This is a genomic window from Chryseobacterium sp. 14P4.3.2, assembly GCF_057799275.1.
The window spans coordinates 287,975-331,178 of sequence record NZ_JBYOKO010000004.1; the positions used below are offsets into that span (position 1 = coordinate 287,975).

Genomic DNA, 43,204 nt, shown 5'->3' on the forward strand with positions numbered 1-43,204 from the left:
AATTAAATAATCGAGGTTCGGGATATGGGTTTTAAAATTCGCCCATAGCTTGCCACTCGCAACACAAACTATATGTCTAACTTTGTAGATTACGTAAAAATCCATTGTAAAAGCGGACACGGAGGTGCTGGTTCTGCCCACCTTCGCCGTGAAAAGTATATTCCTAAAGGAGGTCCTGACGGAGGTGACGGAGGTCGTGGCGGCCATGTCATCATGAGAGGAAATGCTCAGGAATGGACTTTACTTCCACTTCGATACACCCGTCACATAAAAGCAGAACGTGGTGAAAACGGAGCGAAAAACCAGCTGACCGGAGCTGACGGTTCTGATATTTACATCGATGTTCCCATTGGGACTATCGCTAAAAATGAAGAAGGTGAAATTATCGGAGAAATCCTTGAGGACAAGCAGGAAATCATTTTGATGCAAGGTGGAAAAGGTGGAAAAGGAAATGAACATTTCAAATCCTCAACCAATCAGACTCCAAGATATGCTCAACCCGGAATGGATGGTGAAGAAGGCTATATTGTTTTCGAACTTAAAATTTTGGCTGATGTAGGACTTGTTGGCTTTCCCAATGCTGGAAAATCTACACTTTTAGCATCTGTTTCTGCAGCAAAACCAAAAATTGCCAATTACGCCTTTACAACACTGACTCCTAACCTTGGAATCGTGGATTACAGAAATTACAAATCTTTTGTAATGGCTGATATTCCCGGGATTATTGAAGGGGCAGCAGAAGGAAAAGGTTTAGGACACAGATTCCTGAGACATATTGAAAGAAACTCTATTCTTTTATTTCTGATTCCTTCCGATTCTGAAAATCACTTCCAGGAATTTAAAATTCTTGAAAATGAGCTAAAGGAGTATAACCCTGAACTCCTTGATAAGGATTTCATTGTTTCTATTTCAAAATCAGATCTTTTGGATGATGAACTGAAAAAGGAAATTTCAGCTGAGTTCCCGGAAAACAAACAGCCTCTGTTCTTCTCAGGAGTTACAGGAGAAGGGCTTATGGAGCTTAAAGATGCAATCTGGAAGCAGCTACACGGATAGAAATCTGCTTTAATTTACTGTTCTAAATATAAACAGCCTCAGGTTTTTCCTTGGGGCTGTATTTTTTATATCCACCAAATGTTCCGTATTTACTGCTTTTGGAACAATTGTTGGGAGACTCTTTTAAATTGAAAAAACTATGAAATATCTGCTAGCCCTTTTTGCTTTTGTATTTTTACTTTCTTGTACAACGTCTAAGAAAGTAAATTCAAAATATACTAAAATAGAATATCAGGCAGGTCCCTGTTTTGGATTCTGCCCTGTTTTTAAAATAACCATCAACCCAGACCGGACTGCTGTTTTTGAAGCAGAACATTTTAATTTTGGTAATAAAACTTCAAAAGATGAGTTTTCAAAACCCCGTGAAGGAACTTTTACTGGAACCATCAAAGAAAAAGACTATAATAAACTGATCAGTTTACTGGATGGACTAAACGTAAAAAGTTTAGATGACAAATATGGAAAAAGAAATATCACAGATCTTTCAACTTCTTACTTAAGAATCAGTTTTGCAGATGGTACACAAAAAAATGTAGAAGATTATGGAAAACGTGGCAGCGAAAAGCTTTCTGAAGTATATCATTTTTTTGAAGACTTAAGAAAAAATCAGGAATGGACTAAGGTACAGTAGTCCTTTTTAAAATATTTAAATTATTTTTGTGCAATAATTCCTTCATTTTGGAGGAATTATTTTTTTAGAAAACAATAATCGATTAATTCAAAAAAACATGAAAAAGAACTTTTTTTTCGTCTTACTACTTGCTGCTTCAGCTTTTATGAATGCACAAACCCAACAATCAACAAAAACGGAATCCTCTGTAAGCTTTGGTGTGAAAGGAGGTTATTCTTTATCCAGCATGAAGTTTTTTGATGAAAAACTGGATTCAAAATCTTATTTCTATGCAGGTATTGTGGCCGAGCAACCTTTATCACCAAAATTTGGATTACAGGCTGAAGTTCTTTATACTCAGTTAGGAGGTAAAATTGCCTATCCTGCAGTAGCCATAGTAGGAAATGAAGTTGTGAATGTAGGAAATATGACAGTAGAGTATCGCCTTAATCAGATTCAGGTTCCTATTTCTGCAAAGTATTATATTATTCCTAATCTTTCTGCTTCTGCAGGGATGAACTTTGGATTTAACATTTCAACAAAAGCAGAAACCAGCAATGCTATTACCGGAACTGAAAAAAGTAATTATGATGGAATAAAAACCTTAAATCTTTTTCCATTTCTGGGTGCAGAATACAAGATTAATGATAAGTTCTTTGTGGACGCCAGATATCATTTTAATTTTATAGAAATCAATAAAGGAAACGGTGTTCCTGTAAAAGTAGGCTTTCTGCAGGCTGGTGTAGGTTATAAATTTAAATAGTTTCTATTTCCTAATAACAAGACAAATGGCTGCTAAGGTATGAGCGGTCATTTATTATATAATACCCTCTATCAGGAAAAACCATCTGACCTTAATAAGTCAAATAGAAGAATTAAAATTTTTAATTTTTTTTAGACTACCTTTGCAGGATGTAATTCTTTCAAACAGAAGGAATTTTTATATAAATTTTAAAATAATTCATTTGAATTTTACAGACTTAAACTTAATAGAACCTATTGCAAAAGCAATTCAGGAGCAGGGATATACAACTCCGACTCCTATCCAGGAAAGATCTATTCCTGATATATTAGATGGCAGAGACTTTTTAGGCTGTGCCCAGACCGGAACAGGAAAAACAGCTGCTTTTTCTATCCCCATCCTACAGAATTTATCCAAAAATAAAGTATCCAATAAACATATAAAAGCATTAATTCTTACTCCTACAAGAGAATTGGCTATCCAAATTGAAGAAAATATTAATGCTTACGGTAAATACCTTCCTTTAAAACAGCTTGTTATATTTGGAGGTGTAAAACAAGGAAACCAGGAAGCTGCATTAAGAAGAGGAGTTGATATATTGGTGGCTACACCGGGAAGACTTCTTGACTTTATTGCTCAGGGCATTATCAGTTTAAAAAATATTGAGATCTTTGTTCTTGATGAAGCAGACAGAATGCTTGATATGGGTTTTGTACATGATGTAAAAAGAATCATCAAGCTTTTACCACAAAGAAGGCAGACCTTATTTTTCTCGGCAACAATGCCTGGAGAAATACAGAAACTGGCTAATTCCATTTTAAATAATCCTATAAAAGTAGAAGTTACCCCTGTTTCATCTACTGCAGATACGATCAAACAGTCGGTTTATTTTGTTGAAAAAGAAAATAAACTGAATTTATTATCCCACATTCTGAAAAATGATATTTCAGATTCCGTATTGGTATTTTCAAGAACGAAACACGGGGCTGATAAAATCGCAAGAAAACTTCAAAGCGATCATATTTCAGCTGAAGCCATCCATGGTAATAAATCTCAGAATGCAAGGCAAAATGCATTGAATAATTTCAAATCCGGAAAGACAAGAGTGCTTGTTGCAACGGATATTGCAGCAAGGGGAATTGATATTGATGAATTGAAATTCGTCATCAATTTCGAACTGTCTGACGTTTCTGAGACTTATGTACACAGAATCGGAAGAACGGGAAGAGCAGGCGCTGAAGGAAGTTCCATATCTTTTGTGGACGGACTTGATCTTTTAAACTTAAAGAATACGGAGAAATTAATTGGGAAGAAAATTCCTGTAACCAAAGACCATCCGTTCCACACTGATGATCTGGTTGCCCAGAAAAGGGATTCCAATAACAGACCCTCTTCTGGAGGAGGTGACAAGCCAAAAGGGCCAAGCAGCAGTAATTCAAGGTCAAATAACAACCGTAAAAAGCCTTCTAATACGGCTTCAATCGGCTTAAAAAAACCTAAGAACAAGAATTTCACCAGAAAGAAATAAAAATAAAACCCTTTTCAATGTTTGAAAAGGGTTTTTCTTTATCTTACCGTTTAAAATACTTTTTATCTGAAAAGATTCTTCGCATTCTCTGTTGTAATCCTTTCTATCTCAGTAAAATCTTTTCCATAAATATTCACCAGTTTCCCGGCTACCAAATCCAGATATGAACTTTCGTTTCTTTTACCTCTGTACGGAACGGGGGCCAGATATGGAGAATCTGTTTCTAAAACGATTTTATCTAAAGGAATTTCATGTAAAAACTGATCTATTTTCCCATTTTTGAAGGTCACTACTCCACCGATTCCTAAAATAAAATTCAGATCAATGGCGTGTTTTGCCTGCTCCAGGTTTCCCGAAAAACAATGGAAAATCCCTCTCAATTTTGGATGTTTCTTTCTTTCCAGTACCTCAAAGGTCTCATCAAAACTGTCTCTTGTATGGATCACAATCGGAAGATCTTTTTCTATCGCCCAGTCAATTTGCTGTTCAAAAGCCTTTACCTGAATATCTAATGTTGTTTTATCCCAATACAGATCTATACCAATTTCCCCTACTGCCGGAAAATGTTTCTGATCAAGATATTTTTTTACAATGTCCAATTCTTTTTCCCATGAGTCCGGCTTTACGTAACAAGGGTGTAATCCCATCATTGAATAAACCTGACCAGGGTATTCTGTTTCCAGCTGCAGCATTTTCTCATGTGATTCAGAATCAATTGCCGGAAGGTAAAATTCGGTAATTCCTTTATCTAAAGCTCTTTGAATAGCTTCTTTTCTATCTTCATCAAATTCTCCTGCATATAAATGCGTATGTGTATCAATCATTTTCTTATTGTTTTAACAGATCTTCGTAGGGATCTTCAAGATTCATCAGCATTCCAAATGCGGGTTCTGTTTTGATTCCCTGTTTTTTAAGTTCTATTATTTTCAGTTTAAATTCTTCTCCTTTTTGCTGCAAAATATTGTATTCTGCGATCATATGTCTGTAAGCGTTCTGTTCTGTAACAGGTTTATTCTGACCAAAAATCTCAATAGGAAACTCTTCCAGCATGAAGTTCAGAACGATACTTTTCTCCCCTTTAATCCTACTATTTTCAATTTTCAAATCAGCATTTGCCGGTATTAGCCCGCTTAACGTTACCTCATTCAAAAATTCATCTTCAAACCTGAGGTCAACTTCACAAATAATATCAAGATCGCTGGTCTCAATATCAATTTCTATGGGAATAGTTCCTGCCAATACCGGAGAATAATTCCTTAACTTTTCAAGAACTTTATATTGGGTAAGAACTTCGTAAGCTCTTTTCTGTCTTTCATTACCGTTTTTCAAATAGCCAATGCTGGTAAAGTCAATCATTTAAAATATTTTATGCTTTACTTTCTTACGCTGACATTCAATCCTTTCATCCAATTTTTCTCTGAATTCAATAAATTTAGGATCTTTTTTATCATTGGTCTTATGCTCTAGAGCCCGGATAATTTTAAAATTTTCTTTAATAAAATTTTGGGTATCTCCTGAAAAATAAGCATTCCCAAATTTATCAAAAATATAATTAACTGCCTGAGGACTTGGATGAATCATGTCTTCTTTGTAAAAGCGGTAATCTCTAAGATCATCCATTAAAATCTCATAAACGGGGAGGTAATGACAGTCTTCAAACATCGAAATAGATTCGTGAATGGCCGTAATTAATTTGGATTTACTCAGTTGATTTTCTACCATTCCGTCTTTGGTATGCCTTACGGGAGAAACAGTAAACAAAATCTGTACTCCTTCTTTACAAATATCTTTAAGATCTAAAACAGTCTGATAAATAGAGCTGGTAAGTTCCTGATGGGAGAGCAGCCTTTTTTCAAAAAATTTCTGCGGAATTTTATGACAGTTGGCCACCAGTTTTTCTTTCGGAACAAATTCATAGATAAAGGAAGATCCATAGGTAATGATAATCCAGTCTGCCTCCTGAAGGAAAGCATTCCCTTCTTCAATCTCTTTATTGATCTTATCCAGGGTCTGATGAATATACCGGGTATCAAAACTACTGTGATGATCTAAAGAAATGTATTCATTATTATAGATAATCAGCTCTTCTTCTTCATAAAATGAGGAATCATGAAGCCTTTTTACCGCATTATTGATGGAATATGGGTTAAAAATAGTTCCAAAAGGATTATTAAGGGTCTGAAGTTGCCCGTCTTTCAGTAAATCAGTCATTTCAGAAGCAAAACATGATCCTATTGAAAATATTTTATCTTCAATCTCTATCTTTTTTTCTGATGCGGGAATATCTACTTCAGTTCTGAATTTCATTGTATAGGAATTAGGTTGCAGGAAATAGGTTGCAGGTAGATTACCAACTGTCACCTATACCCTGCTGCCTATATTTAGCTTTCTCTTCTCAGCAAGTAATTTGCCAGTTCTATGAATGGCTTTTTCTTTTCTTCAGGGATATCTATTTTCTTAAGATAGCTTTGTCCGATTTCGTTATGTTTTTCGATCAGGCGTAATGCTTTTTCGTCAACTTTTGTTCTTCTGAATATTTTTTCTACCCCGTATACCTTATCTACGTTTTCAGTCTTTTTAGAATACCAGTAGTCAAGTTCTTTTCTTTCTTCATCTGTAGCATGTTCTCTTGCTAACAGGTATAGAACGGTCTTTTTATTCTCATAAATGTCTCCGGCATGTTTCTTCCCGAACTGAGCCTGATCTCCGAATACGTCCAAATAATCATCCATGATCTGAAATGCAATTCCAATATGCTTTCCGAAGTTAAAGATAGCTTTGGCATCTTTAAAATCAGCTCTTGCAATCAATGCTCCGATCTCAAAAGAAGAAGCACTCAGTACTCCAGTTTTATAAGTGATCATTCTGATATAATCATCGAATGTAACATTCTCCTGAGTTTCAAAGTTGATATCATACTGCTGTCCTTCACATAATAGAAGTCCTGTATGGGTAAAGATTCTGATACATGCTTTAAAAATTTCAGGTTCAAGATCTTCAAAAAACTTATAAGCTTTAAGCATCAACCCGTCTCCGGAAAGAATACCTACGTTAATTCCGTGTAAAGTGTGTATGGTGGGCTTGTTTCTTCTTAAAGGAGCTTCATCCATTATATCATCATGGATCAGCGTAAAATTATGGAAAAACTCGATAGCCAGTGCCGGCTTGATCGCCTCTTTAAGATCACCTCCAAAAAGATCACATGCCATCAGCACCATAATAGGGCGAAGACGTTTTCCACCGTGAGAAATGATATAATTCATCGGATCATATAACTCCGTAGGTTTATCTTTAAAAGTGTACTTGTTAATGGCGTCCGCAACAATCTGCTGGTATTTGTCTAAAAATTCCATAAAATCTTATAATTTGAACAAAAATACAATTTTTCGAGGCTTTATAAAACAAAAAACTTTGCCCAAACGGACAAAGTTTATATGATAATATGATTTTGTATTTTAAAAAAGGAAAGTTACTACAAGATAGGTAAATGCAGCCACTATTGCAGAGATTGGAATTGTTAAGACCCAAGCCCAAAGAAGACTTACGGTAATCCCCCATCTTACTGCTGAAATTCTTTTGGTTAATCCTACCCCAATAATAGAACCTGTGATCGTATGTGTGGTAGATACAGGAATACCGAAGTGGTCTGTGATAAACAAAGTAATTGCTCCTGCCGTTTCAGCACTCACTCCTTCCAGTGAAGTTACCTTTGTAATTTTAGTACCCATTGTCTTGATGATCTTCCAACCACCACTCATTGTTCCTAAAGCAATTGCAATAAATGAAACCAAAGGAACCCAGATATAATGCTGTGCAAAATAGTTGAAACGCTCTGCCGAAGGGATATCCAGATACTGCGCATCCTGAAGCATATTAACGTGATAATAAATTACCGCTGCTCCAATGATTCCCATTACTTTCTGAGCATCATTCAAACCGTGTCCTAAGCTAAACAGTGCTGATGAAGCCAACTGCAGTCTTTTGAAAGATTTATCTGCTTTATAAGGATTTGATCTTTTATAAAGGTGAACAATAATTAAAGTAATAATAATTGAAATAATCATCCCTATGATCGGAGCCATGAAAATAAATAAGAAGATCGGAATCACCTTATCAAACTTCACAACACTCTGATGGGTTACCTGATTGGCAGCTTCTTTTACAGTTTCCCACCATCCTAAGTTAGGCTGGGCAAGAGTAACAGCATGATAATCAGACATAAAAGCATGCATAAGAGCAGCCCCTAAGAATCCTCCGATCAGCGTATGAGACGATGATGAGGGAATTCCAAACCACCATGTCAGAAGATTCCATGCAATAGCTGCCATAAGGCCGGAAAATATAACTTCAAGGGTGATAAAATTCTCGTTAACTGTTTTGGCAATTGTGTTACCAATTTTGAATTCTCCAATAATATAAGCAGCAATAAAGAAAGCTGCAAAGTTCCAGAGCGCCGCCCAAAGTACAGCCTGGAATGGAGTTAAAACTTTTGTAGAAACTATAGTTGCAATTGAATTGGCAGCATCATGAAAACCATTGATATAATCGAAAATCAGGGCCAACGCAATAATAACTACAAGTAAAATAGGAAATTCCATTTTTTGCTATGTATTAGGCGTATTTAATCATGATGTTCTCAATCGTGTTGGCAACATCTTCTGCTTTGTCTGTTACTATTTCAAGATAATTAAGTACAGATGAAATTTTAATGATATTGATGGCATCATTGGTTTCAAATAATTCTACCATTGAGTTGGAAAGCAGGTCATCTGCAATATTTTCAATAGAGTTTACCTTGATACAAGCTTCTTTTACCTGCTCCATGTTTTTGAATCCTTTAAGATTCTTCATTGCATTCTGAATTTCCAGACACGCTTTGTGGATCAGTAAAGAGAAGTCTGAATAAGCCTTCATCTCCGGAGATTTGTATAAGAAGATATATTTTGTAGAAGCGTAGATATAATCGGCGATATCATCTAACCCTGTTGCCAGTGTATGAATATCCTCACGATCGAAAGGTGTAATGAAGTTTTTCCCCAGTTCAACGAAGATCTCGTGCGTAAGCTCATCATTTTTATGTTCAAAATCACTCATTTTTTTCAACATAGAATCGTCATTAAGATCGAAATCTTTGATTCCTGTATTGAATTCCTCAGACATTGCAACTAGATTTTCAGTTACCTTTTCAAAAAGTACAAAGAAGATTTTATCTTTTGGTTGAAAAGCGTGGAAAATATTACCAATTCCCATTTTTTAGTATTTATAATTCGAGTGCAAATTTCCTAAAAAAGGATTGCACGTGAAACTATATAACATTAAGTTTTGTTAACATTCGCTTATCACCTGAATATCAAATAAAAAAACCGACATTGCTGCCGGTTTTGTATGGTATGAAAAGAGATTAGTTAGCCACTTCAGCTCTCATATCTTTTCCTTTAAATTTCATTGATTGAATATTGCTTAAGACATTGTCTTTAAACGATTTTTCAACTTCGAAGAAAGAGAATTTCTCTAAGATTTCGATATCACCGATCTCAGCTCTTTTTTTGGATTTCCCATCACCAGTAGCTTTGTTGATAATATCTAAAACATCAAGTTTCTTCAAGTGATCTTTCTTTCCAAGGTTGAAGAAGAATCTAACCATGTTTTCATCTTTTCTTCTTGGCTTAGAACTACGATCTCTGTCTCTTCCACGATCTCTGTCTCTGCTATCTCTACTGTCTCTGTCACGACCTCTATCTCTGTCTCTATCACGTCCACGATCTCTTCTAGAGTAATCATCATCTCTGCTGCTGAATTTCTGCTCAGCAAGATCATGTTTGTCTTTGTAGTATAAAGCAAGATCTTTCAATTGGAACTGTAGCAACTGGTGCACCAATTCTTCTTTTGTAAACTTACTTAGATCCGGGATCAGGCTATCATCAAACTCGAAAAGATCTTCATGCTCTGTTAATAACTTTTCGAAAACACCACCTACCTGAGCTTTGATAATATCTTCTCCTGTAGGAATGAATTTCTCATTGATTTCGATCTTCGTTGCAGACTTGATCTGCTTCAGTTTTCTACTTTCTTCAGGCTTAATCAAAGCCATTGAAATACCATCTTTTCCTGCTCTACCTGTTCTTCCGCTTCTGTGAACGAATACTTCAGGATCATCAGGTAAAGAAAAATGGATAACGTGAGTAAGAGAGTTTACATCCAATCCTCTTGCTGCAACGTCTGTTGCTACAAGAATATCAATGTTCTTCAGTCTGAACTTCTTCATTACGGTATCTCTCTGCGCTTGAGAAAGATCTCCGTGAAGAGCATCAGCTGCGTACCCATTCTGCATCAAGAAGTCAGCAACCTCCTGAGTTTCCATTCTCGTTCTACAGAAGATAATGGAGTACTGATTAGGGTTTGCATCGATAAGTCTCTTCAATGCTTCTTTTTTCTGACGGTACCCTACCACGTAATATTCGTGCGTAATGTTCTTCTTCACTTCGTTGATAGAACCTACTGAAATACGGTGTGGTTTTGTAAGGTAGTTTTTGGAAATTCTTTCCACTTCCTTGTTCATCGTAGCCGAGAATAAGAAAGTTTGTTTTGTTTCCGGAGTTTCTCTCAAAATGGTTTCCAATTCATCCTTGAATCCCATAGAAAGCATTTCATCTGCTTCATCTAATACCAACCAATGGATGGCAGAAAAGTCAAGCGCTTTTCTGTTGATAAGATCGATTACTCTTCCTGGAGTTCCTACAATAATCTGAGGCTTATCCTTCAAAGATCTCATTTGATCTACAATGCTACTTCCACCATAAACCGCAGTAGTTTTGATGTCTTTCATGTACTTAGAGTAGTTCTTTATGTCTTTCGAAATCTGAAGACATAATTCCCGTGTCGGACAAAGCACCAATAATTGGATTTTGCGACTCGTATCGTCAATCATATCCAAAATCGGAAGCGAAAACGCTGCTGTTTTGCCTGTCCCTGTCTGCGCAAGTGCGATCAAGTCGCGAATATCTGAAAGAATAAAAGGGATAGTCTGTTTTTGGATTTCTGTTGGGCTTTCGTAGCCCAGTTCGCCAATTGCCTTAAGGATATCAGGACTTAAATTGGTTTCCGTAAATAAATTCATTAACTATTTTAAAATTTTTGCAAAGATACAACAAATATTTGATTTGTTTTTGAATAAAGTATTAAATATACAAACTTAAATTCAGAATCTTTTAATGTATTTTTAATTTTTTGAAAATTAAATCCAAAAAAACAAGCATTGGGTTAAAAAGTTGTTAAACATTATTTTTTTTTATTAAATTGGATTGATTTTTTCTGTGTTATTTATGAATTTTCAAAAATAAAACCATGAAACGCAAATTTTTCCTTCTGACATTCACTTTTATGGGGCTCGAAATATTTGCACAGTCGGCCAATTATCCAGCCAGCTGGACGCTGGAAAATTGTATAGAGTATGCAAAAGAGAATAATATCTCTATCAATTCACTGCGACTTTCAAAAAATTCTGCCGAACAGGATCTTCTTCAGGCAAAAGATGCCAAATATCCAAATCTGAACGGAACTGTATCTCAGGGGCTTTTTGCTCTAAATGGAGGTAATGGTCTTCAACTCAACAGTGTTCAGGCACAGAGTATAGGAGCTAATTCTTCCATGACCCTCTATCATGCCGGCTACATCAAAAATAATGAAGCATCAAAAAACCTGCTGGTTCAGATGGCTGATCTTTCAGTACAGGAATCACAGAATAACATTACGATAAATATTGCTCAGGCCTATTTAAACATCCTGATGACCCAGGAAAATATAATATCCCTTGAAGGTGTTCTGAAAACAAGCCAAACCCAATTAAAACAAGGGAATCAGTTTTATGCAGCAGGGAATATTTCAAAACTAAACTACCTTCAGATCCAGGCACAGGTAGCTCAGGATGAGTATAACTTAACCTCTTCTCAAAATACTTTGCGTACCAATATTGTTAATTTAAAACAAATACTGCAGCTGCCCTCTGGTTATGATTTTCAGATTGTAAAACCCGACAGCATCATTGTGGACAATCAGCTTAAATCATTACAGGAAGTTCAGGATCTGGCACAGAATCAACGTCCCGAGGTAAAATACGGAGAACTGAATATTGAAAATACCAATACTGCTTTAAAAATGGCCCGGGCTTCCATACAGCCTACTTTAAATCTTACCGGAAATATTTCTACCAACTATGCGTATGGAAACGGTAATTATTTTAACCAGCTAGGCACCAATTTTTACATGCCAATCGGGCTGAGTCTCGGAATTCCGATCTATAACAACAGAATTTATAAAACTCAGGTCGAAAAATCGAAAATTGCCATTGAACAGGCCAATCTGGATTTATTGAATACGAAAACCGTCCTTAACCAACAGGTTGAGCAATCCTATATCAGCCTGCAGAACGCATTGTCACAATACGACTCAGCATCCAAACAAATGGACCTCAACAAACAGAGCTACGATATCATGAATGCCCAGATGAAAATCGGCAGTATTGACTATGTACAGCTTCAGCAGCAGCGATTGCTCTATATACAGTCTATCCAAAATTATCTGCAGGCTAAATATACTGCAGTACTCAATAAACAGATCTATGAATTTTATGCAGGTAACCCTATAAATCTAAAGTAAGCTATGAAAACAAAGAATAAAAAATGGTTGTACTGGGTTGTGGGCGGCATCATTGCTATTGGTGCAGTCTGGTTTTTCTTCATCAGAGAGAAAGAAATCAAAATACAACTGGAAACGGTGAAACCTGAGATGGGAGACCTCTCCAATTCTATCACAGCAACAGGAACTGTACAACCTGTAGATACTGTTGCTGTAGGTACGCAGGTATCAGGTATCATTAAAAGTCTTTATGTAGACTTCAATTCTACCGTCAAAAAAGGGCAACTTCTGGCTACTTTAGATCCTGACCTACTTCAGTATCAATCAGAACAGTATAAAGCTAATCTCCAAAACGCAAAGAGCAATCTTGCCTATAATGAGATCAATATTAACCGACAATCACAGCTTTACAAAGTAGGCGCCATCAGTAAAGCCGATTTTGACAATGCAACCAATCAGTATAACGCGGCGAAGGCTCAGGTAGGTACGGTAACAGCCCAGCTTTCTACGGCCAATAAAAACCTATCTCTTACGAATATCTATTCACCAATAGATGGAACGGTTCTTAACAGAAATGTAAGTGAAGGGCAGACAGTCGCTTCAAGTTTCAGCACACCTACCCTTTTCAGTATAGCCAAAGACCTTACCAAAATGCAGGTTCGCGCTTCAGTAGATGAAGCAGACATTGGGAATGTAAAAGTAGGTCAGAAATCTACCTTCACTGTAGATGCTTTTCCTGATGAAATATTTAAAGGGCAGGTTTCTGAAGTACGTCTCCATCCTACTGTTTCGTCGAATGTTGTGAATTATACAACAATTATTAATGCTGATAATTCCAGTTTAAAGCTAAAGCCTGGAATGACTGCCAATATTACTATTTATACTCAGGTTTTAGAAAATGTAATGAAAATTCCTGCGGCAGCGACAAGCTTCAGACCAGACAGTATCATTATTAAGAAATACAAGGTCAATTCACCTTTTGCTAATGGTAAAAAACATGAAAAAGGACAATGGAAAAAACAAGGAAAAGGAATGGATAAAAAGAATGAAGCAGCAGTCTGGATAATTGCTAAAGACAGTACCATCTCACGTAAAAGGATAAAAACAGGGCTGGACAATGATACGGAGATCCAAGTAATTTCCGGCCTGGATAAAAATGAAACAATCATTACCGGCTATAAAGTTCTTTCTAAAAAAACCCCCGGCGGACAGGCTAAAAGCCCTTTCATGCCGCAAAGAAGGAGTGGCGGAAACAATAAAAGCGGTGGTGGCAATGGCGGCGGCGGTGGACCGAGATAAAAGATTTTGAATTTAGTATTCACATTCTAATATCAATTTTCCATTTTCAACTTTAAATTTTCAATTTTCAACTAACAAAAAGGTTATGGCAGAAAAAATTCTGGAGATCATAGATCTTAAAAGAGAGTTCAAAATGGGTGAAGAAACCGTTCACGCCTTAAAAGGGGTAACATTTTCTGTAGAAAAAGGAGAATTCGTGACAGTGATGGGAAGCAGCGGCTCAGGAAAGTCCACTTTACTCAACATTATTGGCTGCCTGGACAAACCTTCAGGTGGAGATTATATTCTGGATGGGGTGAATATCAAAAACCTTGATCGTGATGAATTAGCTGTTTTGAGAAATCAAAAAATTGGATTTGTGTTTCAGTCCTACAATCTTCTGGCCAGAACTACAGCGAAAGAAAATGTGGAACTTCCTCTTCTCTACAATTCAAAAGTTTCTACTGAAGAGCGTCACAACCGGGCTCTAAAGGCACTTGCTGCAGTAAAACTTGAAAGCAGAGTTGACCATCTTCCGAATCAGATGTCAGGCGGACAACAGCAAAGAGTTGCCATCGCCAGGGCTTTAGTAAATGAGCCTGTAATGATTCTTGCCGACGAAGCTACAGGAAATCTTGACACGAGAACTTCCTATGAAATCATGGCCCTCATGCAGGATCTTAATCAACAGGGCCGAACGATAGTTTTCGTTACCCATGAGCCCGACATTGCTACTTTCAGCAGCAGGACCGTCACTCTAAGGGATGGCATAGTCATTAAAGATGTTAAAAATGAGAATATAAAATCTGCCAAAGATGCACTGGAAAACCTTCCTGTCAATGACGATTATAAATAGTTTAAATTAAAAACCAAAAGCAATGAATGTTTTAAATCTCTTCAGAATTGCCTGGAAAGCTCTTTTACGAAACAAACTTCGTGCATTTTTGACGATGCTGGGGATCATTATTGGGGTAGCTTCAGTAATTGCAATGACCGCTATTGGAGAAGGTTCAAAAAAAAGCATCAGTGACCAGCTTTCTTCGATGGGTTCAAATATGATCACCATACGGCCATCAAGTAACGTGAATGTTTCCGGAGGGGCCAGAATTGGCGCTTCGGGGCTACAGACGCTGAAGCCACAGGATGCTGACGCTATTTCCAGGGGTGCACCGGATGTTTCATACGTCTCCCCTGCAGTACAGACTAACGGACAGTCTATCAATGGTCCGAACAACTGGCCAACGCAGCTTCAGGGCGTTAATGAAGAATACTTTAAAATAAGAGACTGGAATAATTCTGATGGCAGTCTTTTTACTAAAAAAGATGTTTCTTCATCCAATAAAGTTTGTCTTTTGGGCCAAACTGTTTATGCCAATCTTTTTCCTAATGGTGAAAGCCCTGTAGGATCAATAATCAGATTTAATAAAGTTCCCATGAAGGTTATTGGCATTCTGGCAGCTAAAGGTTCCAATGCTTTTGGACAGGATCAGGATGATGTGATTATAGCTCCGTTTAACACCGTTCAGAGAAGATTTTTAGGAATCACCTATGTTCAGACCATTTATGCTGCTTCTACGAATGAAAATACTTCACAACAGGCGACAGATCAGGTTTCAGAAATTTTAAGAAAACAACATAAACTTCCTGTTGATGGAAGTAATGATGATTTCATGGTAAGAACTCAGGCTGAGCTTATTTCTACCATGAGTTCTACCAGCCAGCTTCTTACCGTACTATTATCTGCCATTGCCGGTATTTCCTTAATTGTAGGGGGAATCGGAATTATGAATATCATGTATGTATCCGTCACTGAGCGTACCAAGGAAATTGGACTGAGAATGTCTATCGGAGCCAGAGGAAAAGATATTCTTTATCAGTTTCTTATTGAAGCGGTACTTATCAGTATTACCGGTGGAATTCTTGGGGTAATTTTAGGTGTTCTGTCTTCAGAACTGGTTTCTTTTTTCTTGTTGTGGCCTACGTTTATCACAGAATCGTCTATTATTATTTCGTTTATCGTATGTGCTGTGACGGGAGTGTTTTTCGGATATTACCCCGCTTTGAAAGCTTCTAAGCTTGATCCTATTGAGGCATTGAGATATGAATAGTTTTTGTAAATTTGGTAAACAGCTGAGAATTGATAATGGAAAATTCAGAGTGGGGAGTGCTTTGAAAAAAGATTGCTTACGAAATACACTCTTCCAACTTCCAGCCAGTAAAACGAATTACGAAAAAAAATCTCTTAAAATATGTCAGCAAACATTTCTTCCAAAACATTTGATTTTCTAAAAAAGCTAAGCAAAAATAATAACCGCGAATGGTTTAATGAAAATAAAAACCTGTATACAGAATCTCAGCAAAATGTGGTTTCATTTCTGGACGATCTGATAAAAGAAATGTCCGGTTTTGATGAAGATCTTGCTAAACTTGATGGTAAAAAAGCATTATTCAGAATTTTCCGTGACGTTCGGTTTTCAAAAGATAAATCGCCTTATAAAACCAATTTCGGAGCATCCTTAGGAATGGGAAAAGGAAATCAAAAAGGAGGTTATTATCTTCATATGGAACCGGGTAAATCTTTTTTAGCCGGAGGAATCTATATGCCTGAATCTTCTGCACTAAAAGAGGTACGAAAAGAAATCTCTCTATACGGCGAGGATTTTCTTAAAATTCTAAATCATAAAGATTTTAAAAAGCACTTCCCTCAACTCGATCAGGAAGATAAACTCAAAAAAATACCTCAGGGCTTTGAAAAAGAAGATCCAATGGCTGAATATTTAAAGCTTAAGAATTTCATTGTGGTATATCAGATAAAAGACGAAGAGGTTTTGGATAAAAATGCAGCAAAGAACATGACAAAGATTTTCAAACTTATGAAACCTTTCAATGATTTCCTGAATACGCCTTTTCTATGATTTTCTGATATTTTTTAACAACCCACAGATTTCACAAATCGGGCAGCTCTTTTCAGTAAGTTGTCTGCGGTACAGAGACGTCTCTGTGACAAATTGAAAATACAATAAAGGGCAACGTTCTACAAAACAGACCCTAAACATTTCCCACTGAAAATCAATTCATTATAATTAACATTTTTTAAGATAAGTTTTACTTTTTTGCTTATCTTTGCTGTTCGTCAAAAAGTTAAGGATGTCTTTATACCAAAAAATTGCAGAAAAGCTACAATATATAAGTCCGAATTTCTACAAAAAAAGATATTTTAAGAGCTTAAACAATCTTAATAAAGATAATTTTTCGGAACGTAATGTAGAGCCGGAACTGGTATGGATCAAAGAATACCTTTCTAAAAATGCCATAATACTGGATATTGGTGCAAACGTAGGAACTTTTCTTTACCAGCTGGAAGATAAGTTGGATCATGAGCACGTGTATGCTTTTGAACCCAATAAAAAGCTCTACAGAAGACTAAAAAGGCTGTTCCCGACTATGCGGGTACTTCCTTTAGCACTTTCTGACGAAAATACGGTAGCCGAGTTCAAGGTTCCGATTATCAACGGAAAAACGATTGCTTCCCGTGGCACTTTAAATACCTCCTACAAGGAAAAGGGTGAAGAAAAAAGCTACACTGAAAAAGTAAAAGTTATCAAGTTAGATGAATGGGCGGCACTAGAGCACTTCAACAGATTAGATTTCATCAAGATTGATGTTGAAGGAAATGAAATAAAGACTCTTTTGGGGGCCAGAGAAACCATCAAACAGTTTCTTCCAACCCTTATGGTTGAAATGGAACAACGGCACCACGAGACACCAATATGGGAAGAAATTTCTGAAGTGATGAGTTGGGGATATGAAGCAAAATATCTGAACAGAAAAAGCTTTCTCCTGGAGACTCTTACTGAAGAAATTATCTCGCAAAACACAAACGACGAAAAAAATAAAACTCAGTACATCAACAATATTATTTTTATACCTAAAAACATTTAAAACGACTTATGAGTGTAGTAGCGAGACAAGGCTTCAAATATTCCATTATCGGTTATATTGGGTTTTTGCTGGGCACAGTTTCTGCAATATTTATTTTCCCGAATGACTTTGAATTTTACGGAAAACTCCGCTACATTCTTCCTACTGCTGAAATGCTGGTTCCTTTTGTTGTATTGGGAATCTCTTATTCTAATGTGAAGTTTTTTCACAAGGTAGAAAAAGATGGTAAAAAACAGAACATGCTGTCTTTGTCACTGCTCACTGTTTTTATTAATTTTATCATTTTCACAGCCGTCTTTTTTGTTCTGCCCTTTTTCTACCCAAAGTTTAAGCACTCGGAGGCATGGAAGATCAAGGAAATGATTCTTCCATTAATTTTAATTCTTTCTTTCTGTGCTATTTTTAATAAATACACCTCCAATTACAAAAGGATCGTAGTTTCCAATATTTTCGATAATCTTTTTCCTAAAATAGCCAATCTTGGAGCCTTCTGCCTCTTTTATTATTTTGCTTTGTCCCAGAAAATCGCATTTGCTTTTTTCTTCGGAATATTTGCATTAATGCTCTTTGGATATGTTTATTATACGAATAAGCTTGAAAAGATTCAGCTTGACTTCAATACGGATTATTTTAAGAAAAATGATTTCTGGAAAGACTTTTTCAACTACAGCTTCTTTGGATTTTTAGGAACTTTCGGAAATTATCTGGCGATCAACAGCTTTATGATCGGAGAATTTATGGGAATGGAAGAGGTAGGAATCTATTCTGTGCTGTACGCTTTGATCTCATTGATTTCCATTCCTCAGCTGGGATTGTTTAACATTTCCGCTCCTATCATCAACAAAACACTTGCTGACGGGGATATGGAAGAACTGGACAGGTTCCACAAAAAAACATCTTTATCGCTATACTTTTTAGGAGCTGTTTTATTCTCCTGTATCATGGTAGGATTTCCTTATCTGACTCAGTTTATGCCGAAAAACGGAACTATGCTCAGGGAGTATGAGCCGGTAGTATGGATCTGGGGCTCTGCTGTTTTGGTAGATCTTGCAACAGGTTTCAACGGAAATATTATTTCACTTTCAAAATATTACAGATTCAATATCCTGGTAATGCTTTTACTGGCAGGCTTAACGATTGGACTGAATTATTATTTCATTAAAAACACGGACCTGAAGCTTATTGGAATTGCCTTATCTACAGCTATTTCTCTTACCATCTACAATGTGATTAAGATCCTTTTTAATTATATTGTATTTAAAGTTTCGCCACTTACCATTGAAATGATCTTTGTTTCCATCATATGCACTCTTGCTATCACAGTAGCCATAGTACTTCCGAACTTTAACAGCAACCTGATCAATCTGATCTATAAACCTTCCGTTGTACTTGTGCTGATCTATATTGGAAATTATTTCACAAAAATATTCCCTATTGAGAATTATCTTAATATGAAGTTTATTAAAAGTGTATTTAAGTTTAAGTAGTGTATGGGTAAGGCTTAAGAAGAAAAGGTATTTTTCTTAGATAAAAGAGAATAAAAACGTTCTTTTTAAGCTTAAATAAGATTATTTAAAAGCTTTTCTACTTTTTTTTGCACGCCTCCCTTTCCATAAGTTTTTTGAAAGTCAAAATCAACTTCAGGAAGATCATTACACTGTTCAAGAATATTTTCTTTTTCAGGAAGGATAAATTCAAGTTTTGACGGATAATTCTTAGGAAAAACGGCCCATTTTCCATAATTGATGGCGTCCCCCAGATTTCCTGTCATTTTGGTAATCCCATATCTCTCTTTTAAGCTGAAAAATACTGTTTCCAGCTGAATCGGACACCAAAGCACATCTGCTTTCTGCATCCATTTTTCAAAGTCTTCAGAAGAAACTCTTTCTGAAAAAAAGGTAATATGGACATTTTCAGGCACGTCAGCAGATAATTTTTTAAGCGCTTTCAATTCATTACCTTGTGCTTTTCCCAGAAATATAAATTCCCAGTTTTTATCTGTCTGTAAATGCTGAATGGTTTTAAAAATAGTATTATAATCTCTTCTTTTCTGTGAAACTCCGCCGGGTATAACGACACTCCAGTTTTCATTTTTAGCTTTATCAAAATTTCTGGTGTAAAAAAGAGGAAAAAAGCGATACTTTTCAGAAGCTAGAGCTTCATCCAGTACCAAAAGATGCTTTGCTTTCTGATAAACTTCTGACGAATAAAATAATCCTTCTTTCCACCAAAGTTTCAACCTGTAGATCACATCTTCCTTGAAGATACTCTTCATCAGATCCTGCTTTGAGGCTTTTGTAAAATTGAGATTATGGGTAATAACGGCAGTATTATATTTCTCAGTAACGGCCAGAAATGTATTAAAATAACGGTGAACTGTTCCAATAATCACAAGTTCATAGCCTTTCGTCTTCAGCTGATCCAAAATCATAGAACTATCTGACAGGTATACCGTTTCACCATGCTTACCAATCTGATCTTTGATTCTTTTTGAAAAATAATAATCTACGGCAAAATGTTGATTATCTTCCATGATGTCCATGAAAGCCTGGGCAATTTCTGCATGGGTATCTATTTCTATGTAGGCTATTCTTTTCACTGAAATGATTATTCTTTATTTTATTAAGTTTTAGCTGTTTTTATTTTTTATTAAGTGGGTTAAAGTTCATCTTTACTGAATTGAATAACAGTATATTCAATTTAAAATATTTAAATATATTATTTTCAATTATTTTCGCAACTCTAATTTACTACATTTTCAGCCATTTCTTCCTGAGCATTCTCCAACGTTGATCATTAACGGCTTTTTGCTCTTCTTTTGTAATCTTCAGTTCCAGCTTTTTAGATCTGCAATTCTCATAAACGTTCACAATATCAAAGAAAAATGCCACAGATTTACTTTTCATCGCTTCTTTTGACGAGGCAATATAAGCGAGAAACCTGTGTAATCCTAAAAAATAAAAGTATCGGCCATAGTAATCGGCTGGTCTTATGGTATAATCAGCACCTTTTACCTTTATCAGCTTTACATGAAGTTCCGGAAGAACGATTTCTTTCCAACCTAGATTTTCAAGTAAAATAGAGTCTATGTTATCCCAACCCAATGTTTCCCGTAGTCCACCAATTTGAAGAAAACATTCTTTGCGATATGCCTTCATAGGTCCTCTCACATGATGTTTATTAGAATTCCCTTCGTACACCCAGTTCTCCCCTTTTTCTATATACAGCAATCCTCCTACCAATCCATATTGCGGATTGTGGGTAAAAGCATTTGCAACTGTTTCCAGATAGTTTTCCGGGAGAATGATATCGGCATCAAATTTACAGATGACATCAAATTCATCTGTAGATTGTGTATGAAGTCCACTTTTAAAAGCATGAACAACCTTAGATCCTGGCTGATGTTCAGATTTCTGAAGATTAATGGTTCCAAAACGGACATCAGTCTCTGTATATTTTCTTATTATTTCAGGAGTTCTGTCTGTAGAACCGTCATTCACTATCACGACTTTAAAATCTTTGCAGGTTTGCAGCTTTAAAGAATCAAGGGTAAATGAAAGGTTTTCTTCTTCGTTATGGGCAGGAATTATAATTAAAAACCTCACGAATTATTGTATAAAGGATGAATGATAAGTGATAAATGATTACTCACTGAACCATTTATCACTTATTGTTTTTTTATTATTTATTATGCGGTTTCAGCATGTTTTTCGGATCAAGAATCTCATCAAGCTTTTCCTGAGAAAGAATTCCTTTCTCCAGAACAAGGTTGTAAACGCTTTTCCCGGTTTCTAATGCTTCTTTAGCAATCTGTGTAGATTGTTTGTACCCGATATATGGGTTAAGTGCTGTAACAATACCAATACTGTGTTTCACCATATTCAGGCAAACTTCTTTATTGGCAGTAATGCCTACTACACATTTGTCACGAAGGGTATCTAATGCATTGCAAAGGAAGTTGATATTTTCCATGATTGCATGAGAAAGTACCGGCTCCATTACGTTAAGCTGTAGTTGTCCTGCTTCTGCTGCAAAAGTCACTGTAAGATCATTTCCGAATACTTTGAAACAAACCTGATTCACTACTTCTGGAATCACCGGATTTACTTTACCAGGCATAATGGATGATCCTGGCTGCATTGGAGGAAGATTGATCTCAAAGAAACCTGCTCTAGGTCCTGATGAAAGTAATCTTAAATCGTTACAGATTTTTGATAATTTCACGGCAAGACGCTTTGTAGCGGAAGAGTAAATTACATAAGATCCTGTATCTGGCGTAGCTTCTACCAAGTTGGGTGCTGAAACAATAGGGTAGCCTGTAATCTGAGCCAGGTTTTTAGCACAAAGTACAGCATAGCCTACCGGAGCATTTAATCCTGTTCCAATAGCGGTTGCCCCCATATTAACTTCTACAAAAAGACCTGCGTTGTTATTCAGTTTGGAGATATCCTCTTCCAAAGTGGCTGCATAGGCTTCAAACTCTTGTCCCAATGTCATTGGTACGGCATCCTGAAGCTGCGTACGTCCCATTTTAATAACATCATGAAACTCCTCTCCTTTCGCGCGGAAAGCTTCAATAATTTTCTCCAGTCTTTCTACAAGTCCGATATTCATCTGCAACAATCCCATTTTGATTGCTGTTGGATAAGCATCGTTTGTAGACTGAGAAAGGTTGATATGGTCATTAGGTGAGCAGAATTCGTATTCTCCTTTATTTTTCCCTAATTTTTCCAATACAATATTGGCAATTACTTCATTCGCATTCATATTGATTGAAGTTCCTGCTCCTCCCTGGATCATGTCTACCGGAAACTGGTCATGATATTTTCCTTCTACAATTTCATCACACGCTTCTGCTATTTTGAAATACAAGTTTTCGTCCAGAAGTCCTAATTCATAATTGGTTTTTGCAGCTGCTTTCTTTACAAAAGCCAACCCTCTGATAAAATCCGGATATGAAGACAAAAGCTGTCCTGAAATTTTGAAGTTGTTGATAGCTCTTTGTGTCTGAACCCCATAATAAGCATCTAAAGGCACATTCAGTTCGCCTAATAAATCACTTTCTTTTCTGAAATTTTCCATTACAGATATTTTACTGTTTTTGATCGTTTAAAGATAGCAAAAACGCATCTAACCGATGCGTTTTAATTTGAATTATTTTACAGGGTATTTTTGATTTAAAGCCTGCAGTATTGCCCATGTTTCAGCGTCCATAATTCCGTCATAATTCTGTGGACGGAAATGGTACTGGAAGGCTTCAATAGTTTTCTTGGTACCGTCATCCCATTTTCCGCTGAGATCCAGTCCGTAACCAAATTTCTGCAATGCAGTCTGAATAAGGAAGATAAAAGAAGGATCACTATACCTGGTAGAGAAATCCGCCTGTGCAATTGTGAAAAAATTCTGTTTTGTCATTTCATCATACCACATTCCCAACTGATACTCATCATAGAGCTTTTTCCATGGGAACATAGGTCCCGGATCTTGTTTTCTTGTAGGTGCAATATCTGAATGGGCAAGAACATTAGTTGGCGAAATCTGATATCTTGCAGCAATATCCTTTGCCAATGCAGCTACTTTTCTCACCTGTTCATCACTAAACGGCGCAAATATTCTTTTACCGGCACCATCTGTAGAATAACCCGCATTTACAATTTCAATCCCAATGGAAGTATCATTAAGGTTCTTATCATTTCTCCACGAACTTACGCCTGCATGGTAGGCACGCTTGTTTTCATCCACAAGCTGGTAAATCTCGTTATCTCCTGTGTTGTTTACCAGATAATGAGCGCTTACCGCCTGCTGAGTAAGAACGGTAATAGATTTGTCATCCGGAATTGCTGTATAATGTAATATTAAATAACGCTGTCTGAAATTCTGCGCAATAGCAGGAAAATAAGTTTTCACTACTTTATATCCTGCCGGTTTTGCAGACACTATAGAACCGTAGCTTGCTGTATTATCATTTTTTGCCGGGTCTGCTATATTGGTAGTAAAAAAGTCTACTCCATGATCAGATACAACTTTTGGTTTCTGAGCTTCCGAGGTCTGTGTCTGAACAGTCGGTTTCGCCTGTGTTACCGGGGTTTTCGGTTTGTAAGTATTTTTTTTCACATTTTGCTGGGAAGTACATGAAAAAACGAATGTGCTTAATCCGATGATATATAATGTTTTACGCATCAGTTTGGTTTTTGAATGATTTATTACTTCAAAAATACACAAAATTTTCTTGAATTTTATTTGGTAAATAAAGAAATCTATTCTATATTTGCACTCGCAATAACGGAACAACGATCATTAAAAAATAAACAAAAAGGAGGGTTGCCAGAGTGGTTAATGGAGCAGTTTGCTAAACTGTCGACGCGAAAGTGTCGCAAGGGTTCGAATCCCTTACCCTCCGCTTTTTTTATATATATTCGGGGCGTAGCGTAGTCCGGTCATCGCGCCTGGTTTGGGACCAGGAGGTCGCAGGTTCGAATCCTGCCGCCCCGACTGTTTTAGTAGTTTTATCAAAACTATTTAATGGGTGCGTAGCTCAGCTGGATAGAGCATCTGCCTTCTAAGCAGACGGTCAAAGGTTCGAATCCTTTCGCGCTCACTTTATTTAGACTCACAATATTTTGTGAGTCTTTTTTTTGTACTATACTCTCAAGATTTTGGATCAGAACTGATAGAGAAAAAGTGGATCAGGTGCAAAAGTTGGGGGCTAAGCAAAAAGTTTGGTTAATCTGAATAGAAAAAACGATCTGTCCTTCACCCCTCTGAGCTGCATCCTGAATATTAAATCTATATGCAAAAATTTAGTTGCACCTTCGATCAGATGGTATTCAGTGAAGGCAGAGATATTCTCATCTTATTTTAAAATATACGTTTGTATAGTAACCAATATATTTAGTTGCAGTAAAAATCAAATTGTTTAATTTTGTCTCTCTCTATTTTAAATTCAATGAAAAATTTTAACATCATTATTGCTAGCTGTTTACTTGTTTTGACTGTCTCATGCAAAACAACAGCTCCGGTTTCAACAGCTTCTGTTCAGGAGGCTCCTTATCAAAACCTTGGTCATCACGGAAAAATATATGCTGCATTTTATCAGCAGAGAGCGGCTGAATATGAAGCGCTTTGCTTACAGGCATATAATATTGCTAAATTCCGTTTGGATGAAGCTTTAGCACAGAAATCAGAGAAGCCTTTAGCCATTGTTTCAGATATTGATGAGACCTTTCTGGACAATTCTTATTATGCTGTGGAACGTTCAAAAATGGGTAAAGATTATGATCAGAAGACATGGGAAGAATGGACTGCCAAAGGAATTGCAAAACCACTTACAGGTTCCCAGGAGTTCTATCAATATGCTGCCAGCAAAGGTATTCAGGTTTTTTATGTTACCAACCGTATAGAACAGGAACGTGCGGGAACACTAAAAAATTTAAAAAAGTATAATTTCCCTATTCAGAACGACACCAACCTTATTCTTCGATCTAAAGAAAGCAGCAAAGAGAACCGAAGAAAGGATATTGCTAAAAATTACAATATTGTATTACTGCTAGGTGATAATCTCGCGGATTTTGCGGATATTTTTGATAAAAAATCAGAAACAGAAAGGTCAGCGGCAGTGAAAAATTCAGCAAAAGATTTCGGTAAAAAATTCATTATCATTCCGAATGTTGGTTATGGTGACTGGGAATCTTCATTTTATAATTACAAATACGATTACACAAATCAGCAGAAAGACTCGATGATGTATGATGCAGTGAAATCTACTCCTTAAAAAAATAAAGATTGATTGTCGGCTAATTTCGTTATCAATATATTATCTAAATTAAATTGGAGCTGGTTTGATCAGCTCCAATTTAATCATATCTTACATTATCAAGCGTTTTTGGACCCATCCCCGCTTTCTTTTCCCGCTTAAAACCCTCAAATCAAGCATTCATATTCTGGGTTAAGGCTATATTAAATTATGTAGACTGGAACATTTACGACCTGATAAGCTTTTGAATTTCATCCTGATATTTCCGGTTTTGCTTTCTCACTTTTACAACGAAATATAAAAATATACTCAATACTGAAAGCCCTATAATAATTGCAGCAGTAATAAAATAGTTGTACCGGGTTATTACTTTCTCGCTTTTTTTCTGTGTCTCTGTATTATGGACATCGATCGCATGATTAATGGAACTTAATTCATTCTGCTCTCTTTTAAATTTCGTTTCAAAATACTTTTTACTGTACACCTGATAAAGAGGAGCTTTTCCCATGGCCAGATAGTTATCAGCCATTTCTTTATATATCCCCTCATTCAGAGTAAGATCTCCAGCTTCGTTACCAAGAGTTTCAGCTTTAACCAGCAGTGCGAGAGCTTCCTGATTTTGGTGTTTTTGTTTATTCATCTCTGCCAGGCCTTTTAGTGCAAATGCTTGCAGACTTTTAGCTTTGATCAAATCAGCCAAACTCATAGATTTTATAAAGGCCGTCCTTGCATTTTCAAGCTGATTCAGGTTAAGGTAGCAATAACCAATATTATAATAAATGATACTCTGATTAAAATAGGTTTTATTTTTTTCTTTTATTTTTTCAAAATTTTTGATTGCGATCAAAAATTCCTGAAGAGCGATTTCGGGATTAGACTGGCTCTTATAAATCATTCCCCGTAAGGCAAAGCTTCTGGCTGTTTCGAAATGTTTTAAATAGGAATCCTCAGATAATTTTTCCCGATATTCATCTGCTTCATCCAGTGTTTCAAGGCTTTTACTAAAAAGTTCCATCTGCTGATACTGCATAGCCGCTGCAATTAAAAAACTGGTCTGTATTTTGGGATCATTTGTTTTTTGAACCAGCTCCCTTGCTTTCAAAATATACTGTAATGATTCATCAAAGTTTCTTTTTGCAGTTCCTGCTGTGGATAGAAGCAGATAAATCTTAATTGATCTACTCAGATCTTTTTCTTTTTGAAGCAGCTTTTTTCCAATATTTATAGCTTTATCAGGGTTATTATAAATTTCGTGATTGGCTATTTTCATCAGGGAGTCATCAGAAATTTTCTGTCCATAGAGAGGAGCCTGAGAAATCAGAACACTAAAAAAAATAATAGGGGTCAATAATTTCATGATTTTTTATTTTTAATAATTTCCTGAATATAGGTATGCGGGGACATTCCTGTAATAGATTTAAATACATTGGTAAAGGCTCCATGCGATGAAAATCCTGAGTATTCTGCGAGATAGCTCACTTTGTAATTCAGATAAGCCGCATCTGTTTTGAGGAGATGTGCAATATGATTAATCCTTAATTCATTGATATATCCATTGAAGTTCTTTCCTTTATTATTATTGATTACTTCTGACAAATACTTAGTATTTATTCCTGTTTGTGCGGAAAGAATGGCCAGCGACATATTTTTATTCAAATAGTTATCAGACAGTTCCCATTCTTCCAGTTTCAGTAGAATTTCTTCTTCTTTTTCTTTTGAAATTTTGGACGGATCTCTGTCCGGTGTTTTAATTTCCTTTTCTATTTTCTCTTTTGGCCTGTTGGCATGAGCCAATACAGATTCTTTTTTCTTTTTAAGTTTTTCGAAAAAATCGATCTGTTTTTTCAGGTCCTTGCTTCTTCCGGATTCGTTAAAGAAATAAGCAACAGCTGCTGCAATCAGAATTAAACTCATAACAACTGTTATTTTGAACTGCCTTAGTTTATTTTGTCTTTCAAACTCAATACTTTTCTTATGATAAGTTTCCAGAAGTTTTACTACATACTGTATACCTTCCTTTTTATTGGAGTCGAGCTTCGCTTTAAGATCAGTATACAAATTATTGTAATAGTAATATTTTTCATCATTATTAAGGGCCAGATAATTCCGCGAATACAGGTCATAAAAAATGATTTTCAGGTCATTATAAGGGAGCTTTTCAATTTCGGAAAATCCTTTATCCAGATTTTTTACCGCAGAAGTATAGTCTTCTTTGAGAAAAAAATACCGGGACAAACTTTCATATGCAAACGCAGAAACGAAAGCATTATTTCCATGTTTTTCAATCTCTTCGATAACCCCGTCAAGAAGTATTTTTGACTCTTCCAGTTTATTCTGCCGCAACAGAAAAGAGGAACGGAAAATAATGTTTTCCCATTTAATAATCCTGTTTTCGTCATTGGTACCCGTCAGATAGCCATCACTTTTATCCAGGTTCAGTAAAGCAGTATCATAGTTTCTCGTAATCCCTGAATTTATTGCCTGAAGCTGAAAAAGCTTAGCAAAGACCATCCGTTCTTTTGTATTCCTGCTCTTTAGCAGCTCCGGATCTTTTAAGATATCTATAATGATTTTTTTTGACTGCCCGTACAGTCCTAGATTCTGGTACTGATCTGCCAGATTGTAATCATCAAACAACTGAATAAAACTTGAGAGACCTTCTTTCTTGTCATTATCTTCTTTTTGGTTTGAAATACTTACCGACTGTATATAGTTCCCTTGTAATGCATATGCCTGAGAAATAATATTCCTTAAAATAACTTTGTGCTCAATATTCTTATCACTCATCAGGAGACTCTGTGAATAGCTGATACATTCTTCAGGATTCTGATATAATTTTTGGAAGGCCTTATCTGTCAGAATGCTGAAATCCGGATTTGCCTGTCCAAGTATAAAAGCCGGCCACCATAGTACGAAAAACAATATTGGTCTATTACTTTTCAGTATTTCCTTTAAAATGCGGATCATTTTCCTACTATTTTTATTTGATATCACTATCATCACCCCTTTTAAAGCAGCACTCAAAACAACACTGATTTACAATATTTTACATTTTAAATTCTTGTAAATTCAATGAATTATGCAAGCTGATTTCTTGATCAAGGGCAAATATAACGTTAATATTGTTCAAACCTTTAAAGTGATTTAAAATATTAGACTTATTCTCAAATTTTAATGAAATCATCACACCTATTAAGCATTATTATTATAAAATAACTAAAGAAAATTCTATAATAAATCAATATATGATTTTCACATACAGTTCAGTATCCCAATATTCGTATATGAAGTGAAAGAATTTATAAAATTCCCTACAGTAATTAATTCTACACTCATTATCCGGGAACAATCTGGCTGATAGAGGACAGTATACTTAACCCTAAAATAGAAATAAAATGAGAAAACACTATCTATTATGGATGATTTTGCTCCTTTCGGTTTTTAAACTGAATGCACAGACTTATTGCATCCCTGCTGCAGGGTCGTCCAATCAGGCTAATTATCTGAAAAATGCAGTATTTTCAGACCAGGGAGCCTTTTATTATGATGCAGATTCCTACCAGGCTTATGTGGATAACACAGCTAAAGTAGTAACGTCTTATCCCGGAGGAACTGTCAATGTGCATATGGAACCCAGTACAAGCGGATCCAAGTCTTATGTCTGGATAGACTGGAACAATGATGGCGATTTTGATGATTTTTACGAAGACCCAATAGGCCCATCCAGTTATACCATTGTTGATGATATTTTTTATGTACCGCCAACACAGGCTCCCGGAATTTATAGAATAAGAATTGCCACCGGTTCTTCAATTGCTGCGCCGGGAAATCCCTGTGGATCTAATAATTCAGGAAATTTTGTAGACTTCAGTTTAAAAATTGAGGCTAATCCCACCTGCTTTGTTCCTTCGGCTCTTACTTCCAGCAATATAACAAACAGCAGCGCTGCCATTTTCTGGACAGCACCAACTTCTGCCCCAGGCATCGGCTATGAATATTATTACTCATCATCCCACATTGTACCGGATGCTTCCACTCCTGCAACAGGAACCAGTACAGCTTCATCAGTACCTGTTAGTGGACTGAACTCATTTACTACCTACTATTATTATGTAAGATCAGTATGTGGTACATCTGATAAGAGTGCATGGTCTCTGAGAAAAACATTTAAAACCAAATGTGATCCTCAAACGTATATGTTTGAAGACTTTGAAACTGCCACAACAGGAACAGGCTATATTCTAAACTGTTGGGATAAAATAATTTCAGGAACAGGCTACCAAGCTATCAACACCGCAAGCGGGGTTAATAATTCAAAAGCAATGTACCAAAGTGCCAGTAGTACGGCTAATACAGTAATTGCAGTTCTTCCTGCTTTCAGTAATGTAAATGCGGGTACACACTGGCTGAGATTTAAAGCCAGAGTAAGTGGTACAACAGCAGGAGTATTAGATATTGGCTATGTAATCAATGATACAGATGCATCCAGTTTCGTCAACATCCAGTCTGTCAATATTGGTAATTCTGTATTTGATGGTTATGAGTATTCAGTAGTTATTCCCAACACGGTTCCTGCTAATTCACGGTTAGCAATAAGACATGACGGAGTCCCTTCCACCCCTGTATATTTGGATAACGTATATTGGGAACCTAAACCAACCTGTCTTACTCCAGGCAATGTTGTTTTATCTAATATCACCAGTATAAGTATAACTGCTGCCTGGTCTGCTCCTGCTTCAACTCCAGCTATGGGATATGATATCTATTACAGTACAGACAGTACTCCACCTACCGCTTCAACAGTACCTAATATAACTGGTATAACAGCTAATACTTATCTTTTACAGGGACTTAATTCTGCAACGACTTATTATATTTGGGTCAGAGCAAAATGCAGTAATACAGATCATAGTTCATGGACCAATATTACATCAGCATTGACATTGTGTGCTCCCATAGCTTCTCTTGTTGAAAATTTTGATTCTTACAATACCGGATTCATAACTAATGCACCATGCTGGGGAAAATTAGTTACCGGAACAGGAAGTGTAAATATTAATGGAACAGGTGCTTATTCAGGGACAAAACACATTATGCAGAGACCTTTAACAGGTTCTTCTATGGCTATTCTGCCTGAATTGAGTAACGTAAATGCAGGAACACATTCATTGAGATTCAGGGCATATTGCAGTACCAATGCAGGGATAATGCATATTGGATATATAACAGATCCTGCCAATATTAACTCATTTGTACTCATCCAAGACCTTCATATTACCAACACCTCATATACCGGGGCCAGTGAATATATAGTGAATATCCCCAATACCGTTCCTGCCACAGCAAGACTGGCCATACTTACTGATGGTGCCAATCTTATCTATTATTATGATGACCTATCCTGGTCACCTACTGCCGGCTTAGGAGTAAATGAAATAACAGCAAAACATGACTTGGTTGTTTATCCTAATCCTTTTACGGATGTAATTAATATTCCCGGAAATACTGAAGTATCCTCTGTCACAATATATGATACTGCCGGCAGAAAGATTACAGAATTGAAAGCTCCATCATCATCTATATCCTTAAAGAATATATTACAGGGAACCTATATGATAAAGATTTTCTTTAAGAACGGAACCAGTAAAACTGTAAAAGCAGTAAAGAAATAATATGTTGTCTCTGCCATTAATAAGCAGCGGTGATACTGCCGCTGCTTGTATGGCAGTTTTATCATGAGGCTGATTTTTCAAGCTAAGAATTTTGTTGTCTGCTGCATTCAACAGGATATTAAAGAAATATACAGGTAATAAACAACAGCAGCTATACTGTGTTACTAAAACAGAAAATTCAATGACAATAAACAATATTTACCATTTGACAAAACCTGTTTTACTGAAAAGGTTTTTGTTCAGTTTGATTTTAATCTTTTTTGCGGCAAGCCCTCTTTTTTCACAAAGAGATACTGAACATTGGTTTGCCCCGATAAAGCAAGGTTTTACTGCGGACACCAATAAACAGGCTTTATTTCTATCAACCGATTCTATTACTCCTTTTACTGTTGCCATTTATAATAACAATACGATAATTGGAACAGTTACGATCAGTAAAGGTAATCCTCAGTCTTTTGATATTCTTAAAGATTATATGATTACAGAATCTCAGTCACAAGTATTTACGACCACAAACCGAGGACTTTATCTGAAAGGAGAAAAACCTTTCTTCTGTACTTTCAGATTTTCAATAGATAAGCACGGAGAGATCCTTACCTCAAAGGGAAAAGCAGGAATAGGGACCCAATTTTACGTTGCTCATGTAAATTTACCTCAGCCTGATTCTACTTATAATTTTAGCTGTGGTATTTTAGCTACAGAAGATAATACTACAGTAACAGTGTCAGGTTACAGCCCATCTGTTCAATTTTCTAATGGGAACACCGGCGCAACCACTCCCACTATGACGATCTCCTTAAATAAAGGACAGTCATATACAATTGACGGCAAGGGTTCTGTTGCGGGAAATCTTACCGGTTTCATCGGAGCTAAAATAGTGTCCAATAAACCGGTATCTGTAACTAATGGTAATTTTAACGGCCAACAGACTTTAATAGGTAATGGTGCAGGCGGAAGTGACATATTCATGGATCAGTCTGTTCCTGTGGAGCGTCTTGGTGATGAGTTTGTGTTAATGAAAGGAACAGCACCTCTTTCTTATGAGCTTGAAGGAGCTATTGTTGTTGCAACAGAAGATAATACCCAGGTTTATCTAAATGACGAAACTATTCCCAAAGCAACATTGAATGAAGGACAATTCTATCGTATCCAATCAACAGGTTATATCAGCCAGAATTTTAGCGGTCATTATAATATGCGTGTCCGCTCTACTAAAAAAATATATGTATATCAGCTGATCTCAGGAGGAGGTTCCGGAACCTATTATAATACAGGCGGGGCTAATTATATCCCTCCTTTAAACTGCTTTTTACCTAAGAAAATTGATGAAATCGGGATGATTAATGTTCTTCCTTATTTTACAGCAATCACTCCTAATGTAAGACTTCAGATCATCACAGAGTCTGGCGCAACAGTATCTGTGAACGGAACCGTTCTGTCAGGTATCCAGGGTCCTTATCCTGTTACAGGCAATCCAAACTGGCAAACCTACGCCGTAGAAAATGTCACAGGCAATATTACAGTACAGTCAACAAAGGCTGTCACCGCAGGTATTACTGCAGGTTATGAAGCTGTTGGCTACGGCGGTTACTTTGCAGGATTCTCTTCTATTCCTGTTATTGCCAAAAAGAACGGCAATTGTATTCCGGGAATAACCCTGGAAGCAGATGATAGCTATGCTTCGTATCAGTGGAATTTCAACGGATCAGTGATCCCAGGGGCTAATACCAATACGTACATCCCTTTACAACCGGGAAATTATACAGTAACAGTATCAGCGGGAGGAAGCTGTCCTCCCGTCACAACGCCTGTATACAAAGTATTTTCCTGCATTTCCAGTACAACAAAAGCATTAACTATCTGTTCGGCGGGTACCCCTCTAACAATAACACCGGCCTTTACCAACTCTTCTCAAACTCCGGTTCCGGGTACTGTACAGATTGTGACTCCCCCTGCCAACGGTACACTAACCGTAAATCCATCAACAGGAATACTTACTTATACAGCAAACCCGGGAGCCACTGCTGATACTTTTATGTATAAGTTCTGCGGGAACGTTCCTGAATTTACAGACTGTGAAGAGGTGAAAGTAGGTATCGCTGTACAGTCCGTAACCGCAGTAAACACTACCCTTAAAGCCTGTAATAATAATGGTACCGGGCTTTTTGATCTTACCATCGCTAACGTGGGTGGGCCTGCCGGAAGTATAAAAAAATATTATCCAACCTCTGCCGATCTTTCTGCCGGAACTAATGAAATTATTCCAGCCAATACTTATACCTCTTCTGTATCTAAAGATATATATGTAAAGGTATTAACTCCAGAAGGGTGTTATGCTCAGGCAAAAATAAATCTCGAGTTTAACCCTTCACCTCAGGTAGAGAATGTTTCATTACAATCATGTTATATAGATAATACACCGGATAAGGGTAGTTTTGATCTTACTCAGGCCATTGTTACCAGCGAAACAGGAGTCACTAAAGAATATTATAAGGCCATGCAGGATGCCGTTACCGGAATTAATGCTATCCTTAATCCAGGTATTTACATTTCTTCCAGTGGAATGGCCTATATTAAAATAATTAATACTGCCGGATGTTTTGCTATTGCCACTGTAACTCTTACTGTAACCCCGCCTAATCCTTCGTCATTACTTAAGGATCAATTCATCTGTTCTGATTCTACAACAACATTAGATGCCGGTACCGGATATGATTCTTACGAATGGAGTACAGGGGCTACAACCTCTTCTATTTCTAATGCAGGACCTGGAAATTATTGGGTTATTTTAGGACATAATAAGTGTTTTACCCGGCAGAATGTGTCTGTAAAAAAGACTCCTGATCCTGTTATCAGGCAAATAGATCTTGATAATAACAAAGCAACACTCACTGTAACCGGCGGACATCCTCCTTATATGTATTCTACTGATCATATCAACTGGCAAAGCTCTAATGTACTTTCTGGTCTTCCTAATGGCCAGAATAGATTTTATGTAAAAGATTCCTACAACTGTGAGCCTATTCAGGTAGAATTAACTGTTATCAATATCGTTAATGCTATCACTCCCAACGGAGATCACATTAATGATACAATTTCTTATTCAGATCTGGCCTATAAAAAAGATTTAGCTTTTATGATCTATGACAGATATGGAAATAACGTCTTTACCGGCAGTCATTTTAATAATTACACATGGGACGGCATGTTCAGCAACAAGAAACTTTTTACAGGGGCTTACTGGTATGTGATCACATGGAAAGAACCGACTCTGAAAGATGCCATTATAAAATATACAGGATGGATCTTACTTAAAAATTAATCCAGGACTATAAAACTGTTAACATTTGCAATATCATTAGCAGCAGTATGTAAAAAAAAGCTGTTATGAAGTGCTTATCTAATTTTCTTATAATTTATGAAAAGAATCATACTACTCTTTATTCTGTCTTTTTTCTCTGCTTCTTTGTGGGCACAAAGAGATACGGATCATTGGTTTGCCCCTATGGTAGCCAGTTCCAGCAACGGATCTCCTAAGCAGGCACTCTATCTGTCTACAGATAGTACAACTCCTTTCCCTGTTAGTATTTATAATAATAATACTGTAATAGGAACCGTAACTATCAGCAAGGGAAGTCCACAGACATTTGATGTCCCGGTAAACCTTATGACAGGGCAGAACGCAACTGATGCTATGAGTGTAAAAACCAGAGGTCTTTATCTTCACGGGGATGTCCCTTTTTTTGCAACTTATAGGTTTTCGGAAATCAATCATGGTGAAATTTTAACATCGAAAGGAAAAGCTGGAATTGGAAAGACCTTTTATGCGGTATATGCACCACTGATGAATAATCAGAATACTCAAAACTTTACCTGTGGAATTTTGGCAACTGAAGACAATACCCAGATTAAAGTTTCAGGATATGCTATGACAACCTGGTTTTATAATAATTTTAACGGGCTTACCCACCCCAGTATTACAATTACTCTGAATAAGGGACAGTCTTATGTATTTGGCGGGTTAGCAAATAAACCCGGGAATAAAGACGGATTTATCGGAGCCAAAATAGAAGCTAGCAAACCGATATCTATAACCAATGGGAATTACCACGGCCAGTTTGGACTGACTCCTCCTTATAATGGAGAAGATATCATTATGGACCAGTCTGTACCTGTGGAACGCTTAGGAAATGAGTTTATCCTTATCAAAGGAATGGGTAATCTTCTTCCGGAGATTGAAGGAGCCATTATTGTAGCCACTGAAAACAATACTGAGATCAGACTGAATAACAATCCTGCACCCGTTGCCACGTTAAATGAGGGACAATATTACCGCGTTACTGCGATGAATTATGTAGTAAACGGGCCTTCTCATCTGAATATGTACATTAAAACTTCAAAAAATGTGTATGTCTACCAGCTTCTTTCCGGTATTGAAGATAATGATGCAACGCAAGGATTCAATTATATTCCCCCTTTAAACTGTTTTCTTCCCACTGTTATTGATGAAATAGGGAAAATAGGAGAACTGCCCTACTATACTACTTTTAATCCTCCACTTTTTGTAAAGCTCAATATCCTTACTCAAACAGGAGCCGGAGTAACCGTGAACGGGGTGGCCCCGACAGCAGCGCAGGGCCCTTTTCCGGTATCAGGAACTGCAAATTGGGTATCCTACTCTATTCCCAATATTTCAGGAAATATTACGGTAGCCTCTACAAAGGCTGTTACTGCAGGAATTATTGGAGGCAGCGGAAATTTGGGTTATGGAGGATATTTTGCAGGATTCAATTCTGTTCCTGTGATCAGCAAGTCTTCCGGTGAATGTATTCCCGGAATTGTTTTAGAAGTTGAAAACGGTTTTGATCATTATCAATGGAATCTCAACGGCACTCCTATTCCAGGTGCCAACACCAATACTTATACTCCTACACAAGCAGGGAATTATACTGTATCTATCACTAAAAGCACCTGTGTACCACTTACCACTTATCCTTACAAGGTATATACCTGTCTGGCCAATACGGTGAAGCCTTTAAATGTATGCAGTACGGGAACTCCTACGGCAATTACTCCTTCTTTTACCAATTCAACGCAGATTCCTGTACCGGGTACCGTACAGATTATTACTCCACCAGCCAACGGTATTTTAACAGCAAACCCAACTACCGGAATTCTAACGTATACGGCCAATACAGGGACAACAACAGATTCTTTCACCTATAAATTCTGTGGAAATGATCCGGATTTTACGGATTGTGAACAGGTAAAGGTAAATGTGACGGTACAGCCTCTGATATTAACAGATACCACAGTACAAACCTGTGAAACCAGCGGAACGGGTATTTTTGATTTGACTACAGCTAATGTGGGAGGTCCTGCCAATGCTGTCAGAAAGTATTATCCTACCTTGGTGGACCTCAATGCCGGGATAAATGAAATCATTCCTGCCAATGCTTACCCCTCAGCAGTACCTGCTAGTGTATATGTAAAAGTTACAACAGCAGAGGGCTGCACTGCCCATGCAAAAATTACGCTTCAGTTTTTTCCCAAACCTGTTGTAATAGATGCTGTTCTTGCAGGATGTTTTGTACCCGCTAATCCTAATACGGGAACTTTCGATCTCACAACAGCCATTGTCACCACGACAACTCCTGTAACCAAAAAGTATTATCCAACACTTACTGATGCAATAAACGGGACTAATGAGATTACCACTCCGGCCCCTTACATTTCACCGAACACAACAGTATATGCAATGGTAATGAATGCCAGCGGATGTTTTGATTTTGCTAAAATAACATTACATGTAATTCCTCCTAAGCCTTCTCCTCTTTTGGCAGATCAGTATATATGTCCTGAAGCACATATCACCTTAGATGCGGGCCCCGGTTATACGTCTTATCAGTGGAACACAGGAGCAACTACCCCTTCTATCCTTGCTTCTGTTGGAGATTATTGGGTTATTCTAACTTCTAATGGCTGTAAGACCAAGCAATTTGTAAAAGTAATGGCGGTTCCTGTACCAAAAATTAAAAAAATAGAGGTCACAGGAAGTACAGCCACCGTTATCGTGGAAGGCGGTACTCCTCCTTATCACTATTCCAGAGATGAAATGATATGGCAGGACTCCAATGTTTTCACTAATCTACCGCGGGGTAAAAATATTTTCTATGTCAAAGATTTTTATAACTGCCGCCCTGTGGAAGCTCAGATATTGGTTCCTAATCTTGTCAATGCCATTACTCCCAACAGTGACGGTATCAATGATACTTTGGACTATTCGGAGCTTGCCTATCTGAAAGATTTGAAATTTGATATATTCAACCGATATGGACAGCGTATCTATTCTTCGGATAAAAACAGCAGTTTCAAATGGGATGGCAGTATCGGAGGGACTCCTGTCAGTAGCGGAACCTACTGGTACGAAATAAAGTGGGCGGATCCGGAGACTCAAAAAACAGTTTCTTATACAGGGTGGATCCTGGTTAAAAACCGAAATTAAAAAACATATGCCGGCCAATAAGGTCTGTCATATTATTTATTCAAAGGGCGACTGTCTCATTTTTTGAGACAGTTTTTTATTTTTCCTAAAGTACCACTCTTCTGATTATTACTCAATACTATAATAAAATTAACGAATTAACACGTTATACGGGACGGTATTATTTTTTGGCATCTGTACTTGAAAATCTTGTACTGAACCAATATTTCTTATTAAATTTAGAATTAAAAAAGAAATTAAATATATATTTGGCAACTAAGTACGTTTATTGAATGAAGAAAATACTTCTACTATTTATCATTTCTCTTATTGCAGTTTTTGTTCTGAACAAAATCGTTTTTAAAGAAACTCCGGAGCAACAAAAACAGGAACTTCTTCGTGAGGTTAAGCAGTATAAGCATCCCGTCAAAAGCATCTCTATGGAATCTACTGACAACAGTGATTTAAAATTCCTTGATACTGTTCTAAAAGATAATAAAGTCTTAATGCTTGGGGAAAACATTCATTATGACGGAGCCACTATGCAGGCCAAAAGCAGGCTTATTAAATACCTTCATGAAAATCTGGGTTACCATATTGTTCTTTATGAGGCCGGGCAATATGATATGTGGGTAATGAATGAGGAAATGAAAAATCATCAGCTTAAAGTTCCTTCGGATTCTATAGGAGGTCTCGGGCTTTTTAGCTTCTGGTGGAATAATAAGGAAACCCGGCCGCTGATCAATTATTATCAAAAGACCAAAACCTCAGTTCATCCGATAGAGCTTGGCGGATTTGATATTCAGCTTTCAGGAGATGTGCTGTATGAAAGGCGCAGTAAGCTGCTGAAAGAATTTTTAAGCAAAAATAAAATTGATACCAGAGTCTTTAAAATCTTCCATAGGTATATTGACCAGCTTAATAATTTCATCTATCAGGGTTTTGTTTCAAGAACTTTAAAAGAAAACCAGAAAACTGAGTTTCTGAATGAGATCAGCCAACTGGAAATGATGGTTTCAAAACTAAAAAAAACACCGGAAAACATCATTTTTACAAGATATTTACATGATATGAGAAACAACTTCAACAAAGCATGGAAATATAAGCCAGGATCCATGCCGAGTATGCAGTTCAGGGATTCTTTGATGGCTAAGAACCTGATGTACCAGATTGACTCTGTTTATCAGGATCAAAAGGTAATTGTATGGTGCGCTAACATTCATACTTTTTCGGCTCCTTACAATAAAAAATACACTCCTTTAGGCACATATATTAAAAATAAGTATGGAAAAGCATCTTATATGGTTGATTTTTCATCATATGCCAAATTAAATGAAGTTAAAAGTTTATTCAACAAACCCGGAAAGCTTGCTATCGAAAATACATTTCATGCAACGAAAACACGTTACTTTTTTATTGACCTGAGAAGTATTCCAGGAAATTCTCCCTTAAAAAAGGAGTTTGTATCCACCATTAACCAGGGAACGGATCAAAAAAAGGTCTGGAGCCGTTATTTTGACGGAATATTTTATATAGATACGAACACTGTTTTAACTCCAATCAAGAAATAATGGATAGCATTACTACTCACGATCTCAGCTATACGATCGGTTCTAAGACCATTTTAAAGAATATCAATCTCAATATTCCGGAAGGTAGTATTTATGGTTATCTGGGAAGAAACGGGGCCGGAAAGTCAACGACGATCAAGCTCCTTCTGGGGCTTTTGGAAGCGAATGGTGACAAGATTTTTATTCAAAATAAAAGTTTAAAGCATAGCCGCACAGAGATTCTCGCCAACACGGGGAATCTGATTGAATCTCCCTGTTTTTATACAAAACTGACTGTTTCTGAAAACCTGAAATATCTGGACATCATCTATGGTAAAGGTAGTAAAAGAATTGATGAGGTTCTGGAGCTGGTAGATCTGCATAAAGAGAAAAAAAAGAAAGCAAGCGCCCTGTCTATGGGAATGAAACAACGTCTGGGAATTGCCATGGCCATTTTTCATGATCCGAAAATTCTGATTTTGGATGAACCTCTCAACGGACTGGATCCACAGGGAATTTTTGAAATGAGAAAACTTTTCCAGTATCTGAATGAACAGGGAAAAACAATTTTTCTTTCAAGCCATATTCTGAGTGAACTTGAAAAAACAGCTACCCACATCGGAATTATTGAGGGAGGTGAGATGATTTTTCAGGGAACAAAGAATGAACTCCTTGGTAAAGTAGAAAGAGATATTATGCTGAAAATTGATCATGCTGATAAAGCACTGGCAATATTGCAGGGATCTTTTTCCGCTACTTTAAACAGTCCGAATAAGATATCTGTAAAGATCAATGATGATAAAGATTTCAATCTGCTGTTAAAAAATCTGATCCAAAACGGAATTGAGATCTATGATACGGAATCTCAAAATACCAATCTTGAGCAGATCTTCATTAATTTAATTTCTAAAAAACATGACTAATACCAATACTTTTTTTAGGGCTTTTTCTTCTGAGCAGTATAAGCTTTCCAAAAACAAAGAAATCTTCGGCATACTGCTGATTCCTGTTCTTATTATCGTTGCGATTGACCTGTACATCGCCTATGACACCATCACTTCCGGTACCGATGCCGCAGAGGGAACAATCAATCCGTGGAAAATGTCATTGGGACGCACGGTATTTATGTTTTTTTACCTGCTCTTCCCAATTCTCGTTTCTCTTTTTGTACATGCGTGCTGTGATGTGGAGTATAAGAATAATAATTATAAAATCCTTTTCACACTACCGGTTTCAAAGGCTAAGATATTTTTTTCGAAGGCTTTGTTTATTCTGATAACCGTTTTTTTTTCTGTACTACTGTCTTATCTGACTTTTCTTCTGAGTGGCTGGGTTTTAAGTATGGGTTTTCCGGATCTGGGTTTTCAGAATTATGATTTTAGAGAAGTTCTATTTTATATTTTCCTAAAATTTTTTATCACTCTTTCTGCAATTGCTATGGTACAGCTGGCGCTGAGCCTTATGTTCAAGAATTTTATTTACCCTATCGGGTTTGGGGTATTTATGCTTCTTTTCTCAACTATTATCCAACAGAAACCATTTGCTGATTTCCTGGTTTATACCGGAGGCTATCGATCGCTGGAAGGTTTACTGAACGAGAATATTGTTTTTGAAAGACTTGATTATTTTAATATTCTGGCCATTTTTATAGGGATAGCCGTAAGCTTTTATCTGTTTGTGAAAAAGAAAGGAGGCTGAAATTAAAATACAAAGGAGTGCTTATGACACTCCTTTTGCTTTTATTTCGTTTTTAGCGGTTTCGTATTTTTTCTTTCTAAGTTCCCGCTTCATTTTCCGGTATTCCCACGGAGCCATTGCATGGATATCCTTCCATAGACCTATCTTTGCATTCTTCGCATTTTCCTGTAGTTTTCCTAATGAAGCATCTTTGGAATAGGAGAAATACCACCATCCTAATCCTGCTTTTATAAGCTCTTTTGAAAGGTATTTACCATTATCATAGTATACTTTGGCAATGGAACGTCCATAGCGGTCCATGCTCGTCTCTACAACACTGACTGTTTTTCCAAATACCTGAGCAGACGTAAACTGCTTGGCATTTTTCCCGAATGGCTGTCCGCTTTCAGGGCAATCTACTTCTGCAAGTCTGATCTTTTTTTGCTGGTTGCCTTCTAGCAGTAAAGTAATGGTATCTCCGTCTGAAATTTTGATCACTTTTCCGGTAGTCTGTGAGAATAGGAATACAGGGAAAAGTACGTACAGCAGCATTAATCGTTTCATGCGGCAAATATATGGATTAGTGGAGTTTTTTAATGAAAAAACCCCGCAAAATGCGAGGTTTCTATAATATTGAATTGAGTTATCTTGACTTTTTTCACCTCAAAGTTGGGAGACTTTGCAGCGGGGACCACTGAAACTTTTTTCCAGTGGTCTTTATTTATTAGCTTGGTTGGAAGCTTTGCGCAACACAACTTTCAAATTAAAATTTATTTACAAAATGGTGAAATAAATTTTAATTTGAATAGCTTTTTATTATATAATGCATTTTTTTCACTAATTTGACTTATTGAGTCATCACTAAGAATATAATATAAATTCAATTGTTCTTTGTTATTTGAGCCTCTGTGGGTTGAATAAGAAAAAGAACCAGATTCTTTGGAAAAAATCATAATTTTATTATTAAACTGATAGACTTTACAAATATCAGGAATAACCAAACTATAGCCACCATATTTGCTACTCATCAAATTATAATTTTCAAATTCATCTGTTTTTAAAAGTAAATAATCGTTATTAATTTTAATTTCCTGATTATTTTTAAGGAAATCAGAAAACAAAAGCAACGCAGTTCCACAGACAAAAACTATTATAATAATTAAAAATAAAAAAATCTTACCCTTCATCTTATTTATGTTTACTTGGTTTATATGCTTCTATTGCCACATCTTTTAACGATTTTTGCCATATATAGGCTTGATAAGTTTTTGAAAAAGGTTTTCTAGCAGAACTTTTATTGTCTTGTCTTTTTAAAAGTCCATCGGTAAGAGATCCGACTGACTTTGTATCAAAAACAGAAAGCGTTACATTTTTCCCATCATCATTCATCCTCATTGTCATCCAAAAACTTCCTAATACATTTTCTCCTTGGAAGAACTCGTTATCATCAAAACTTTTACCTCCTAATAAATCACCTAAAGAGTTGGTGGCTATCCGAGAAAAATTAGCACCTGGAATAGTCCCAATATCAAACCAAGCTCCTTGAGTTTCCCCTTTTTCAAATTTCCTATCCGAAAAGGCTTGTTTTAATAATAGTTCTTGAGTTTTAATTACCGATCGAGCATTTTTTACTTGCTCTAATGCTCCTCCGGTTACCACAGTATTTTCCGCTCCAACTCCAAGCATAAACTTAGCGGGAATATTTTTTATCTGTTTTGTTTGATCAATACTAAATTGCTGAGAATTAGGATTCATTCTAAAATTAGCTTCAGGTGTTTTTGCTTTTAAAGAGTATGATTGTGTTCTTTTTATAGCATCCACCTGCTTTCCATTTGGATCTATGTACTTTATAGGATTCTGATAGGTATAAATATAAGGGTTAAGATTCCCCCAGAAGTATACTCCTCCATTATGCTGTCCATCTCCATAAAACTGAGTCTCCATTGCAGGGTTGTAAACTGCCAGCGGGTCTACCCCATACCAGATACTCGCTCTCGGGTTATAATACCTTGCTCCATAATACAATCCGGTTTCCTTATCCAGTTCTTTTACATTGAACTTATATGGATTATTATATACTCCCGTTCTTTGCTCCAGCATCGTTTCCCCGAATGGTAAATTTAAGAAAAACCGAGTATTTTAACTGTCGAAAGATAAAATCACCAATGATAAAAGCTATTCTTAAAGTACAAAACCTCGCAAAATGCAAGGTTTTATTAGGATCAACTTTAAATCCTAATTTGGACTCTCTGTTTTATTTGTACCTCAAAGTCAGGAG

The 43,204-nt window shown here is 36.6% G+C and carries 35 protein-coding genes and 3 tRNA genes (1 of these 38 only partly in view); 22 read left to right on the forward strand and 16 right to left on the reverse strand.

Going from position 1 to position 43,204, the window contains the following annotated elements; translation table 11 throughout:
• From AC27VX_RS09120 to AC27VX_RS09140, 5 genes are all read left to right on the forward strand, one after another.
• Positions 1 to 10 carry the final stretch of an adenylate kinase gene (locus AC27VX_RS09120; protein WP_236857836.1) on the forward strand. Its footprint begins 569 nt before the window's first position, so the window shows 10 of its 579 coding nt (coding positions 570–579); its start codon lies off the left edge, out of view; the stop codon is at positions 8 to 10.
• Between the two features lie 62 nt (positions 11 to 72).
• A complete protein-coding gene (obgE, locus tag AC27VX_RS09125) occupies positions 73 to 1,056 on the forward strand; it encodes a GTPase ObgE (RefSeq protein WP_236857834.1) in 984 nt (327 codons plus the stop codon).
• Between the two features lie 139 nt (positions 1,057 to 1,195).
• Positions 1,196 to 1,687: a DUF6438 domain-containing protein gene (locus tag AC27VX_RS09130; protein ID WP_488695173.1), complete on the forward strand. Its 492-nt coding sequence runs from the start codon at positions 1,196 to 1,198 to the stop codon at positions 1,685 to 1,687.
• A gap of 97 nt (positions 1,688 to 1,784) precedes the next feature.
• Positions 1,785 to 2,429, forward strand: coding sequence for a porin family protein (locus AC27VX_RS09135; RefSeq protein ID WP_488695175.1), 645 nt, complete (start codon positions 1,785 to 1,787; stop codon positions 2,427 to 2,429).
• A 202-nt stretch (positions 2,430 to 2,631) separates the two neighbouring features.
• Entirely contained in the window at positions 2,632 to 3,936 is a 1,305-nt protein-coding gene (locus tag AC27VX_RS09140; protein ID WP_300687398.1) for a DEAD/DEAH box helicase, read from the forward strand.
• A 62-nt stretch (positions 3,937 to 3,998) separates the two neighbouring features.
• Here AC27VX_RS09140 and AC27VX_RS09145 read toward each other — a convergent pair whose 3' ends face one another.
• From AC27VX_RS09145 to AC27VX_RS09175, 7 genes are all read right to left on the reverse strand, one after another.
• A complete protein-coding gene (locus AC27VX_RS09145; protein WP_488695178.1) occupies positions 3,999 to 4,760 on the reverse strand; it encodes a TatD family hydrolase in 762 nt (253 codons plus the stop codon).
• Between the two features lie 4 nt (positions 4,761 to 4,764).
• The gene (locus AC27VX_RS09150; protein ID WP_488695180.1) at positions 4,765 to 5,292 is read right to left on the reverse strand and encodes a DUF4269 domain-containing protein; all 528 of its coding nucleotides are present in this window, start codon (positions 5,290 to 5,292) and stop codon (positions 4,765 to 4,767) included.
• Positions 5,293 to 6,243 carry a GSCFA domain-containing protein gene (locus AC27VX_RS09155; protein WP_236857824.1) on the reverse strand — a complete coding sequence of 317 codons (951 nt, stop codon included), beginning with the start codon at positions 6,241 to 6,243 and terminating at the stop codon, positions 5,293 to 5,295.
• A gap of 74 nt (positions 6,244 to 6,317) precedes the next feature.
• The gene (locus AC27VX_RS09160) at positions 6,318 to 7,289 is read right to left on the reverse strand and encodes a polyprenyl synthetase family protein (protein ID WP_236857819.1); all 972 of its coding nucleotides are present in this window, start codon (positions 7,287 to 7,289) and stop codon (positions 6,318 to 6,320) included.
• Positions 7,290 to 7,391: 102 nt separating this feature from the next.
• A complete protein-coding gene (locus AC27VX_RS09165) occupies positions 7,392 to 8,534 on the reverse strand; it encodes an inorganic phosphate transporter (protein WP_236857811.1) in 1,143 nt (380 codons plus the stop codon).
• Positions 8,535 to 8,547: 13 nt separating this feature from the next.
• A complete protein-coding gene (locus AC27VX_RS09170; protein ID WP_236857806.1) occupies positions 8,548 to 9,186 on the reverse strand; it encodes a DUF47 domain-containing protein in 639 nt (212 codons plus the stop codon).
• Positions 9,187 to 9,337: 151 nt separating this feature from the next.
• The gene (locus AC27VX_RS09175; protein WP_236857805.1) at positions 9,338 to 11,053 is read right to left on the reverse strand and encodes a DEAD/DEAH box helicase; all 1,716 of its coding nucleotides are present in this window, start codon (positions 11,051 to 11,053) and stop codon (positions 9,338 to 9,340) included.
• Between the two features lie 227 nt (positions 11,054 to 11,280).
• Between AC27VX_RS09175 and AC27VX_RS09180 the strand changes: the two genes are divergently transcribed.
• The 7 genes from AC27VX_RS09180 to AC27VX_RS09210 all read left to right on the forward strand — a co-directional run bounded on the left by AC27VX_RS09180 (position 11,281) and on the right by AC27VX_RS09210 (position 19,277).
• Positions 11,281 to 12,591, forward strand: a complete 1,311-nt coding sequence (locus tag AC27VX_RS09180; protein WP_488695184.1) for a TolC family protein — start codon at positions 11,281 to 11,283, stop codon at positions 12,589 to 12,591.
• 3 nt (positions 12,592 to 12,594) lie between these two features.
• Positions 12,595 to 13,869 carry an efflux RND transporter periplasmic adaptor subunit gene (locus AC27VX_RS09185; RefSeq protein WP_488695186.1) on the forward strand — a complete coding sequence of 425 codons (1,275 nt, stop codon included), beginning with the start codon at positions 12,595 to 12,597 and terminating at the stop codon, positions 13,867 to 13,869.
• A gap of 85 nt (positions 13,870 to 13,954) precedes the next feature.
• Positions 13,955 to 14,704 (forward strand): ABC transporter ATP-binding protein, encoded by a 750-nt coding sequence (locus AC27VX_RS09190; protein ID WP_236857802.1) that lies wholly within the window; start codon positions 13,955 to 13,957, stop codon positions 14,702 to 14,704.
• Between the two features lie 22 nt (positions 14,705 to 14,726).
• Positions 14,727 to 15,956: an ABC transporter permease gene (locus AC27VX_RS09195; RefSeq protein WP_488695189.1), complete on the forward strand. Its 1,230-nt coding sequence runs from the start codon at positions 14,727 to 14,729 to the stop codon at positions 15,954 to 15,956.
• A gap of 141 nt (positions 15,957 to 16,097) precedes the next feature.
• Positions 16,098 to 16,763 (forward strand): DUF2461 domain-containing protein, encoded by a 666-nt coding sequence (locus AC27VX_RS09200; protein WP_236857800.1) that lies wholly within the window; start codon positions 16,098 to 16,100, stop codon positions 16,761 to 16,763.
• Positions 16,764 to 16,995: 232 nt separating this feature from the next.
• Complete coding sequence (locus AC27VX_RS09205; protein WP_236857799.1) at positions 16,996 to 17,790, forward strand: FkbM family methyltransferase; 795 nt, start codon at positions 16,996 to 16,998, stop codon at positions 17,788 to 17,790.
• A gap of 8 nt (positions 17,791 to 17,798) precedes the next feature.
• Positions 17,799 to 19,277 (forward strand): lipopolysaccharide biosynthesis protein, encoded by a 1,479-nt coding sequence (locus tag AC27VX_RS09210; RefSeq protein WP_488695192.1) that lies wholly within the window; start codon positions 17,799 to 17,801, stop codon positions 19,275 to 19,277.
• Positions 19,278 to 19,348: 71 nt separating this feature from the next.
• Here the strand turns inward: AC27VX_RS09210 and AC27VX_RS09215 are convergent, their stop codons facing one another.
• From AC27VX_RS09215 to AC27VX_RS09230, 4 genes are all read right to left on the reverse strand, one after another.
• Positions 19,349 to 20,389, reverse strand: a complete 1,041-nt coding sequence (locus AC27VX_RS09215; RefSeq protein ID WP_488695194.1) for a glycosyltransferase family protein — start codon at positions 20,387 to 20,389, stop codon at positions 19,349 to 19,351.
• 151 nt (positions 20,390 to 20,540) lie between these two features.
• A complete protein-coding gene (locus tag AC27VX_RS09220) occupies positions 20,541 to 21,395 on the reverse strand; it encodes a glycosyltransferase family 2 protein (protein ID WP_488695196.1) in 855 nt (284 codons plus the stop codon).
• Positions 21,396 to 21,471: 76 nt separating this feature from the next.
• Positions 21,472 to 22,872 (reverse strand): aspartate ammonia-lyase, encoded by a 1,401-nt coding sequence (aspA, locus tag AC27VX_RS09225; protein ID WP_236857795.1) that lies wholly within the window; start codon positions 22,870 to 22,872, stop codon positions 21,472 to 21,474.
• Between the two features lie 72 nt (positions 22,873 to 22,944).
• On the reverse strand, positions 22,945 to 23,970 hold the full coding sequence (locus AC27VX_RS09230) for an N-acetylmuramoyl-L-alanine amidase (protein ID WP_236857794.1): 1,026 nt from the start codon (positions 23,968 to 23,970) through the stop codon (positions 22,945 to 22,947).
• A gap of 135 nt (positions 23,971 to 24,105) precedes the next feature.
• Between AC27VX_RS09230 and AC27VX_RS09235 the strand changes: the two genes are divergently transcribed.
• The 4 genes from AC27VX_RS09235 (at position 24,106) to AC27VX_RS09250 (ending at position 25,561) form a co-directional block, all read left to right on the forward strand.
• Positions 24,106 to 24,190: transfer RNA gene (locus AC27VX_RS09235), tRNA-Ser, on the forward strand.
• 17 nt (positions 24,191 to 24,207) lie between these two features.
• A tRNA-Pro gene (locus AC27VX_RS09240) sits at positions 24,208 to 24,282 on the forward strand.
• 32 nt (positions 24,283 to 24,314) lie between these two features.
• Positions 24,315 to 24,388: transfer RNA gene (locus tag AC27VX_RS09245), tRNA-Arg, on the forward strand.
• Between the two features lie 348 nt (positions 24,389 to 24,736).
• Entirely contained in the window at positions 24,737 to 25,561 is an 825-nt protein-coding gene (locus tag AC27VX_RS09250) for a 5'-nucleotidase, lipoprotein e(P4) family (protein WP_488695198.1), read from the forward strand.
• A 208-nt stretch (positions 25,562 to 25,769) separates the two neighbouring features.
• Here the strand turns inward: AC27VX_RS09250 and AC27VX_RS09255 are convergent, their stop codons facing one another.
• Positions 25,770 to 26,900 carry a tetratricopeptide repeat protein gene (locus tag AC27VX_RS09255; protein ID WP_488695200.1) on the reverse strand — a complete coding sequence of 377 codons (1,131 nt, stop codon included), beginning with the start codon at positions 26,898 to 26,900 and terminating at the stop codon, positions 25,770 to 25,772.
• Complete coding sequence (locus AC27VX_RS09260; RefSeq protein ID WP_488695202.1) at positions 26,897 to 28,510, reverse strand: helix-turn-helix domain-containing protein; 1,614 nt, start codon at positions 28,508 to 28,510, stop codon at positions 26,897 to 26,899. Before AC27VX_RS09260 ends, AC27VX_RS09255 begins: the two co-directional genes overlap by 4 nt.
• Before the next feature lie 428 nt (positions 28,511 to 28,938).
• On the opposite strand from AC27VX_RS09260, the gene AC27VX_RS09265 reads away from it, so the two are divergent.
• The 6 genes from AC27VX_RS09265 to AC27VX_RS09290 all read left to right on the forward strand — a co-directional run bounded on the left by AC27VX_RS09265 (position 28,939) and on the right by AC27VX_RS09290 (position 40,947).
• Positions 28,939 to 31,215 (forward strand): fibronectin type III domain-containing protein, encoded by a 2,277-nt coding sequence (locus AC27VX_RS09265; protein ID WP_488695204.1) that lies wholly within the window; start codon positions 28,939 to 28,941, stop codon positions 31,213 to 31,215.
• A 244-nt stretch (positions 31,216 to 31,459) separates the two neighbouring features.
• Positions 31,460 to 34,537: a T9SS type B sorting domain-containing protein gene (locus AC27VX_RS09270; RefSeq protein WP_488695206.1), complete on the forward strand. Its 3,078-nt coding sequence runs from the start codon at positions 31,460 to 31,462 to the stop codon at positions 34,535 to 34,537.
• A 96-nt stretch (positions 34,538 to 34,633) separates the two neighbouring features.
• On the forward strand, positions 34,634 to 37,720 hold the full coding sequence (locus AC27VX_RS09275; RefSeq protein ID WP_488695208.1) for a T9SS type B sorting domain-containing protein: 3,087 nt from the start codon (positions 34,634 to 34,636) through the stop codon (positions 37,718 to 37,720).
• A gap of 272 nt (positions 37,721 to 37,992) precedes the next feature.
• Positions 37,993 to 39,270, forward strand: a complete 1,278-nt coding sequence (locus tag AC27VX_RS09280) for an erythromycin esterase family protein (RefSeq protein ID WP_488695210.1) — start codon at positions 37,993 to 37,995, stop codon at positions 39,268 to 39,270.
• The gene (locus AC27VX_RS09285; RefSeq protein ID WP_236857786.1) at positions 39,270 to 40,172 is read left to right on the forward strand and encodes an ABC transporter ATP-binding protein; all 903 of its coding nucleotides are present in this window, start codon (positions 39,270 to 39,272) and stop codon (positions 40,170 to 40,172) included. The genes AC27VX_RS09280 and AC27VX_RS09285 overlap by 1 nt, the downstream gene beginning before the upstream one ends.
• On the forward strand, positions 40,165 to 40,947 hold the full coding sequence (locus tag AC27VX_RS09290; protein ID WP_236857785.1) for an ABC transporter permease: 783 nt from the start codon (positions 40,165 to 40,167) through the stop codon (positions 40,945 to 40,947). Before AC27VX_RS09285 ends, AC27VX_RS09290 begins: the two co-directional genes overlap by 8 nt.
• Before the next feature lie 21 nt (positions 40,948 to 40,968).
• On the opposite strand, the gene AC27VX_RS09295 is transcribed toward AC27VX_RS09290, so the two are convergent.
• From AC27VX_RS09295 to AC27VX_RS09305, 3 genes are all read right to left on the reverse strand, one after another.
• Positions 40,969 to 41,490: a thermonuclease family protein gene (locus AC27VX_RS09295; protein ID WP_488695213.1), complete on the reverse strand. Its 522-nt coding sequence runs from the start codon at positions 41,488 to 41,490 to the stop codon at positions 40,969 to 40,971.
• Between the two features lie 206 nt (positions 41,491 to 41,696).
• On the reverse strand, positions 41,697 to 42,113 hold the full coding sequence (locus AC27VX_RS09300; protein WP_236857783.1) for a hypothetical protein: 417 nt from the start codon (positions 42,111 to 42,113) through the stop codon (positions 41,697 to 41,699).
• Position 42,114: 1 nt separating this feature from the next.
• Complete coding sequence (locus tag AC27VX_RS09305; RefSeq protein ID WP_488695215.1) at positions 42,115 to 43,026, reverse strand: RHS repeat domain-containing protein; 912 nt, start codon at positions 43,024 to 43,026, stop codon at positions 42,115 to 42,117.
• Between the last annotated feature and the right edge of the window lie 178 nt (positions 43,027 to 43,204).

Bases quoted from the DNA above. Each gene is read 5' to 3' on its own strand.
- obgE (WP_236857834.1), top strand. From the start codon at position 73: ATGTCTAACTTTGTAGATTACGTAAAAATCCATTGTAAAAGCGGACAC.
- AC27VX_RS09130 (WP_488695173.1), top strand. From the start codon at position 1,196: ATGAAATATCTGCTAGCCCTTTTTGCTTTTGTATTTTTACTTTCTTGT.
- AC27VX_RS09135 (WP_488695175.1), top strand. From the start codon at position 1,785: ATGAAAAAGAACTTTTTTTTCGTCTTACTACTTGCTGCTTCAGCTTTT.
- AC27VX_RS09145 (WP_488695178.1), bottom strand. From the start codon at position 4,760: ATGATTGATACACATACGCATTTATATGCAGGAGAATTTGATGAAGAT.
- AC27VX_RS09150 (WP_488695180.1), bottom strand. From the start codon at position 5,292: ATGATTGACTTTACCAGCATTGGCTATTTGAAAAACGGTAATGAAAGA.
- AC27VX_RS09155 (WP_236857824.1), bottom strand. From the start codon at position 6,243: ATGAAATTCAGAACTGAAGTAGATATTCCCGCATCAGAAAAAAAGATA.
- AC27VX_RS09160 (WP_236857819.1), bottom strand. From the start codon at position 7,289: ATGGAATTTTTAGACAAATACCAGCAGATTGTTGCGGACGCCATTAAC.
- AC27VX_RS09165 (WP_236857811.1), bottom strand. From the start codon at position 8,534: ATGGAATTTCCTATTTTACTTGTAGTTATTATTGCGTTGGCCCTGATT.
- AC27VX_RS09170 (WP_236857806.1), bottom strand. From the start codon at position 9,186: ATGGGAATTGGTAATATTTTCCACGCTTTTCAACCAAAAGATAAAATC.
- AC27VX_RS09175 (WP_236857805.1), bottom strand. From the start codon at position 11,053: ATGAATTTATTTACGGAAACCAATTTAAGTCCTGATATCCTTAAGGCA.
- AC27VX_RS09180 (WP_488695184.1), top strand. From the start codon at position 11,281: ATGAAACGCAAATTTTTCCTTCTGACATTCACTTTTATGGGGCTCGAA.
- AC27VX_RS09185 (WP_488695186.1), top strand. From the start codon at position 12,595: ATGAAAACAAAGAATAAAAAATGGTTGTACTGGGTTGTGGGCGGCATC.
- AC27VX_RS09190 (WP_236857802.1), top strand. From the start codon at position 13,955: ATGGCAGAAAAAATTCTGGAGATCATAGATCTTAAAAGAGAGTTCAAA.
- AC27VX_RS09195 (WP_488695189.1), top strand. From the start codon at position 14,727: ATGAATGTTTTAAATCTCTTCAGAATTGCCTGGAAAGCTCTTTTACGA.
- AC27VX_RS09200 (WP_236857800.1), top strand. From the start codon at position 16,098: ATGTCAGCAAACATTTCTTCCAAAACATTTGATTTTCTAAAAAAGCTA.
- AC27VX_RS09205 (WP_236857799.1), top strand. From the start codon at position 16,996: ATGTCTTTATACCAAAAAATTGCAGAAAAGCTACAATATATAAGTCCG.
- AC27VX_RS09210 (WP_488695192.1), top strand. From the start codon at position 17,799: ATGAGTGTAGTAGCGAGACAAGGCTTCAAATATTCCATTATCGGTTAT.
- aspA (WP_236857795.1), bottom strand. From the start codon at position 22,872: ATGGAAAATTTCAGAAAAGAAAGTGATTTATTAGGCGAACTGAATGTG.
- AC27VX_RS09230 (WP_236857794.1), bottom strand. From the start codon at position 23,970: ATGCGTAAAACATTATATATCATCGGATTAAGCACATTCGTTTTTTCA.
- AC27VX_RS09250 (WP_488695198.1), top strand. From the start codon at position 24,737: ATGAAAAATTTTAACATCATTATTGCTAGCTGTTTACTTGTTTTGACT.
- AC27VX_RS09255 (WP_488695200.1), bottom strand. From the start codon at position 26,900: ATGAAATTATTGACCCCTATTATTTTTTTTAGTGTTCTGATTTCTCAG.
- AC27VX_RS09260 (WP_488695202.1), bottom strand. From the start codon at position 28,510: ATGATCCGCATTTTAAAGGAAATACTGAAAAGTAATAGACCAATATTG.
- AC27VX_RS09265 (WP_488695204.1), top strand. From the start codon at position 28,939: ATGAGAAAACACTATCTATTATGGATGATTTTGCTCCTTTCGGTTTTT.
- AC27VX_RS09275 (WP_488695208.1), top strand. From the start codon at position 34,634: ATGAAAAGAATCATACTACTCTTTATTCTGTCTTTTTTCTCTGCTTCT.
- AC27VX_RS09280 (WP_488695210.1), top strand. From the start codon at position 37,993: ATGAAGAAAATACTTCTACTATTTATCATTTCTCTTATTGCAGTTTTT.
- AC27VX_RS09285 (WP_236857786.1), top strand. From the start codon at position 39,270: ATGGATAGCATTACTACTCACGATCTCAGCTATACGATCGGTTCTAAG.
- AC27VX_RS09290 (WP_236857785.1), top strand. From the start codon at position 40,165: ATGACTAATACCAATACTTTTTTTAGGGCTTTTTCTTCTGAGCAGTAT.
- AC27VX_RS09295 (WP_488695213.1), bottom strand. From the start codon at position 41,490: ATGAAACGATTAATGCTGCTGTACGTACTTTTCCCTGTATTCCTATTC.
- AC27VX_RS09300 (WP_236857783.1), bottom strand. From the start codon at position 42,113: ATGAAGGGTAAGATTTTTTTATTTTTAATTATTATAATAGTTTTTGTC.
- AC27VX_RS09305 (WP_488695215.1), bottom strand. From the start codon at position 43,026: ATGCTGGAGCAAAGAACGGGAGTATATAATAATCCATATAAGTTCAAT.